Origin of the sequence: Paenibacillus prosopidis (assembly GCF_003337375.1) — a bacterium.
GTDB lineage: Bacteria > Bacillota > Bacilli > Paenibacillales > Paenibacillaceae > Pristimantibacillus > Pristimantibacillus prosopidis.
In genome coordinates, this window is record NZ_QPJD01000002.1 from 402,617 (window position 1) to 460,287 (window position 57,671).

The following is a 57,671-nucleotide window of genomic DNA, read 5'->3' on the forward strand; positions in this document are numbered from 1 at the left end:
TCAAAGTTAATTCGCTCGACGAAATTTTCAGGCGTAAACGTTCCATCCGCACCGAATGGCACCTCGCGAAGCAAATAATATCGCAGTGCGTCAAGACCGTATCGGTCGATGAGCATAACAGGATCAACCACGTTGCCCTTCGACTTCGACATTTTTCCGTCCTTCATCAGCAGCCAGCCATGCGCGAACACCTTCTTAGGAAGCGGAAGATCGAGAGCCATCAGCATAATTGGCCAGTAAATCGTATGGAAACGAACAATTTCCTTTCCCACCAGATGAACGTCAGCAGGCCAGAAATCGCGATATTTCTGATCCGCTCCTTCTTTTCCGAAACCTAAGGCAGTAATGTAGTTCGATAAGGCATCGATCCATACGTAAATGACATGTTTCGGATCGCCGGGAACTTTAACGCCCCAATCGAACGTCGTACGTGAAACCGCCAAATCTTCCAGCCCTGGTTTGATGAAATTGTTGATCATCTCGTTTTTACGCGACTCCGGCTGGATAAAGTCCGGATTTTCTTCATAGTACTGCAGCAAGCGGTCAGCGTATTTGCTCATGCGGAAGAAATAGCTCTCTTCCTTCACCAGCTCCACTGGACGGCCGCAGTCAGGACATTTACCATCTTCCAGCTGACGTTCTAAGAAAAAAGATTCGCAAGGCGTGCAGTACCAGCCTTCATACGTGCCTTTGTAAATATCGTCCTGCTTAAGCAGCTGGGCAAAAATTTTCTCGACTACCTGCTTATGACGATCCTCAGTCGTACGAATAAAATCATCGTTGGAAATTTCAAGCTTCGCCCATAGCTCTTTAATGCCGACCACGATGTCGTCTACAAACTGCTGCGGCGTTTGATCCTTTTCCTTCGCTTTGCGTTCGATCTTTTGTCCGTGCTCATCCGTTCCAGTCAAGTACCATACATCATAGCCGCGAAGACGCTTATAACGCGCCATTGCATCACCCGCTACCGTCGTGTAAGCATGGCCGATGTGAAGTTTATCGCTCGGATAATAAATAGGCGTCGTAATATAGAATGTATTTTTTTTCGTCATTCTGGATCCTCCTCAAAGTTTTATGAAGCAAAACTTACTTCGTAAGCACCAACTTTTAACATTTTATATAGCAAAAAAACGCAAAAAACTCCCGTCCATCATGGGACGAGAGTTGGAACTCACGCGGTACCACCCAAATTTCGATCACGAATGTATCGGATGGACCGATCACACGTGAAAGCTTCGTGTGCCGCCTTCCTGGCGGCAATCACCGTTAACGCCGGCTTTGCGCCGCTCCCTTACTCAGCAATCACACATGCTGAAGCTTGAAAGCGGATCCTCCCGGACCATTTTCCAATAGTGTCCCCTACCGGCTCTCAGCGTCAATCCCGGCTCTCTGCTAAGGGCTATCCATTGTACTTATCCATTCCTCGGATATATGGATGCATCTATGACAAAATATACCGAAATAACACCCTCTCTGTCAAGGTGCATCTGTATAGTCTGGATTTATTGGCGGTACCGGATCGTAACCTCCAGGGTTAAAAGGATGACAACGTGTAATACGCTTCGCTGCCAGCCAGGAGCCTCTCGCCGCGCCATGCTTTTCAATCGCTTCCAGCGCATACATGGAGCAGGTCGGATAGAAGCGGCACGAAGGAGGCGTCATAGGCGAAATAACTTTTCGATAAAAATGAATCGGTGCCTGTGCCACCTTCCGCATCACTCGATGTGGGCTCATTACAGTTCGCTCGCAGCCGGCTCATCCTGCACGCATTCCTTACAGTAACCGAACACCTCGAATTTGTGCTTCACGACCCGGAAGTCCTCAGGTACAATAGTTTGCTCCATCGGACAAAATGTAATAGGATACGTCCTGCCGCACTGTAAACAAATCATGTGGTGGTGATGATCATGCTCTCTGCAATGCAGCTTGAACTTGCCGCCATCCTCAAAAATAACCTGCTCCAGGACGCCAAGCTCCTCCATTACCCGCAAGTTGCGGTATACCGTATCAAAGCTTAGCCCCGTATACGATCTCCCCATATATTCATAAACTTCCTTCGGAGCAAGGTACCCCTGCGTTTCTGCAAACAGCTTCGCAAGCGTCTTTCTTTGATCCGTTATTCGCAGTCCTTGACTAGACATCCGTCGTATTATTTCTTCTATCGTATGCAATTTGCCGAACCCCCGAACATAAAAGTTTCTATCTTCATAATGACGAAAAAAAAAGCTCTCGTCAATGAGAGCCTCCTAACCGTTCAATCTCATATTGATCATTAAGCTGGCTGCCATTGCCAGAAAAAACAAGATACTTAGGCCGCCTACAAGCTTTCGGCGCCGATCTAGACGGGCTATAAGCTCAGGATCGTTCGATTGCCTCTTCGTTTCCGTATATGAACGCTGCATAAATAAATAAGCAATCATTGAAACGACAAACAGTATATTTATGAGAAACCAAATGAATGTCCAGAACAAGCAAATTCCTCCGGTCGTGATTAGCTATAGAGCTGAGCTGTTATAGAAACCACTTGTTTAGTATAAACATGAAAGCTCCGAAGCTGACAACCGCCCCGCCGAAGCAAAACCAGCCCGCACGGAACTTTTGTTGAAACATGCGTAAAATTCCGAAGCTTAACAAACCAAAAATAAGCAACAAAAAAACGATACCAAGTATAAATAACGAAGCAGAAACACTGCTTACATCGACTAGCGACACCGAATACACTCCCTTTTTTGCTAATATGTATACGTTCATTAGACATTATAAGGGATAGAACAATCATTAGCCAGCTGCAAACCCTGTCGATTTCGTGACAAAAAGAGCGCGCATCCTGCTGACACGTGCCCTCTCGAACCACCGGAGCCTCAGCTACCAGCGCAATATAGCTTCATGATAAGAGCGATTGACCGGCCGCTTCTGAAGCTTTGTCGGATGACAAGAATATGTACCGATTACCGAATCAAGAACTTACGTTCCACCATTCTTAATTTATAAAGGATGATCTTCAATAGATCATCCGCCATTTATATCAACCAGACAATCTTGTTTCAAGTTAAAAATTTCGGTTATTAAATAGCATTTATGAAAAGCTAGCTTCGATGAAAAGAGCGATTTGAAAAAGGTGCAGTTATTTCTGAATGAATTTTTTGATTAAGAGGGACAGAGAAGGACCGTTCATATAAACGGTCCTCTCTTTGCATTCATTCGATTGGCCTAACCAGGTTTGTCTCGCTCTATATTTATCGCCATTTAGCGTATGGTGTAATGAATCGGGAAACTTGACGACGAGGTGAAAGATTAATCGAAATATATTGGTATCCTGCCATAATCAGTCAATAATCAGTTCATCTCGGAAATTTGATTGTCACTTCTTGATAGTAATCATCGACCGCTTGTTTTCGTAAATGCAGCTGCAAAATCCCATTTTTAAACACAGCTCTGCAGCTCTCCGGAACGACATAAGACGTCAGCTTAATAATCTTCCTGGAGGTTTCCGGAAACCCTTCCAGTTTGATTCTGTTTGCACTTGTAAACACAGTAACATTCCTGACTTCTTTTTCGGAAAGATGCAATTTGACGACGACATTATTGTGGGTTTCAAAAATTTCCATTTGATGATTCTTAGTATGGGAAGAAATGTTAAGCGGTTTCGGTAAAAACTGCGTCATGGCATCCTGAACATATTTTTCAACCCAAGTCAAGTCGTCTATTTTGTCTTGGAGGTTAAAAGGAAATTCACTGCCCATAAGCTGCCTGAAGTTTTTCCAATCAAAGTCTCCCTTTGGCATATCTTTTTTCGAATCGCCCATAACTTACCACCTCTATGCCATTATATGTTGTCATAGGTTGCTTTTTTCACAGGCTTCAATGGAATATGCGGACTGAAAATCAACGAATCTGCCGGTGTATCGAAGTAGGAGGAACTAGTAATCGACTCCGTATCCCCAATCAATACAACAGATGAGCTGCCCACACCTTTAATCTCCAAATTTCCTATCTTAATGCTCTTGTTCACAATCGTCATTTTCATCATCCGTCCCCCTCTCGCAGGTCTATCGTGAAACGGTATCTGTTGACCCGCGTTCTTTATATAATCTATGCAGCTCCCAGAGATGAATGAATACTTAGAAATACAACATCATAGGATACACTATAGGAGTCGTCACTATCCGAGGTGCGATTGATCGATCAAGATCTGGAATCCAGGCATATAAAAAGGGTGTCGTTGCATGCCGGCCATTGTTGGAGCAATTAGTGTGAACACTGTCAGTGGAGTCTTCAATATAGGCGATGTCGGAACCATTGCGCCATGCAGCTTTAACAAAACGTTTGCCGGCGGCGGTTCCTTCAATTCCGGCGATATCTTAAACATCAGTAATTCACCTAGCGTTATCAATATCTATGGCTCCGATGCGTATGAGCAGAACATCATTGTACCGGAATCTGACGGATTAGTTCAGGAGGACAAACAATCATGAATCTATTCGTACACCAGAATATTGTCATTCATAGTCTGAAGGTTGAGGGAATATCGAATTCCTCGGTTCTCCAAATCGGGAGCGCGGGCATGATAAAACCGTTGTCGCAGCTGTTTAATACAGGAGGTTTTACCGAGCCTGCACCGCCAGCGGGACAATCGCCGGAAGCTGTAACTCCCTCACCTATACCGTTTATACCTCTTGCACCTCTATCCCTACCGGCTACCTAAGTTTTAATGTGATATCCAGGAGAGGTTGATTCGTATGTATATGCCCCCGGAAATGTTGCGTTTTTTGCAGCAGTTGAACGGTTACTTGCATTACCAAAATCAACAAATCCAACAAATGGATGCAAAGATTCAAGAGCTTATGCAGGAATTCAACCAGTTTAAAGATAGATATAAAGAGCCGCCCGTTATTCGGAATGAATACCGGTTTGATTTGTTAAAAGTAGAAAAATTAGAGGGAACGTTAAACATTGGCATCAATCCGAACGGATCGGATTCGTCCATAGAAGAATTCGCCGTCGGACAATCATTGGACGTACCGCCATTAATCGAAAAACAGCACCCTCATCTCTATCCGGGTATTCAACAGCAAGTTGACGATTATTTAAACAATGGCGCTTACGATTCACTCAAAGGTTTAGAAAATCAATATAACCACCCGCTTGACGATCAATATCGCAAGTTTATTGTGGATGACGTAAAAAAACAAATTGATAAACGTATCCGCGAATATTTGAAACGTATCCATCCAGAAGAAGCGAGAGCCGAACAAGTACCATACATACAACAATCGGTCTTTGAAAATGTAAAACGAGATATCGAAAAAACATTTGAGACCTTTATGACTAATTTACTCCGAAAGGAGAATCAATCATCAGATGGAATATAACGTCATCAATGGCGAACTTGAGGTTACTCTGCTTAAAGTGACTTATGTGAGCACTTCATCCACCGTAATGGTAGGGGAAATTAAAGCGATTTCTTTGTTTAGCGCCTTTGAAGGTCCGCCTGAAGAGTTGATTGTCGGTGTTACGATTCCGACTCTCCCTTCAGTTATTCCTGCTGACGAGTAAAGGAGGGGTTTGCTTGTGACCAATAGAGTCTCATCCGTCGGACATATCCAAGTTACTGATTCCGGATCAACCACAACCCTTGAGATTGGGGATTCAGAATATATTACACCGCTTAATCATATCATTGCCGTACAACGCGAGAAAGCTGTTTTTTTTCAAAATGAATTTAATTTTCGCGATTACGCTATTTTTTTTCGGCCGATTTCCCAAACGGTTCTAAATGAAGATATCAGGATGACAACGACTAATAAATGCTCGGTGATTAGCGTACTAAAAATCGATATTTTCGCTATTTCAGTCTCCGGCGTTGTCCATATCGGATCGAGTGAAACCTTGAGAGCCGAATCACGCATTAAAAATATCCGACATCTACTGAGAGAAAGACCCCCAATGCTGTGATTTTCATATTCTGGCCCAAATGTGCATAGCATGTGTATGATGCCATTTGCCCCTAAGGGGAGGATTTCCAATGCCATCCCTCGTTAATTCAGTAAATATTAACAACAATTCAGGAACGATTAACTTTGGAGACGCATTAAATATTTCCCCGAAAAGCGCATCCAAAACGGTTTCCGGCCAAGGCGGCTCAAATACGGGAAACGTGGTTATAACACTGAACGGGGGTAATCTAAACAATACGATTGATCCTGATGTCATTGATGAACCGATTGCAGGAAATGCATAAGTCAGGCAGTGATGCCGGGCAATTGTCTGTAAGCAGACTTTTCTGACGTCTATATAGCGAACGAATCTGAACCTTCAATACCCACTACAAGGTGAGATGTGGAAATTCGTTTAATACGTTGTTTTTGTAAGGCTGATTGCTTAAACTTCATAGTAAGAGCGCCTCCTTGATGGTTTTGGGTTATAAATCCGTTGACAAACCATTATACCGAGGCGCTCTTTTTTTTTGTTAAAGGCCATTTCTTAGGCCCTACAGGAATGTTTAGTTGTACGGACTACCATATACTCTTGACGGTAGCCTGCAATCATTAGAATCTCATTTCTCGTTAGTTTGTTGAGCTAAAATATACAGATAAAATCCCCACTAAAATTTGTTTGAGCTTTTTGCATAATTCCATATTTGACTTAAAGACAGAAGAATCAGGAGCATCTAGGGCTGCTACGCGGGCTCGATTCTAAAAATGAACAGACCTTCAGAATTTCAGCGTTCGCAACATTTTAAGCTGTTGCTTGGTGCTTTACTGAAGCAGCGGAAAGCGCGGAAACAAGCAGTACGATGGTATTCAGATAGCGGTGAATCGTTACTTTCTGAATGCCCCAAACATGCATGTCATCTGCTGCCAGATAGGTCTTCAATCTGGAGTTACATCGTTCCACGCTGGTACGTTCGTTGTAAAGCTCCTTCCAGCACTTTGTATCCCGATGCGGACTGCAATATCGCCGTGGATCATCCTTTGCATCTACTTTGACGACCATGCCGTAGTTGGAAGATGAATAAGCAGCCATGACTAATTGACACTCCACTTTGCCAGTAGTATGCGGACAACGAAATTTCAGGTAATCGCCATCAGCGCCCATTAGGTCATCGCGAATCCCATTGAGCAGCAAGGCCTTCCGTTAGTAGTCAATCCAGCGGGAGGTTCTCTTTCTCCGAGACAGGAAGATCATATGACCGCCGGGGACTTTTTTTTGAATCGTATAACTTTTACTCCCGTCCGCTTCCCGTACTGGTCGATCCCGATTACGATAACGGACAGGTTATTCGGCTTAATCGTACCAATTGTGCGCCTTATATTACCGTCGGATCTATTAGCGTGATTGCAGCGAGCTCCGCCAGCGTGCAAGCAGGTAACGGCAAGCGCTACACAGCCGACTCCCGAATCATGAATATAAGACAATTTGCCCGGCCGCGGCCTGTTCTGCCAGTTGGCTGTTAATCAGGTAAATTGACATTCAAGGCACATGTACTTCGGGATAATCAGCTGTTCTATATAGGCATTCACATAAATGCTAACATGCCGGTACAAACGTCCAGTACACTCCTTTGGTTCAAGCATACAATAACAATGTGATCTGAATCATCACAATAAATCATATCAAACAGGAGGTATGAACCATGGGATACCCTGTAGCAGGCGTAGGTGCCGGTTGCGCACCGGTATGTGGAAGCATCTGGACTAGTACGGGCGTTATTCTTGTCCTCTTTATTTTGCTGGTAATCATTCTGCGCTCTGGCATTTTTTAAGTCATAGCCCAGACTTTTGAGCTAACGGGGGTCTACATGCCCCCGTCCACTCCATCAGCAGATAATTCGGAAACAACATCATATTGAAACTTAGAGAGCTGTCCCTTTGATCGTTGATCAGGGGCGGCTCTTTTACGGTGAAGCCGCATATATATAAAGAAATGACTTATGTAAAGGATGAAGGCATTCTATGGATATGAAACGGATACGTACAAGAATAGATAGCTTAGCAGCCGAGCTGCTTCAGCAGCAATCGCCTGACGGCGCTTGGCGAATGTGCTTAGACTCAGGAACAATGACGGACTGCTACTATATCATATTGCTCCGTCTGCTCGGTCGAAGGGATGAACAATTGATTCACATGCTCGCAGCGCGCATTGCTTCCAAGCAGCTTGATAACGGGGCATGGAAGATTTATCCTGACGAATCTGAGGGTAATTTGGACGCAACTGCTGAAGCATGCTTCGCGTTACTTTATTCCGGTTACTACCATGAATCAAATCCTCGCATCATACGTGCAAAACAATTTATTCTATCGCGCGGGGGCTTATCCGAGGTACGATCATTGCTGACACAAGTCATTTTTTGTGCAACCGGCCAGGCCGAGTGGCCTCTCTTACTGCGGATTCCGGTAGATGCCTTCTTCTCTGATCACGGAATTGGTCTGGATCTGTTCTCCCTCTCCGGTCATGCCCGCGTTCACCTTGTTCCGACTCTAATCATGTCGAACAAACAATTTGTACGCAGAACCTTTACAATGCCGGACTTATCCGGCCTTTTTCCGGGCGGCTCGTATAAGTTCACGAACGATTCAACATGGATATCAGCTTTGAGCGGTTTTCTCGGCTCCTTGCCATTAACAAGCTTACTGCCATCCAGCTCTCCGTCGGCCTTTAAGCAAGCCGAAATATTTTTGTTAGAGCGAGTCGAGCCGAATGGTACGTTACTTACGTATTCCACTGCCACAATACTTATGATATTGGCGCTTTTGGCACTGGACTACCCAGCCGAATCACCGACAATAACCCGATTGTTGCTTGGTATCCGCTCACTTCTATGCAGGGACAGACCCCATCTTCAAATCGCATCGTCTGAAATTTGGGACACGGCAATGCTTTGCTATGCGCTGCGCGAGGCAGGTATCTCTCCGGGCTACCCGGCCCTGGAGCAAGCAGGCTCTTATTTGTTAAATAGACAACAAAGTCGCTTCGGAGACTGGGCAATACGCTTGCCTGACATTCCTCCGGGCGGCTGGGGCTTCTCCGATGTGAATACGATCTATCCCGACGTAGATTGCAGCGCAGCTGCATTACGAGCCATTCGTCCTTATATCTCGCGATCCAATGTTTTATTTTCTAATTGGCAAAGAGGGTTAAATTGGGTTTTTGCGATGAGAAATGATGATGGTGGATGGCCTGCGTTTGAAAGGAAAGGTACTTCGCTGCCAGCTAGCTTCTTTACCTATGAAGGCTCGGAAGACATCTCGACGGATCCTTCAACGGTTGACTTATCGAGCCGAGTGCTGATTTTCCTCGGGAAAGAGCTCGACATGACGATAGGACACCAATGGATCGACGACTCCGTTCAGTGGCTGTTATCGCAGCAGACGAGCAATGGCAGCTGGTACGGACGGTGGGGCATCGCTTACATTCATGGCACTGGTGCAGCGGTCCAAGGGATGACGGCTGTCGGTGTCAGAGCAGACCACCCTGCAATAATCAAGGCGGTTAAATGGCTGCTGGACATTCAAAATGACGACGGTGGCTGGGGTGAATCGTGCTTAAGCGATAAAGTGAAGCGGTATGTGCCATTGCATGCAAGCACTCCCTCGCAAACAGCCTGGGCGCTTGATGCTCTAACCGCGGCATCCCCGAAGCCGATACCAGAGCTGGAGAAAGGTGTAGAAGCACTGCTTCAATCGCTTGAGCGCAGGGATTGGACGTATACATACCCGACAGGTGCCGGTCTGCCAGGCAGCGTATACGTCCATTATCCGAGCAATAACTACATCTGGCCGCTGCTCACTTTATCCGCTATCGTTAAGAAATACGGTTCTTGAAAGGAAAAAAAGAAAAAACAGCCATCATGCCCGGCTGTTTTTTTTGTTGCAGCTATACCCACTTTTGCTGGAAAGCCGCAATATTAGCGTACTCTTCTGTCAGTAAACGAGAAACACGAATGTAAATACGCATCAGCTCGGAATAAACCTCCGCATTTCTTTTGTTCGGCAAATGGAAGTGCGAACCGCCTACCATCTCAGAAACAACATGAAGCGATTCGACCTCTCCCAGACTGTACAGTCCAAGAATAACGGCACCGAGACAAGAGCTTTCAATACTTTCCGGCACATGCAGCTCCTGATCGAAAATGTCGGCCATCATCTGACGCCATAGCTCTGATCTGGCAAATCCGCCCGTTGCTTGAATTTTCGTCGGCTTACCGGTCAATTCCTCGAGCGCCATCAACACGGTATACAAGTTATAAATAACACCCTCCAGAGCAGCCCGTATGAGATGCTCCTTCTTATGGTGTAAGCCTAGTCCAAAATAAGAGCCTCTAGCATTAGCATCCCATAATGGAGCCCGTTCACCCGATAAATAGGGATGAAAAATCAGCCCGTCCGAGCCTGGCTTCACTTTAGCGGCTAATTCCGTAAGGAGCTCGTAAGGATCTATTCCAAGCTGCTTCGCCGAAGCGATCTCTGCCGTGCCGATCTGATCACGAACCCACCTGAATATCATACCGCCATTGTTGACTGGACCGCCGATAACCCAGTGGTTCTCCGTCAGCGCATAACAGAAAATTCTGCCCTTCGGATCCGTAACCGGCTTATCTGTTACCGCTCGAATTGCCCCGCTTGTACCAATCGTAACGGCGACGACACCCGGTTCTATCGCATTTACACCAAGATTGGACAATACGCCATCACTCGCCCCTACGATAAAAGGAGTGGATGCAAGCAAGTTCATTTGCTTCGCATAGCCCTCATCCAGACCATCCAGCCTGTACGTAGTCGGAACGAGCTCGGATAGCCTGTCTGCCGTAACCCCGGCAATCCTAAGCGCTTCATCGTCCCACTGCAGCTGCTTCAAGTTAAACATACCCGTCGCTGACGCAATGGAGTAATCAATGACATAACGTCCGAACAGCTTAAAGAACACATATTCTTTAATGGAAATAAATTTATAAGTGCTGTCAAACAGCTCCTTCTGATCGTGACGAAGCCAAGTCAGCTTGGATAAAGGCGACATCGGGTGGATTGGCGTTCCGGTACGCAAATAGATTTCATGCCCATTCCACTCGTTTTTTATTTTATTCGTCCATTCCATGCTGCGGTTGTCAGCCCAAGTAATGCATTTTGTCAGCGGTGCACCATGCTTATCTACCGCAATAACACTGTGCATCGCCGAACTGAAGGACACGCACAAAATATCGTTAGGCTGAACATTGCTCTTCGCTATCGCCTCTCCGATCGTTCCAAGGACCGCGTTAAAAATTTCATCCGGATCCTGTTCGGCTATTGCAGGTGAGGGCGAGTGCAACGGGTATTCAATGCCATGACTTGCAACAATTGCCCCTTTAACCGTAAAGAGCACCGACTTCGTGCTCGTCGTGCCAATATCGACACCAATCACATATTTCTTACTCATTCTAGAACCTCCAATCTACTACTCATACAATAACGTTGTTCCATCGTATTTTCAAATAGAATGATTACGAGCTTACGACGCTATGACCGCCGAATTCATTGCGAAGCGCTGCAACTACCTTACCGGAGAATGTATCCTCCTCTAGGGAGCGGTATCTCATCAAAAGAGACAATGCGATAACAGGAGTAGCTGTCTGCAGGTCCAAAGCAGTCTCCAGCGTCCATTTCCCTTCACCCGAGGAATGCATAATGCCTTTCAGGCCTTCGAGACGGGCATCCTTCGAAAATGCATTTTCCGTTAATTCCATCAGCCATGACCGGATAACAGAACCGTTATTCCATACGCGGGCAACCTTCTCATAATCGAAATCGAACGAGCTTTTTTCCAACAGTTCGAAGCCTTCAGCAATGGCCTGCATCATGCCGTACTCGACACCGTTATGGACCATCTTCAAAAAATGGCCGCTGCCGCTCTCTCCTGCATGCAAATACCCGTTGTCGACGCAAATATCACGAAACAGCTGTTCTACCGAATCAAAAGCTTCTTTATTACCGCCAATCATCGTGCAAGCGCCCTCTCTCGCCCCTGACGTACCTCCGCTCGTACCAACATCCAAATAGTGGACGCCCTGCGCTGCAAGCGTCCCTGCTCGTCTAATCGTATCCTTATAATTCGAGTTTCCTCCATCAATTAAAATATCTCCGGCCTCGAGCCAAGCGCTCACTTGCCGTATAACGTCTTCCGTCAAATCGCCAGCCGGCACCATCATCCAGATCACCCGCGGAGCCTGCAGTGTCTGTACCAGCTGCTGCAGTGAAGCTGTTTCAATGGCTCCCTCTTCTGCTGCTTTTTTTACTGCAGATATATTCACATCGAATACAACCGCTTCATGCCCGTGCTCCAATAAATTAAGCGTAAGATTGTAACCCATTTTACCTAAACCAATAATACCAATCTGCATAATTATACAACTCCTTATTAATTTGTGGAAAATCATGCTGGCTTCGTAAGCAAGCACATAAGAAAAATAGGATCAATTACCCTTTTATGTTATACTTCTCATGATATAAGCCGCGACGCGAAGGGGAACCGACTGACATGGTGCAAAATATGTTCGGAAAAATTCGTTCTTATCAATCAAGATTCAGCGAAAAGGAAAAGAAAATCGCTAACTATATATTAAATAATCCTGAAAAAATCATTCATAGCACGATTAACGAAGTCGCGGACGATTTAAATGTCGCCGAAGCCACTGTATTTCGTTTCTGCAAGCATATCGGTTATAAAGGCTATCAAGCGATGAAAATTGCTCTCGCCTCGGAAATCATGACGCCTATCCAGCAAATTTACGAAGAAATAAATGAGAATGATGATGAAAAAACGATTGCCGAGAAAGTATTTAAATCCAACATCCGAACGCTGGAAAATACGTTTCAAATTTTGGACGGTAATGCATTTGGCAAAGCGGTATCTCTCATTGCCGGTGCGAATCGCGTACACTTTTACGGAATCGGCGGCTCCGGCGTCATAGCGATGGATGCTTTCCATAAGTTCATACGGTCTGGAAAACAAGCATTTGCGTTTACCGATGCCCACTTCCAGCTGATGTCTGCGGCACAGCTGACGAAGGATGATGTCGCTGTCGTCATCTCGCACTCGGGTACGAATAAAGATACGATTCGTATCATCCAGACAGCAGGTGATAACGGTGCAAAAACGATTGCGATAACCGGGTTTCCAAAATCACCGATTAGTCAGCATGCCGATGTCTCTTTGCATACAAGCTCTGACGAAACGGAATATCGCTCTGAAGCTCTCGCATCACGGATCGGACAGCTAAGTTTAATTGACGCGCTTTACGTGAATGTCATGATTGCAAATAAAGAAAAAGCCAAAAAGTCGCTTGAGAAAGTGCGCGAGGCCATATCCGAAACCCGCATTTAACAGGTGAATAGCTCTACAGTAGAAAGGTGCACCATGACTGTAACGTCAAAGGTTCACCTTTGTCTTTTTAAAATATAAGAAAGTATAAATTTGAACATTATACGATTCTTATATTTTCACCGCGAAACGAGCTTTGCCGCCAAGGAACGCGCAAGCCGATTACGCTTGTCTGCTAAACAAAAACATCGAGCGCAAGAATAAGCAAAAGTGCTGTAACCGAAATAATGGTTTCGAGCGCCGTCCACGTAAGCAGCGTCTCCTTCACCGACATGCCGAAGTACTCTTTGATCATCCAGAAGCCCGAATCGTTCACGTGGGACAAGATAAGCGATCCCGCTCCGGTTGCAAGAACGAGCAGTTCTAAGTTCGCTCCCGGTACAACCGTTGCGATTGGAGCAACAATTCCAGCCGCTGTCATCATCGATACGGTGGCCGAGCCGGTCGCAACTCGTATCAATGCCGCGATTCCCCAACCTAAGAGGATAGGCGATACGTTAGATGAAGTCGCTAACTCAGCAATGTACTCGCCTATGCCTGAATCAAGCAATACGCGGTTGAAAGCTCCGCCTGCTCCAATAACGAGAAGAATCGTAGCGGTCGGAGCTAGACAGTCATTCGTGTATTTTAAAACCTTTTCCCTGCTCAAGCCGCGGAAAAAACCTAAACTGAAGAACGAGTAGATTGTAGCGATTAACAATGCTGTTACAGGATCGCCTATGAAGCGAAGTGCCGAATAAAGCGAGCTCTCTCTGTCTAGAAACAGCTCGGCAATCGATGCTATCAGCATCAAAAGGACCGGTACAAGAACGGTGAATACCGTGTTAAAGAAACCCGGCAATTGCTTAGTTTCCACATTTTCAGCAAGCTGATCTCCGATTTCCTTCGGTACCGGTTTATGGATTCGTTTACCGATCCATTGACCGTACACAGGTCCAGCCAATATAGCGGTTGGAAGTCCAACGATTAAAGCGTACAAAATGGTCAAACCGACATCTGCATTAAAAATACCAACTGCAGCCATTGCTGCAGGATGCGGCGGTACAAGGCCGTGCACGACAGAAAGTCCTGCTACGAGCGGTACTCCAATCTTCACAAGAGATACACCCGTTTGTCGGGCAATTGTAAAAACCAAAGGAATCAATAACACGAAACCGACTTGGAAAAACACGGGGATACCGACAATAAATGCGACAAACATCATTGCCCAGTGAACATTTTTTTCACCGAACCGTTTAATGAGCGTTTGAGCGATCCTTTCGGCGCCGCCCGATTCCGCCATCATTTTACCGAGCATCGTGCCTAGAGCAAGTACAATTGCCAGGAAGCCTAATGTGTTGCCCATGCCTGTTTTAATGGAATCAATGATACCTGTTCCGCCGGTTTCTGTTGTAAAAAGCGGCATCCCGGTTGCTAGGCCGACTCCAATTGCCGTAACAATGAGGGAGACGAACGGATTTAGCTTGGCCACTGTAATGAGTAGCAATAGTACTACGATAGCGGCCAGAACGATAAGTAATAACATGGTGGGCCCTCCAATTGTCATGAAAGCGTTTGTGCAAGCTTTTCAATTATATGAAAAAATATTTCTTAATTCAATATGTTTTATCGAAAAATATTTTATTTTTCTTGCGATGAATCTATTGGAAGTATGATCATTATTTTGAAAAATAATGCACCCTGGTTATACTAATCCCATAAAAAAGGCAGCCTAGAACATAAAGTTCTAGACTGCCTTTGATCCCTTTTTAGCTGCTTCTTAGGTTGGTTCAGTGGTTGGTTCAGTGATTGGTTCAGTGATTGGCTGCGGGGCTTTTTTGCCGAAAGTCAACAAGTACAAGAGCGTGCTTCCTACGACAACCAAGCTTAATATCAGAAATAGATTGCCATACATGTATGCATTCGTGTCAGCAATGAAGGGATGGAACGGGAAATCGAACAGCTTCTTCTCCATCGCTTTGGCTACTAATGCTGTTACAACCGCCCCGGAAATAGTCGATATCATATTGAAAAGGCCCATACCGACACCGATCTGGTGAACGGGCAATATGTACGTTACACTTTCCGTTAATGCCGTCTGCACAAAGGAAAATCCGATGTACATCATAATGAGGGCAACCCCGATATACCAAACCCATAGTCCGATGGATGAGGATTGCAGTAAAAGGCTAACTGAGATTAAAGCCAGCCCCACGTATACGACAAAATGACTTCCGCGTTTGACCGTCATATTGCCGGCAACTCTACCGAATATGACCGCGCTAATGGCTCCCGGAAACATAATAAGACCGATATTCTCCGTGTTCAGACCGTAGATTTCACTTAACATGAGTGGGATTACAAACATTACAGACATCACGGTGCCGAATATTAGGAAACCGATGATTAGAGCGCTTCGGTATAAGGGATTGGTGAAGAGAGCGGGATCGACAAAAGGCTCCTTCGCCCGGCGAATATGAACGATAAATAGGGCAAGTGCTACTATGAATGTGAGCAAATAAAGCCAGTGATTTTCAGTCGTAAACAGAATCACCATCGACACGGCAACGCCCAGCAGCACCGCCCCAATCAAATCTAACGTGCCGGCTCCACGTTCTTCCTTCGGCAGTAGCTTTTGGAAAAACGGAATGGCGATGAGTACGGGAAGCGGAATAAGAAACAAATAGGCCCAGTGGAAAGATCCTGCGATATAACCGCCGAGTACCGGACCGATTCCAATCGCGAAAGAAACGGTTGACGTTATGATACCGAACATTTTCCCTCGTTCTTCTTTTGTAAAAAATCGGGCAACCATGACAAAGACCAATGCCGGAATGGCTGACCCGCCAGCCCCTTGAATAGCCCTGGATAAAATGACTGCGATGTACCAATTTTGCAATACAAAGCCCAAAATTGACCCCAGGCTGTAAAGGACAATACCGATAGTAATCAGCTTTTTGACGCTGTACATATCGGAAAGTTTGCCAAAAATGACCATTCCCATGCCAAAGACGATAAAAAAGATCGTAACCACCCAGCTCACACCGGACGCATCCAGCTCGAACTGCTTTGCAATACTCGGTGTGGATACATTGAATACCGATTCATTAAGTACGGCAAAGAAGATGACAAAATAAATCCACGGCACACTTTTTTTTATTTCGGTAGAATCCAATACAGGTTTGGTATTACTCTCCACCATTTTCATTTTCTTTACGCTTCCTCCCTTAGTAAAATCAAGTCTTTCAATATCATATTGACACTTTACCGATTATAGCACACACGTTCGCATATTGCATGAAAAATTTACAATTAAAGTAAACTTAATAAAAAAAAGGACCTCCCAGGTCAGAGACCTTTAGGATAGCCCTTTTCTTCAATCTTACTCCAAACCGGTTAATTGCGCTTTGCTCGCAGCCGCTTATACTTCTCCGCATATTTACTCACGCTGTGCACTACCGTTGCATGCGACCAAGTAAGCGGCGCGACCGATAGCGGTGTGCCGTCAAACGGGTTTAACTGCTCCGGCAGCAATCCGCTTTGCAGCGCATGTTCGGATACCCACTGCAGCGTGCGTCGCGGTCCTTCCAGCTCTTCAAGTGTCTTGGCTGAATCAATCTCAAAGTTGGCCACCCAAAGGGTACAAATGATCCACGGGTTGCCCGGTACTTGATCGATTTCGCCAGACTGCTGGAAGTAATAGTCGTTTGTATAACGAGCTATACCGCCAATGTGGGTTTTAATTTGCAGTCCTTCCTTGATGGCATTCATCGTCTGTATGACACGGTAGTCATCCACAGGAAGTACGCCGAATTCGAGCACCCCGAACAAACTGCTCTCGAGCGTCATATCCTTCACCCAGCGATTGTCCTTTTGAATGAGGCCGCGTGCGAATCGTCCTGCTTCCTCATCCCATAGATGAGTAATGATTCCATGTTTAATCGCTTCTGCCGTGCTTTTGTAATGGTCGCTGCGCTCGTAATCCCCGAACAGCTCTGTGAAGAACGACGCTGCCATGAGACCTCCATAGACCGAAGCAGCGGTATACGTCCATATGCCGTAGCGCTCCTCCCACAAATCGTAGCTCGGCTTCGGCAGTGAAAGCGAATGCTCCATATACTGACTAAGGAATGATGCGGCCTTACGGATTAAATTGCTGTATAACGATTGTGGCAGCTCTATTACCTGATTTCGTGAGTAGTCCTTCCATAATGCAAACAAAACAAGCGCCGTTTCATCCTCCTGAATGGGCAACCGCCTGCTCCCTTGCACAATATAAGGGTGCCAGCTTGAACCAACTGTTCCGTCCGGATTATATTTGTGATACAAGTAGCCCTCCGGTGATAAAGCCTGCGCGCAAAAATTAAAAAACGGCGCAATGACGCTCTGATACCCGGCCATTGACATCGCATCGGCAATAAGTGCTCCATCGCGAGGCCACATATAGCTGTAGTGATCACGGTTATATTGCAAAATATCGGTATCATTAGCTGCCAATATCGCGCCGCGCTCGTCGACCTGCGTCCGTACAAGCAGCAGGCTTTGCTTGAACATTTTCACAACGTCCCGCGGTAAGTCACCAAGATCAGTCTCTGCTCGGCGAAGCCAATGCTTCCAGTAAATAACGACTCGACTTAGCAGTTTCTCCGGGTGATTCTCATGCACATACTGGTTTAATTCCTTCACTTCTTCCAAGTTTTGACCGATGGACATCCAGTAATAAACCGTTTTTTCACTGTCTGGAGGCACGATAGAACGGAAGCTGATTGTACTGTCAACTGAACCCTGGGCAATCGAATTGCCCATCAGTACGCCATCCTCCGCATCTCGCCATGTGCCTTCTGCTGACTGGAATCTTTTTATGCCGGTTGAGTACTGCATAATTCCGCCTTCTTCAGAGAAGCCGTTAAACATGAAGTAATTATTCCTTTTATAATGATAAAGCGTATGATTTTCCGGATAATAAACGGCCGTATCACCGACCTCCGAGCCGTCAATCATCAAATCCTGATGGAAAAACAACCGAACCTCTCTCGTACTATTCATTCTATTACGAATGACGACTCTTTTAATATAGATACATTCCCTTTGATGGATACCGTCGTTCATATACAGCTCAATCCCTAAACCATCATGCTTTGCCGTAATATTGGTGACCAAAGAGTCATCAATATAATCGAGTTCGAATCTCCATTCCGGCTCATCCAACCAGGTGAAAGTGCCTTCCACCCAAACACCTAACCGACAATACTGTCCGCCTACATGATTAAGCTGTCCGACAAACGGATAATAAATGTCACGAATGTAACAATTCTGGTCCAGATTAAGCAGCATTTTTCCGTTACCTATTACAAGATGACGGGCCATGGTTCCTTCTCCTTTCGATGCGCTACAAGTTGTGAGTAAACAGATATATAGGCTTTGGCGGAACGGTTCCAGCTGTAATCTTCTCCGGAGCCATTCTCTACAATCTGCTTCCAAGCTTCTACATTACGATATACAGCAAGCGCTCTTCGTACGGTATACATGTAGTCGTGCGCGTTGTAATTCGTGAAGCTGAAGCCATTTCCTTCGCCAGTATATTCGTTGTAGGCTTGTACCGTGTCCTTAAGACCCCCAGTCTCTCGAACAATCGGCACAGAATGATAGCGCAGGGCAAGAAGCTGGCTGAGACCACAAGGTTCGAATTTCGAAGGCATTGCAAACATGTCCGAGCCTGCATAGATTCGACGTGCCATCCTGTCGTCATAGCCTAACCATACGGCTACTTTAGCCGGGTAACGGTAAGCCGCATCCTTAAAAAAATGCTCATAATGTTGATCTCCAGCACCAAGAATAACGAATTGAACATCCTCTGTAAGCAGCAGCTCATCAAAAGTTGCTGTGATCAAATCAAAGCCTTTTTGTTCGACAAGCCGGGATACGATCCCGATAAGTGGAACCGACTCTGACTGCGGCAAGCCCACCTCGCTCTGCAGCTCCAGTTTATTTATCCGTTTACGGCTCAACGAATCTCGGTACGGTGTGTGAAGTGCCGGATCGTTCATCGGATCGAACAGTTCATCATCAATGCCGTTTACGATTCCGATTAAATCGCCCGAGCGGTATCTAAGCAGGGAATCAAGCCCTTCACCGTAATATTCGGTCTGAATTTCTGAGGCATAGGTACCGCTCACAGTAGTCAGCTTGTCTGCGTATACAAGCCCGCCCTTCATGCAGCTTGCGGCACCGTAAAACTCAAGACTTTCTGCGCGGAACATATCGTCTCCTGCTCCAGTGAGGTCCTTCAGGAGCTCGATCCCGAATAACCCTTGATATTTCAAATTATGAATCGTAAACACCGACTTCGCATCCGCCCATGCAGGGTCGAATGCGTATCTCGTTTTAAGAAGGAACGGAATAAGTCCGGTTTGCCAATCGTGGCAATGAACCAGTTCTGGCTGGAAATCCATGTAACGTACGGACTCCATCACCGCGAAGCAGAAGAAGACGAACCGTTCCGCATCATCTCCGTAGCCGTAGAGCCCTCGTCTCTTAAAATAAAACTCGTTATCGATCAAATAGTAGGTGACTCCGTCCAGCTCAGCCTTAAATAGTCCGCAATATTGTTTACGCCAACTGAATGATACCGTAAATTGAGCGATCTGCTCAAACTGCTGTATGTAAGCAGCCGGTATTTCCTCGTACTTCGGTAGTATGACTCTTGCATCAACGCCTCGCTTATTCAGCGCTTTAGGGAGCGCCCCTGCAACGTCGGCGAGACCGCCCGTCTTCGCAAGCGGTACAGCTTCAGAGGTTGCGAACAAAATGTTCATAGGATTCTCCTTTCATAATGACGCTTCATTCGCGCCTGCTCTATATTTAAATAATTTTTCGTTTGCCTGCTATGAACGGCGAGGTAGCCGCTCCGCGAATGTCGCGTTCATGCTCGACGCGTACATCTTTATCTAATATGCTGTGCTGCACGAAACTGTTCTGTCCGATAATCCCGTTTTGCATGATGATGCTGTTGCTGACGGTAGCGCCTTTTTGAACATGTACGCCGCGGAACAAAATACTATTCACGACTGTACCCTCGATACGGCAGCCATTTGCAATAAGCGAATTCGTAACCTTGGAGCCTCCCAAATAACGAGCCGGCGGTTCATCCTTTACTTTTGTAAAAATCGACCCAGGCTGATAGAAGAGTTCCTTCCATACATTAGGTTCAAGTAAATTCATATTATTTTGATAGTAGCTGGATAAAGTATTTACTACTCCTAAATAGCCCTCATACATATAGCCGTAAACGTCCAGCTGGTCCAACCTTGAATATATCGCATGGCGCACGAGATGATCCCGACCTTGGGCAAGCGACGTTTCTACCAGCTCCATCAACAAATCCTTGCGCATGACATACATTTCCATCGAGCTTACATCGCTCGCCATTCTGCCGTAATGATCTTGGATGGCAGTAATCCGTCCATCCTCAGTCATTTTCACCTTACGGGCTTTGCCCGCCAGCAAATCGTCTTGCTGCTTGCATACAACCGTAATATCGGCTTCCCGATCCAGGTGAAATTGAATGACCTTCTCAAAATCAATATTGCACACCATATGACTGCGCGTTATGACAACATAATCCATCGCACAGCGGTTAAAATAATCACGATGCTGATAGAAATGATATAAATCGCCGCGGCTTATTTCCTGAATATCATCCGTAGCAGGCGGCAGCACGAACAATCCGCTTTGCCGATGCTGCAAATCCCAATGCTTACCGGACCCAACGTGATCCATTAGCGACCGGTACTTCGTATGAGCGAATACCGCTACCTTCGATATACCGGAGTTGACCATACTCGACAATACAAAATCGATCAAGCGATACCGGGCGCCGAAGGGTACTGTTGCAAGGCAACGACCCTGCGTCAGTCGTTCGAGCTCATCCGTTTCATGTATCAGATTTATAACTCCCATAACTTTATGCTTCATGAGTGCTCCACCTCCTGCAGCAAATGATCGTTCGTCACATATTGATCAACCGCTACAACGGTTATCGCTTCGTCGTCAGGGCTTCCTATGGTTACACCCGCTTGAATGACCGCCCCTTCGCCTATAATGGCTCTATAAATACGGGCACCTTCACCAATGCGTACATTTGGCATGACCACCGACTCGGTAATATAGCTCTTCCTTGCAGCATGCACGCCGTTAAACAGTACAGAGTGATCGACCTCACCTTCCAGCATACAGCCTTCCGTAATTAGCGACGCAGACACCTCTGCCGTAAATCCGATATGCTGGGCCGGACGATTCGGGTTGACGGAATAGATACGCCAGGATGAATCAGCCAAGTCGAGCGGCGGTTCGTCTGCAAGCAAATCCATATTGGCTTCCCACAAGCTTTCAATGGTACCGACGTCTTTCCAATAACCTTTGAATGGATAGGAATGCAGCCGTTTACCGTCTCTCATCATAGAAGGTATAAGGTCCTTGCCAAAGTCGTGATTCGAGCTGCGGTTTGCCTCATCGTATATCAAATATTTTTGCAGCTCAGACCAAGTGAAGATATAAACGCCCATTGAAGCAATATTACTTGTCGGGTTTTTCGGTTTCTCCTCAAACGCTGTAATTCGGTCCTCATCGTCGATGTGCATCACACCGAACCGGCTGGCTTCCTTCCACTCTACCTCTATACCCGCAATCGTCACGTCCGCTCCCGAGCGCTTGTGGTGCTGAAGCATGAGGTCATAGTCCATCTTATAAATGTGATCACCAGAAATAATGAGCACATATTCCGGATTATAGCGTTCTATGAATGCCATATTCTGATAGATTGCGTTTGCCGTTCCCTTGTACCATACGCCGCCTTTTTGCTTCACATAAGGAGGTAATATCGTCATTCCGCCATCGCGGCGGTCGAGTCCCCAAGGACTTCCAATGCCAAGATACCGATTCAGCTCGAGCGGTTGATACTGGGTAAGTACGCCTACCGTATCAATGCCAGAGTGCGCGCAGTTGCTCAATGTAAAATCTATAATCCTGTATTTTCCGCCAAAGTAGACAGCTGGCTTGGCTAGATCCTTCGTTAGTACCCCAAGCCTTTTCCCTTCGCCTCCGGCGAGCAGCATTGCGATCATTTCTTTTCGGCCCATGGACACCAACTCCCTCTCAATGTGTGTCCCCCGGTTCTAAGATGAAGAATAGGAAAGTGAAAGGGGGTAAGTGAAGCGAAATACTTTGATTGTGACCATGCCAAGCGACGTTTTCACTTCTGTAGCAAAGCTGCGGTTGTGTTTCAGTTCCGCCAAATTGGAGGTCGTTACTATTTAAAATAGAGCGGTAAAGACCTGGCTCTGGAACACCGATGCGGTAATCGTGGTAGTCATTTCTGGAGAAGTTGGCAACAATGACGGAAAAATCTGAATTTCCGCGACGGATAAAGGATATGATGGATTGTTCCGCATTATGAACATCAATCCATTGGAAACAGTCAGGATTATTATCCCGCTCCCACAGGGATGGCTGATTGCTATACAAGCGGTTAAGTGTCTTCACGTATTGATGCATAGTACGGTGACTATCGTAATCAAGCACCATCCAGTCCAGCATATCGCTGTCCTTCCATTCATCAAACTGACCCCATTCACTGCCCATAAACAGCAGTTTTTTGCCGGGATGGGTCATCCAATAGCCGTAAAACAACCTTAGCTGAGCAAACTTTTCTTCATAAGTGCCGGGCATTTTGTTTAATAAGGATCGTTTACCATGTACCACTTCATCGTGGGAGAGCGGAAGAATATAATTTTCAGAAAATGCATACAGGAGTGAGAATGTGATCAAATGATGGTGATGTGAGCGTTCAGATGGATCAAGTGCCATGTAGCGAAGCATATCGTTCATCCAGCCCATATTCCATTTAAAATTAAATCCGAGGCCACCGATGTAGGTAGGAGATGTGACTGCAGGCCATGCGGAAGAATCTTCAGCAAGCATAAGCGTGTCGGGGTAATAATGAAACACCGTTTCATTGAGCTTCTTCAGGAAGCGGAGAGCATCCAGATTGTCAGGACCGCCAAGGTAATTATACGTATGCATGTGCGGCGGTTTATCCATATGTAGATTAATCATGCTGGCAACTGCGTCAACACGCAGGCCATCGATGTGGAACATATCCATCCAATAAATCGCATTGGAGATGAGAAAGCTGACGACTTCATTTCTGCTAAAATCGAATCCAAGCGTTCCCCAAAGCGGCTTCTCAGCCCGCATTGGATCTGGGCCCTCGAAGATTGGCGTACCGTCAAACAGTCGTAAGCCGTGATCATCCTTGCAGAAATGGCCGGGCACCCAGTCCAATATAACACCTATTCCAAAGCTGTGGCATTTGTCTACAAATTGCATCAGCTGCTTTGGCGTCCCGTACCGGCTGGTTACTCCGTAGAAGCCCGTAATTTGATAGCCCCATGATTGATCGAGAGGATGCTCCGATATCGGCATTAGTTCAATGTGCGTATACCCCATATCTGCAACATAAGGGATCATATCCTCCGCCAATTCGTCGTACGTATAAAAATCTTCTTTTCCTTTTATTTTCCATGAACCGGCATGCACTTCATAAATGAGAAGCGGATTCGTATAAACAGGTTTGGCTTGCTTCTTCGCGTACCATTCTTCGTCTTTCCACGCATAGCCGTTCAAATCTGCCACAATGGAAGCCGTTCCCGGCCGTCTCTCGCCAAAAAATGCGTATGGATCAGCTTTCCGAATCACCTTACCTTCGGGCGTAATGATCTCATACTTATATAATTCGCCTTCACCGATTTCCGCGACGAATAAGGAGAATACACCGGTTGAACCAACCCGGTCCATTCGGTGACTACTGCCGTCCCAATCATTGAAACCGCCAATGACTCGAACCTCGGCTGCATTTGGAGCCCATAAAGTAAAACGAACACCTTCAATTCCATCCATTTGGATGGGGTGCGCACCCATAAACCGGTAGCTATGATGAGCGCTGCCTTCGTTAAACAAGTACAAATCTTCCTTTAATATACCGTTAGGTGCCGTTTGAACCATTCGTAGGTTCACCCCCGTTTGGATGAATAAATGATGAGTCAAATTCAGCTGTACTTGGAGCACTTTCTCCAATTATACATGGTTTTTTGAAAAAAACACAGTCCGTTTTCATAGATTTCGACCCTCAATTGCGAATGCCATATTAAGTAATAATTACCTTACTTGTGCTCATCACCCTCTGAATGTAATAGTGTTTAGCGCAAAACCCCTTCGTAATCGCCGTTTTTGAGCAATTCACCCACTTGCACATACATTCTTGCTTCACACGCCGCGGTCTTACCGTATGAGGATCTCCGTGGCGCAGCAATCTCTGATGGTGCATCGCACATAGATCCTTTGCTTTGATTGGCTTCAAACAGTTATCAATGCTGCAATGGTTCATATCAAGTCTCTCCCTGTGGTTCACCTTGTAAGCAACGGTTCAATTGCGCTTGTATCCATTCATATTATCTAGAAAATGAAGCAGAATAAAGCTTGCTGTAGGTTCATTTTGGCTGATTATGGCTAGAATAGTCACAACTTGCGCCACTTTTGTCTGATTTCGGCTATCAAGTTTAATTAATTAAATCAAATTAGTCGTTTTTGTTGCTTAACAAGATTTAAAAACTAGAACTTGTGCGGCAAGAGACGATATTTTATACTGTTAAACAATTATATGCCAGCATGCCGGCAAAATGAGGAGGCTACATATTGCCCATTTACCACCGTATATTCCAAATATTAGATCAACCCATGTTGTTACTCCGGGAACTTAACGGGGAGGTTCAAATTGAAGACGCGAACGAAGCTTTTTTAAGGCTAGTCGGATATGAATTAGAGGAATTGACAAGTATAAGCAGTTCATATTTGCTCGAGCGGTATAATATAAACAATACCAAGCAAGTATTGAAGAGCGAAGTCATTATTGCAACGAAAAGCAACCGGCAGATACCGGTTCGTGTCGATCAGCGCGCAGTACCCAAGGATAATTCCGATCAATCAAATCGAGCGCTGATTGTATTCGATGATTTAAGCCCTTACAAATGGATTGAACAGAAATCGGAGCGGAAAAAGGTATTAATTAGCGGCGTTGTCGACAAATATCTACATATTCGTAATTTTCGCCAAAGTTCGACACCTGTTATTTTCGAGCCGGATCGAACGCTGGATGACGAAAATTTAATGCAGTTTGTTGCGGAGCGCGAGCATGAACGGATGTTGGCAGCATTCGCCGAAGCGTCAGCGAAAAAGAAAGAAAAGAGCATCACTTTGCAAACGAGTAAAATGAGCGGCATTGAGCTGGAGCTCTCAATTACTTTTACTCCCATCTACGACGGATTCGGCAATAGTAAGGAATTTGCTTTCGTTATTTGGGATTTAAAACCGGTAGACAGTGAAATCGATTCGGCAACGAAACTTAAGATATGGATGGCAAAAAGAGATATTACCGCGGGTCATCTCTCCGCCTTAACAGGCATTTCCATACAGACGATATCCAAGCTGCGCAACGGAAAAATATTAAAGCCCCAGAGGCTCACAGCAGAGCTGATCGCCTCGGAGCTTCAAGTAGATGTCCATGAGATATGGGCCGAAATCAGAAAATAATACTACTGGATGAATGAAGTGAGCTCATTCGTAAACACAAGATGAAGCTCATGCATCGCCCTCGTACAAGCTGTGTAAAACAGCTTCCTTTCACTTTCATGTCCATAGCTTTCATTTGACGCATTGCTAATAATAACAGCGTCAAACTCAACACCCTTGGCCAAGTAAGCAGGAATAACAACTATTCCCTTCTCAAACGTAACCGTTTCTTTCTCGATAAGGCGCAGCTTAGGAATGTGCGTCTGCAGCGCATGGTGCATTCGTTTGCTCTCAGCAGCGGTTTTACAAATTACAGCTATTGATTGATAGCTGGAATGAAGCAGCTGACCGATTCGTTCTTCAATTGCGAGTATCAGATGCGTCTCGTCTGCTGCATAAGTTATTGTAGGCTCTGCACCGTCTCGATTAAAAGGCTCGATCTTGTCTCCCCCTTCTATCATCCGGCTCGTAAAGGTGACGATGGGCCGAGTGGACCGATAGCTCCTTGTCAAGACGATCTTCTCCGTCTCCTCATCGCTGTACAGCTCCGACAACGGCTCAAACCCGTCTCCAGCCACTGCGTGTGCAAAGATAGACTGATTCAAATCACCTAACACGGTCATCTTGCAGTTCGGGAAAATTCTCTTTAAGTAATGATATTGAAACGACGAATAATCCTGTGCCTCATCGATAAACAAGTGCTTTACAGCCGTATTCGTATGGAATCCTTCCAGCTTTTCCTTTAAGTACAAATACGGAGTCGCGTCCTCGTAATAAATATCGCCTTTATCAAGCATTTCAATCGTTTGCTTGCTTATTTCCGCCCACTTCTCCGGTAACTGCTGCTTCCCGTTCGTTAGACGCTCCAACAATCCGTTATCATTCTCAAACAATCGCTTATAAATCGCTGGCACGTTCAAAAATAACAGTCGTTTTACCCGTTTACGCAGTTTTTTAAACTTCTCCTGCACGACCATCGCAGCCAGGAAGTCTCTTTCTGCTTCAAAGTCATCAAACGATTCTCCCGCAAAGCGATTTTTCCGCTGCAGCTCTTCAAAGGCGTGTGCGTAAGCTTCTTGGTCAAGGAGCTCAATTTTCTGCTGCACCCATTCTTGATTCCGTTCTTCCCGGCTCAATCTTGTCAATTCCTTCAATATCCATTCCGCCGTTAAACGCATGCGGTTACCGATAGAGATCGAGCGGTCGAGTTGATAAAAATGCTCTGAAATGAGTGCTTCAGGCAGCAGTGTTCTTCCGCGGAATGTGATAGACGTAAATTTCAGCCCGGATTGACCAAGCTCCGCGGCATATTTCTCAATCAATCGCATAAATAATAATCCCGATTTGTATTTGATGGAAGCTATTCTTACTTCATAACCGGGCTCATTCATAGCAGCCAATGTATATTCCATTTGCGAAAAAGGATCCTCAAGCGCAAACGTTTTGCCAATCCGGTGCTCCAGATATTGCTGATACGTGGTTTGCTGCATATTTTGCTCGCCAAGCTCGGGCAACACAGTCGCCACATAGCTGTTGAACATCGGATTTGGTGAAAACAAAATGATTTGGTCTGCGTTCAGCAACCCGCGGTAGCGGTACAGCAAATAAGCGACCCGCTGCAGCGCGGCAGACGTTTTCCCGCTTCCGGCAGCTCCCTGAACGATGAGCAGCCTCGCCCGCTCGTTCCGGATAATACGGTTCTGCTCCCGTTGAATGGTTGCTACAATGCTTTTCATCTGGGCATCGGACTGTTTGCCGAGCACCTCCTGCAGCAGCTCGTCGCCAATTGTCACGCCCGTATCGAACATACTGCGAATTTGGCCTTCACGGATCATATATTGACGCTTAAGCGTCATCTCTCTGTTGATGGACCCGCTGGGTGTCTCGTATCGAACAGGGCCGGGACCATAATCGTAATAAAGACTGGATACGGGTGCCCGCCAATCATAGATCAAATAATGGAATCCGCTCTCATCAAGAAGGGAACCGACTCCTAAATAAATGCAATCCTCTTTCGATTGGCCCTGCTCCAATAAATCGATTCTGCCGAAATACGGTGACTGCTCCAGCTTCATTAACGTAATTAGCTGCTGCTCCCCATGACGGTGACTTCGCTCCCTCTCCGATAACACCTCAGCCTGCTGCTTCATGCTCGCATGCGTCTCGGCGGCTTCTGCAGCATCCTCAAAGTTTACTGTCACATCGTCCCAGAAATTTCGACGAATATCGACAATATCCCCCTTCAGCATGCCAACCTGCTTGCGAAGCTCTTCAATACGTGTGCGAATAATGGTCGTCACATCATCTACACGCTGCTGCTCCTGTTGCAGCTGTTCATTTATTTGCGTCATTAGATCACTCCCTCATAAAACCTATATCGTCAAGCATGACTTTACCAGGCCCGTTCACGAAACGAAACGTTATCCGGCTAATCTCATCAAGATCAATCGGCGTCTCCTCCGGTCCGAATTGTTCGATCGGAAGCACATAGGTCTGAAATACAGGCTCGGTCGATTCTTTATATTTCTCTTTCTTCATTCGCTTCTCAAGCCATGAAAACGACATAAATGCGGTATAAGCAGACGGAGGAACGGGCATGACTTCGGCAAGCGCGATTTGCCTTATCTCACCCTGCACCGATAAAAGCTCTATTTCCACGTCTGGCAGCGGAGGCAGCTTGACGATCCCGTCTTCTGCCCTTTTATCAGCCTTATCCTTCCCTCCAGACAAATCACGCTCTAGATTAGCCATGGAGAAAACGAGACTAGCCTCCGTCATCCCATCCGCACGGCGGGTTATTTCCGGCGAAAGCTCAAGCTCATATTGCGCCCCCGGACGGGACCATTCCAGCTCGATGCCTTTTGTTCCTTTATTTTTACCGTCGCGATCCTCGGCATATGTTATTTGCCAATCCGTCATACCGGCAGCTGTTGCCTTACCGCCATCCTTCAACGCCGTTTTTCCAGAGCCTTCTTCATATCGCGTGATTTCTTCAAAGCCACTCTTTTCATAACGGCTTATATATTCGGTGTTCGGCAGCCAACTAATGCCGCGGCGGTAATCGCGAAATAAAGAGCCGTATTCGGAATGGCCAAGGAGAGTTATTTGCAAAAAGGCAGTAACATATACCTTCGAAAGAAGTCGCTGCTCCTCGGCTGCAAGCAGCCCGTCGCGGTTCAAGAACAGACCGCCCGGCGGGTGTTCATCCATACTACCCCAATCTGTATTGAACTGACTGTGGTTGGCATCCGCAATATATAACGCTGCTTTAAATTTATCCGTTTGCTGGCCAAACGAAGTTCGGCTGTATTGTCTATCGCCATAGAAATTGTTTACATCAGCATCTCTTGCACCCTGAAGCGTCAAGTAGTTGACATTAAACAGACGAGCGGATTTATCGTCCACTTTTTTGTCTGTCGGCGCGATCGCCACGACAGATTGAATCTGCACATCTTCCAGGCTTTCCAGCGTTTTGTCGTCTTTAAACCACCGATCCGCGTCTGCCGCCATAGCAACTGCCTGACCGCCGCGTGAATGGCCGATTAAAGCAACATTACTCATATTTACCCGACCGGAAAAAGGATTTCCGGTCTGTTCGTTCAAAAGCTGTATTTGCTGCAAATGCTTAAGCAGAATCCAAGCCCGCATCTTCATATCGTGATTCGGGATGCCGGACCAGACGGAATAATTAAGAAAATTCTCGTCTACTGATACAGCGATTATTCCTTTGCTTGCAAGTAATTCACCCAAATAGCCGTACCCGCCATCCGAGAAGTTCTCCATTAGATGATTGCCGTGTACAATAAGCGCAAGCGGAAACGCCCCTTCCCCTGCCGGCATCCATACACGGCCATTTAGAGGCAGCGCATGCTCATCGAACCCCCAGAAACGGGTTTTGAGTTCCGGCCATCTCGTGATATATCCGGATGCATCAACAGCGGCAGTCTGCACATCAACCTGATCACCAAACATAGTTCTATGTTTATCTTTTCCGCTGCCATAAGTGAATGTTTGGACGTTGAAGCTGCCCTGCTCAGCCGGGTTTGATGCCTGAATGGCTTCAACATGCGCATTAGCTTGATCGTCTTGCGCCGCTTCCCTCTGCGGAACGGATGCAGGTATAGCCCAATCAATGGTAACAGATAAAGAAGCAACCATACAGGCAAAAATTAGCGCAATTAAAGCCTTGCTTTGAGCATTAATCCTAAGATGCAAGAGCAAGCCTAACAAACAGCCTGCCAAAGCGCCCATAACTGTGAATGCAATCGAAAAGACAACAGACATAAGTATGCCTAGTTCCGCGAAATATAATATCAAATAGGTTTCAATACCAACGTAGAGCCATACGGCAATAAAGCGTCGCGGCAAAGGAACATACAAAATTGATAATATTAATGATAACAGTATCGTACATATACCCATCGCAGCAGCATTAGCCGTTAAAAAAACAATAATATCGATTAAAGTGCCGAAGCCGGTCGGCATACCAAGCACAGCAGTAAGCATAGAGAGCGATCCGAACAATGCGGTACTTCCGGCAGCAATGCGCCATACAAACGTATCCCGGTTGTTCCTCATGACGTATCTGCTTCTGATCCAAGCTCTCATTTTTTGCATCTTGCTTCGACCCGGCAGCTGCTGATCTGCTTCTTGCAGCGTTAGTTCCATAAATCCCCCTTGACGGATAACCAGTTTCTTCCTAACTGCCGTTCGATCTGGACTGGAACACCGAAAAACTCGCTCATCGTGGCAGAAGTCAACACATCCGCCGTCTCTTTTGCCGCAAAAACTTGTCCATCCTTAATTAAAAGCGTCTTCGAAAAGCACGGCAAAATTTCCTCGACATGGTGAGTTACATATACAATAGTTGGAGCCTCCTTTTGTTCGGCAACTGCTGTAATCATGTGCAACAGCTGCTCGCGAGCAAACACATCAAGACCTGTGCAAGGTTCATCTAAAATAAGCAGTTTGGGAGAAGCCATAAGTGCCCGGGCAATAAGCACACGCTGCCGCTCACCTTGAGAGAGCGTATCATAAGTCCGCGTAATCAGGGCAGCGCAGCCTAGCGACCTCAAGAGCGACTCTGCTTTATTCAGATCTTCCTCATCCGTTTGATCATACAATCCAATGGTCGCAAACTTGCCGCTCAGGACGATCTTTAGCGCCGTTTCACTGCCGTACAGCTTTTGCTGCAAAGAAGTGCTGACCCAGCCGATTCTTTTGCGAAGCTCACGCAAATCAAATTCACCGAATGTTTGGCCAAGGACGGACATTTTGCCATCAGTTGGCCAAATATATCCGTTAATCATGTTTAAAAGAGTGGTTTTGCCCGATCCGTTTAGCCCTAGCAAACACCAGTGCTCCCCATTCCTGACCTGCCAATCTATTTTGTGTAAAATCGTTTTGTCCCCGCGATCCCACGAAACGTTATTAATATCTATAATCATCCGTAAATTCTCCCATCCGCTACATGCTCAAAGCCGCTCCATTTGACTTCGAATATATTATCGACCATTATTATATTACAACGTTCCTCGTCCAACCATAACCGTTCAACAGCGTCTTGCCATTACACATAATTGTTATCTCAGGAGTGATTACCGTATGAAAAGCGAACAGTTGAAGCAATGGGCTCATTTTTTTCTGACTTATAAATTTGCTCTTGATGAAGTGGAAACGAAGCTAAACATTTTAAATGAAGAATTTCAATTTATTCATGATTATAATCCTATTGAACATATGAAAACGAGAATTAAATCGCCTGAAAGCGTCATGCAGAAGCTCCGCCGCAAAGGTCTTGACATTACACTTGAGGATGCCAAAGCCCATATACGCGATATTGCGGGCGTTAGAGTCATTTGCTCCTTCTCGACTGATATTTATCATATCGTCGAGATGATTAGCAAGCAAAGCGACATACGCGTCGTCGAGTTAAAGGACTATGTAAAAAATCCAAAGCCTAATGGCTATCAAAGCATTCATTTGATTATTGAAATACCTGTTTTCCTCACGAATCGGACAGAGCATGTATTGGTTGAAATCCAAATTCGAACGATTGCCATGGATTTCTGGGCAAGCTTGGAGCACAAGATTTATTATAAATTTAATGAGCAGATTCCGCCACATATACAGCAGCAGCTCAAGGGATCGGCATCGATGATTGATTCGCTGGACAGGCACATGCTTGCTCTCAATGAAGAGGTTCAAAAGCATCGCGAACAAGCGTTGAAATGAAATAAGCTCCCTCCCATGGAATGGGAAGGAGCTTTTTCTTACTTTTTAGGTTACTGCATAATAAAAGGGTACGATGACTAAATTTAATGCTAATGCAATAATTCCGATTGCCATAGACCAACCACCGAGTGCGCGCGCACCTTGCCGGAAAGCGATAAAACCGAGCACTGCCGCCGTTGCTCCAAGCAATACCGGCCAGATAAACCACGAAGCTAACGCAAAGACAAGTGCTATCCAACCGAGTGCGCGGCCTCCTGTATCGGTTTCCGCACGCTCTGGTTTTTCTACATACCGGTCCTCTCTCCGATCTGCTGGAACAACGGGAGTACCGACCGCAAAATCAGCCGCCATTTCTTCGTTAAAGTTATCTAAATCGCCTGCTGCATCTTCCCGATTGTGTGCTGCTGCCGTCAGATCACGATCATCCAGCAGTCGTTTATAATCTTCTTCATACTTACCCATCGACCATCACTCCTTTGGTTTAAAGGTGAGGCAGCATGTCGCCGCAGATTGCTTCGCCTGATCCTTATGGAAAACTCCAAGCTCATCTCCAGCAAACTCTTCGTTAAAACGCACTCCTGCGTGCTGGTCGATTTCTACTTTAATCTCTTTAGCGCCACAGTTGTTGCCTTCCTCCCAGAAGTTACAGTTTGCTACACTACATGCCACGCCTTTCGGCATAAAAAAATCACCTCCATTATCAAGTTTCCCTGACCGGAAGTGATTCATTCTGCCTTATTTTTGTCCTTGCATGCGGCGCTGCGTCATGTAGTCATTTTCGTAATAGGCCAATTCGTCACGAAGCTCCTCGAAAATTTTCGAAATTCCAAGTACAATGTCGCGCGATTCGCGGATTGGCTTATAACGGAAACGAATAGCATCTTGGCCGGTGTAAGCATAACGCCCATCTTCGGAATAACACTCGTTCTTCGGATAGAAAAACGCGCTAACGCATTGGTGATAAACTTCATATAGAACGCGTTCCGCATAATCCGTATCGAAAGTGGGCCGTCTGAGCAGAACTCCCAGCTTTTCAACCGAGACTTCAGAAAACACCAACAAATGTCTCAAATCAGATAACAAGCCTTTGTAAAAGGTTTGGGCTTCTTCTCCATTGTCCTCTCCGGTCAATTGGAGCAAAGCGTAGCTGTTCAGAAACGGTTCCAGCTGGCTTACCACTTCTTTAAGCTTCGTTCGTGTTGATTCAGTTAGCGCTTTGACTTTAGCAGATGGCATATAGGTAGATCCCCTTTCATAATCCAAACAAACGAATTTCACAAAAAATTTATAAGCATCAACATCGTACCACAAATTACATCGAAGTGGTACTGGCGATTGATGCTTTAGCTCGCATATTTTCTTCGCTGAAACCCGAACCTATAGTTTAGGCTCATGATCAAGCGTTAACGGCTTACGCAGATTTCAAAAGAACGATTACTGGAGGTTTCAAGTATGCGAAATTATTGGATTGGTGCCTTTACAATTTTAGCCGTGGCTGCACTACTTATACCTACAACGCCAATTTTCAACCCTAATGATGCTGAAAAAACACCGAGATCAGCCAACTTCTCAGCAAAACGTGAACAAACGCTTAAGTTATCAGCGGTTCAGAACGATATGAACGCGACCGCCATGCTTTGTACATCGGAATGTTCCAAGGATTTTCAAAAGCTCATGAATGCAAGCATGGGTTCAAAATCAGAGGCGAATGGGCATATCAAGCAAATGATGCATGAGCATATGCATATGAGCTACATTAGCTGGATATCCGGCGATCGCAGCGTTAGTCGCGGCATCATTCCGAAAACAACAAATGGCCAAGCAGAAGCTTTTGTTGATGAAGCTAAAGCCCAAGTGAGCAAGGGTGCTAAGTACGAGTCCGCCGCTTTCAATGCAAAAGACGGCAGCAGATATATGGTACTTGGAGTGCCCGACACAAAGCATACCGGCATCGGCGTGGTCGGTGTAATTAAGCAGGATATCGTAAAATCGGTTGAAAAGCATCAAATGCGCAACCTGCGCCTTGTTCCGTATCCGGCAGAGGGCAATTACAAAATTGAATCGGTTAAGCCAAATTCAACGGTTGATACGACCGTCCGTTCAGGAGAAGATAACGCGAACGCGAGCCATTACCACGTTCGCGATGTTGTTGTTCATTTCACTAAACCATTGTCAGACACTGAAATGCAGCGAATAAAAAATGAAATTAATGCGGAGTCCGTTAAGAAAATGGGGGACACCTTCGTATTCCGGTCCAAAAACATCGAAACGAAGCAGCTCATGCAATATTTTAAACAATCCTGGAATACGGAATATACCGAACCGCATTATTTATATTTGACGAATGAAACGACAGAATCGATTGTGCCTAATGACGCTTTATATTCAGAATATCAATGGAATTTGCCTTCGATTGAAGCGGAAAAAGGATGGAATGTTTCCAAAGGTGACGAGCAGGTTATCGTTGCGGTTCTAGATACTGGTGTGCAAAGTAACCACCCCGATCTAAAAGGCAAGCTCATTGAAGGCATTAATCTGGTTGATGAGGAAGCAGAGCCGGACGACGATGTCGGACATGGAACTCACGTTTCAGGAATTATTGGAGCAACTGTTAACAATGGCGAAGGCGTTGCGGGAGTCTCTTGGTTTAACAAAATCATGCCGGTCAAGGTACTCGACAGCAGCGGTGCAGGCTCTACCTATACCGTTGCGCAAGGCATTATTTGGGCGGTCGACCATGGCGCCAAGGTAATAAACATGAGTCTTGGCAATTACGCAGAGGCTGACTTTTTGCATGATGCCATCAAATATGCGTATGAACGCGATGTGGTCATGATCGCAGCCAGCGGAAATGACAATACAGACCGCCCTGGATACCCGGCAGCTTATCCGGAAGTATTCGCAGTAGCGGCAACCGACAGTAATAAGGAGAAAGCTACCTTCTCCAACTACGGTGATTATATTGACGTCGCTGCTCCAGGCGACAGCATCGCTAGTACGTATCCAGGCAGCCAGTATGCAGCGCTATCCGGCACGTCGATGGCAAGCCCTCACGTCGCTGCGCTGGCTGGTTTAATACGTTCCGTAAATCCTGAGCTCTCAAACGTGGAAGTAATGGAAATTATGCGGAAATCCGCTATTGATTTAGGTGACGAAGGTAAAGACAATTATTTCGGCTATGGAGAAATCGATGTCGAAAAAGCGCTCCAAGCAGCATCCTCGTTTGGTGGAGCACTACAGACTTATCCCGATCTAGTTAAACGCAGACTCGAGCACATCACAACTAAATACGAACGGAATTAGTTTCATTGACGCAATAAAGCACCCTTCGCATTCGAAGGGTGCTTTTTGTACGTTCGTTCGTGCGGAAAGTTTGCCGTAAGCCGGGTTCTGTACTTCTGGTGGTTTTAACGGGAACGACCCTCCCACGATGAAGCGACAATCATCTATCTAGGCCGCACATTACTGAGCGGCTCCAGCAACCAACCCGGACGCGCCTCAGGCTAAGGCTGCAGCCTTAACGGCTGCTGCGTCCTCTCGGTCTTGCTCCAGATGGGGTTTACCAGGAACATAGTCACCTATGCTCCTCGTGGTCTCTTACACCACGGTTCCACCCTTACCTGTGCCGGCTATAAGCCGGCCATCGGCGGTCCATTTCTGTGGCACTATCCTTCAGCTCGCGCTGACTGGACGTTATCCAGCATCCTGCCCTGTGGAGCCCGGACTTTCCTCTCGCGGCAACAAGGCCGCCAGCGATTGTCTGTCAAACTTTCCGGGTGCATCGTTAAGTATACAAGGTATTTTACAAAAGCTCAACCCTGAAACGAATACCAATATGCTTAAATGAAGGTAAAAGGCTCCGTATTTAAGGATGAAGCAATAGCTGTCGTTTCATATTTGCTGTTCGTAAGCTGCTCATTAAGCCAGTCGGCGACACGCTGCTTCATAATCTTCTCGATGTTATGACCAGGATCAATTATTGTCATACCGGCAGCAAGCGCATCATGAGCCGTGTGGTAATCTACATCTCCCGTAATTAGAACATCCACCCCGGCGAAAATGGCATGGCGCACATATTTGGCACCCGCTCCCCCGAGTACAGCCGCTTTATGGATCACCCGGTCAAGCGGTCCGACAACCCGAACGGCAGGAACTTCGAATATCGTCTTAGTCTGCTCCGCAAGCTCACCTAAGCTAATAGGTTGTCCGAGCTTGCCTGCCCGGCCAAGTCCGAACGAGCGCCCCTTTAAATCCATCGGATACAGATCATAAGCAACCTCTTCGTAAGGATGTGCTTTGAGCATGGCCTGCACAGTCTTTCGGTGCACACTGTAGGGTACGATCGTCTCTATTCGGATTTCATCAGACTTTTCGAGCTTGCCTGGTTCGCCGATATACGGCTTCGTGCCGGGGCCGGGAATAAACGTGCCTGTCCCTTTTATGTTGAAGCTGCAATGACTATAGCTGCCAATCTCACCAGCACCCGCTCTTAATATCGCTTCCAGCACCTGTTCATGATGGCTTTCCGGAACGAATACAACGAGCTTATACAGCTTATCTGTGTGGACCTCCTCCAGGCATTGGCGGTCATCAGGCGCGATACCAATCAAATCGGCAAGCCAATCATTAATTCCGCCAACGGCTACATCCAAGTTGGTATGTGAAATATATACGGCAATATCGTTTTTAATGAGTTTTTCATATAATTGACCCGCAGCCGTCGAAGTATCAAGCTTGGCAAGCGGTCGGTATATAATAGCATGATGGGCAATGATAAGATCCACGCCTGCTTCAACAGCTTCATCGACAACGGAATCCGTCACATCCAACGCAGTCATTATTTTTTTTATCGGTTTGTTCAATGTTCCGAGCTGAAGTCCAATTTTATCATTTTCAACTGCAAAATGCTTTGGAGCTAGCTTCTCCATTAACTGGATAACGGTTTGACCATGGGCAAACATTTCAATACCTCCTCAAGCACGTTGATCTCTGCCTTGAATTGCTCCAGCTTTCGGGCAGACTCGGGTAAATCCGAACCAGAAAGCTGTTTGCAGATTCGCTCCAGCTTCTCCAGCTCATGGCGCCATTTTTTAAATAAAATGGGCTGCGGGTCCCGGAGCAAGTGAGGCCCCATTTTCTTCAATACGGAATATTCGGTCTCTTTGGAAAGCATTAGCGGCAAGAAGTCACCATTATACAATTGGGCATTTAGAGCATCTGCTTCAGCCGATCTGACAGCATGCATAATCTCATAAATTTTGCCGTCTTCCTCAATAATGCATTCTTTTGCCAAATACCAGCTGCGCTCCAGCAACCAAGCCCGCACTAATTCTTCACCTACATTAGGCTGCAGCACAAGCTCTTTAACCCCTACAAGCTTGCCAGCCTTATAGCCAGCCTCCAAAATGTCGCTCATTAAGCTGCCGCCCATGCCAGCTATCGTTACTGTGTCTGCTTCTCCAGGCTCAAGAACACTTAATCCATCGCCTTGTCTTACTGTCAAACGTGACGACAAGCCGGCATCTGCCCCTTGCTTTCGTGCAGCCTCATATGGCCCACGATTCAATTCACCCGCAATAGCGCTAGGGCATTTATCGATTTGAAGCAAATATACAGGCAGCATCGCATGATCCGAACCTATATCGGCAATTCGAGAGCCTGCAGTTACAAAATCCGCAATCAATTGCAGACGTCTAGATAGTTTTAACATTATACAACCCACACCATCCATTGTTTTCGCATTGAAAATAGTAAGCCTCCACCGATGCCGATCTTGATAAGAAGCTGCAATTGAAGCATTGCCGCATCATCTATAAACATCATTGCATACAGCTCTGGCATAAACCAAACAAGTGAGCAAGTTAAAAACAAAACAGCAGAAACGGGCTTAGACCAGCGGTTAACGAACCAACTGCTCCAGCCGAATAAACAAGCGATAGGTAGCCAGTATAACTGAATTTCATACCACTTGGAATCAATCATGAATTGCGACAGAAGCCATGCATAAACAAGAATAGCGGCCAGCCATCCGCATAAATGCAATAGATGGATACGTACAGCAATACCATATATAACCCAGAACAGCGCGCAGGCAGCAAGCAATGCCGTCTTCCAGCCCCACTCGTTCAGCCCGTGTTCATTCAGCATATACAAGCCGCCTCCGAGCAGCAGAAGCATTCCCGTGCTCGTCAGCGCTAACCCTGCGGCTTCGTTCCGGCTGCGAAGTCGTTGCCCGATCCATAAAAAAACGGCCACCGAACCCCCTACAACCGCCATTTGCAATAACGGATGAAATTCGTTAAAATAAAGCACAACAAAGGAAATTAAGGTAAAAGTTCCAAATGTAAGTAGCCATTGCAAGCCAGTCGCCCGTTGTACTGCGGCAATAGCTTTACCAACCGTGCTATGCTGCACATTCGCAGTATGTAAAGCATCTTGATCAGCATATAAATTCAGCAGAAAATCACAATACTGATCCGGCAGCAGCTTGCTGCGACGCCAATGATCAATTTCTTTCACGATAATTTGCCGACGATCCTGATTCATAGACGTCCGTTTTCCTTTCGGTCTCGGCTTGAGTTTGATTCTGATTCAAGGCCTGAGCCTATGTATAATTCGTTACTGAGAAAAAAAGACCTCGCTGCACGCGCAGAAAGGTCATTATTGTAAATAAACAATTTATTCAAGGAAGTCCTTTAACCGCTTGCTGCGGCTAGGATGACGTAATTTGCGAAGCGCTTTAGCTTCGATCTGACGAATACGCTCACGCGTTACGCCAAATACTTTGCCTACTTCTTCCAGCGTTCTTGTACGGCCATCATCTAGTCCGAAGCGAAGACGAAGAACATTCTCTTCTCTTTCGGTTAACGTATCCAGAACATCCTCAAGCTGTTCTTTGAGCAGCTCGTATGCTGCTGCATCAGCAGGAGCAAGCGCTTCTTGATCTTCAATAAAATCTCCGAGATGGGAATCGTCTTCTTCCCCGATTGGCGTCTCGAGCGATACCGGCTCTTGAGCAATTTTCATGATCTCGCGAACTTTCTCGGTGCTGAGCTCCATCTCCGCCGCAATTTCTTCCGGCGTTGGTTCACGTCCAAGCTCTTGAAGCAATTGACGGGATACCCGGATTAATTTATTGATCGTTTCCACCATATGAACAGGAATCCGAATTGTACGGGCTTGGTCAGCGATTGCGCGGGTGATGGCTTGACGAATCCACCAAGTCGCGTACGTACTGAATTTGAAACCTTTTTGATGGTCAAACTTCTCAACCGCTTTGATAAGACCCATATTCCCCTCTTGAATCAAGTCAAGGAATAACATTCCTCTACCGACATAACGTTTCGCGATACTAACCACGAGACGCAAGTTAGCTTCGGCAAGTCTCCGCTTAGCTTCTTCATCACCATTTTCGATCCGTTGCGCAAGCTCTACCTCATCATCCGCGGAAAGAAGCGGAACACGACCGATTTCCTTCAAGTACATCCGCACAGGGTCATTGATTTTGATACCCGGAGGCAATGCCAGATCATCATCAAAGTTGAAATCGTCCTGCTCACGTTCTTGCTCTTCCCCTCCGGCAGCGAGTGGATTATCTTCATCGTTTTCGTTCAGTACCTCGATGCCAAAATCATCGAGCTGTTCAAAAAATTCATCAATTTGTTCTGGATCTTGATCGAATGGAGAGAGTTTCTCCATAATTTCTTTATACGTCAAAGAAGACCTCTTCTTGCCTTGCTCGATCAATTGATCCTTCACATGATCCAGTTTTTGTTCGGTATCTAGTTCAGTATGTTGATCATTCGCCATATTCCGACTCCCTCCCCCCTAGAAACGATCGTCCTGTCGTCCTTTAAGCTGTCTCTCTAGGGTTATAATCTCACTTGCAATTTGTGCTGCTGCCAAAAAATCACCAGTACGTTCAGCGTGTACCATTTCTTCTTTTTTACGCTCGATATCCCGAAATTGCGGAACCTTTGCAATATCTTGGATATAGGCGTTCATTATTGTTTCGTCGAACGGGAAGTCACCGTCCATCATTAGAATGGATGCAGCCGTGCGTTCTAGCCGATCGTCGTGCAGCGTCGCAATAAATCGGCTGGCATCCGGATCATAGCCCTGTGCAAAATAAGCGTATAAATAAGCAGCTAGCGCTGCATGATCCTCCACATTAAACGCATCGCCGATCCGGTCATGAACCGCTTGCGCCACTTCTCTGTCGCGCATCATCACATGAAGCAACCTTCGTTCAGCATGTGTATAAGCCGGCATAAGCGTGGGAGGTCCAGACGTACGGCGCTTTTCATTTCTACCATTATTCCACGAATTGTCGTTATTATCCCCTTGCGGTTTCTTTTTTTGCAGCTCCTGCCGCTTTTGATAGCAGTCCTGCTTTAAAGAATCAAGCGAGATTTCGAACTCACGGGACAATTCTTTTAAGTAGACCTCGCGTTCTGTTGAAGAATCAAGCTCCGCTATAATTTCTACTGCCTGAAGCAGATAATTCTTTCTGCCTTCTTCTTTTAGCAGTATATGGTTTTTCCTTGAATATATAAGCTTAAATTTTGTGACTGATACGGGTTGGTCAATCGTTTCCCGTAAAAAAGCTTCTGGTCCGTATTCGCTTATATAATCGTCGGGATCCTTACCCTTTGGAAGCATGGCAACCGCTACTTTAAGTCCTGCAGTCTCCAGCATCGGAATGGATTTGTAAGCTGCTGCTTGTCCAGCGTCGTCACCGTCATAGCATACGACGATTTCTTCTGCTTGACGCCTAAGCATAGCGCAATGCTCATCTGTCAACGCAGTGCCCATCGTTGCGATTCCGTTTTTAACACCTGCGCTCCATGATTTGATGACGTCCATGTAGCCTTCAAACAATACGACTTGCTTACTTTTACGGATGGCCGGCCGCGCATAATGCAAGTTGTACAGTGTTCTGCTTTTCGTAAACAGCATTGTCTCCGGGGAATTCAAGTATTTCGGCTGTCCTTCGCCAATAATGCGACCCGCGAACGCGGTTGCTTTGCCGTCTCGATCCCATATCGGAAACATGATGCGATTGCGAAACCGATCCACATACCCGCTCCCGTCCGTCTTAGCCGATAACAATCCGCCTTTCTCCATTAATGCCAGGTCAAAGCCGCGATTAGTTAAAAACCGTGCCAGCAAATCCCATTCCTCTGGAGCATAACCAATCATAAAATGATCAATCAGCTTATCGCTTAACCCTCTTTCCCGCAAATACTGCTTTGCCGTTTGCCCCTGCTTCGTATTGTTCAGCACATGATGATACAGCTTGGCAGTCAATTCGTGCGCTTCAATGATCTTCGCCCGATCTGCGTCTTGAGGTGCATTCTTATTGCCGTCATGCGATGCCCAGGTAACTGGAATTCCGGCGTCCTCAGCGAGTACGCGCACGGCTTCGGGAAATGAATAGCCTTCCATTTCCTCGATAAACCGAATAACATTGCCGCCTTTTCCGCAGCCATAGCAATGGTAAATTTGGAGCTCCGGCGTAACCGTAAACGAGGGTGTTTTCTCCGAATGGAACGGACATAGCCCTTTCATATATTTGCCGTGCTTCGTGAGATGAACATATTTCCCGACCGTCTCTACGATGTCATGATGCTTGCGTACCGCATCAATAATCTCTTCCGGTATTTTATTACCGTATGTCATCGTTCATCACCTTCATCCTAGTAACACGTAAATAATATTCGCTATACGTCATGGTTCTCCTGCTCATTTCGTAAAACTTTTGTCAACTTTTGTTGAAAACGATCACGATCATCATTGTTCATTGCTTTAGGACCTCTGGATTTGCCTCCGCTTCGTCGTCGCTTAGCAAGCTCGTGCCTGCGTTCCATCAAATAATCGATGTTATCGTTTGTATACTGCTCTCCTCGAGGAGACAGTACGATAGCGCCTTTGCCGATCGCTATACATGCCAGTCCAAAGTCTTGGGTTACGACAATATCGCCGCGTACAATATGATTAACAATGTACAGATCAACAGACTGGTTGCTGCGGTCCACCTGAACGACTTCTATTCCGGGTTGCGGTTCAAGCCGATGATCATGTGAAGCGACCATCAATACCCGTACTGAAAACTGCCTTGCCGTTTCACCTATTTCCGCCTTAACCGGGCATGCATCTGCGTCGACAACAATGGTTGGTTGCTCTAGCCGAATAATTGATCACCGCTCGAATTCAATTTCATATCCTGTACTATTATATACGGCAAATCCGCAAAAAATCCTGCATGCTGCCATTATGACGTTCGTACATATTCCATAATTAGGCTGGCCGTTTCCTCCACTGCACGATGAGAGACATCAATCACAACACATCCGAGCTGCTTCATAATCGTATCGGCATATTGGAGTTCCTTTTCAATCCGGTCCGTAGTTGCATAGGAAGCATTGTTCGGCAAACCTAATGCCTTTAACCGTTCCTTACGAATGGTATTTAAATAGGGTACACCAATTGTTAGTCCGATAACCTTGCGCTTCGGAAGCTTAAACAGCTCATCGGGAGGCTTCAGCTCCGGTACGAGCGGTACGTTTGCAACCTTGAATTTTTGATGCGCCAAATACATGGACAATGGTGTCTTTGAAGTACGTGAAACGCCGACGAGCACGATGTCTGCTTTTAGAACACCAGACGTATCTCGGGCATCATCATATTTTACTGCAAATTCAACGGCTTCTACTTTGCGGAAATAATCCGCGTCCAGCACATGGTTCAGACCCGGTTCCTGACGCGATTTTCTCCCTGTGCGCATCTCAAGCGTTTCTATAAAGGAGCCTAAAAGATCAATCGCCACGATGCCGCTTGATTCCGCTAACCTCCGCATACTGTCACGCAGGTGCGGAATGACTAGTGTGTACAACACGATAGCATCGATTTGCTTTGCTTGTTGTGCAATTCGCTGTAAGCCTGCATCATCCGTAATAAAAGGAGAGCGGCGAATTTCCGCGCTAATCGGATGAAATTGCGCGATTGCCGCTCGTACAACAAGCTCCCCCGTATCTCCGGCAGCATCAGATACGACGTACACTACAACTTCGGGATTTCCTTTAGACATGAGCAATCATCCTCCTGACGCTTAATGGCAAGAAACTGACAAGGAGTTGTTTATCATTCACTACCACACCAGTTTCGAGAAGTCAGCGACAACAGCGATATCTTCAGCTATACCGGCAAGTGTCGACAAGCGGTTAGCCCGCACCGCTTCATCAGGCGCCATAACCATAACCTTTTCAAAATACGTATGAATAAAAGGCTTCAAAGATGATAATGATTGTACCGCTTTTACAATATTTCCATTTGTAATTGCTTCTTCAAACGTTGGACGCTGCTGCAGCCACTTCTCAAACAGCTCTGATTCCGCTTGCTCTGCGAATAATGAAGGATCGACTGCAACAGGCGTTGCTTTTAACGCCAAATTGCTTACGCGGTTAAACTGCTCTACCGTCAATTTAAATTCTGTGCGGTCATCTCCGGCAGCAAGCTTTTGAACGACTGAAGCACGTGCGACAGTTAAACGCAGATCAGCAAAGCCGGAAGCCATGACGGCATCCACAACGTCATATCTAACGCCCTGCTCGGATAGTACGTTTTTGACACGCAGCGCGAAGAAGTCGGACAAATCCTTCCGGATTTCAGCAGCATCACGCTTCAATCCACGACTCGCATGAACCGACAAAGCGGCATCATACAAGTCATTCAATTGAAGCTTTAAACCGTGAGCTAAAATAATTTGTACGATACCCGCTGCCTGTCTTCTAAGGGCATAAGGATCCTGAGAACCCGTTGGGATAATACCAATTGAAAAGCATCCGACGATTGTATCTATTTTGTCGGCTAAGCTAACGACTGCCCCGGCTAATTCCGATGGAGCTAGATCACCTGCGAAGCGGGGCTGATAGTGCTCATTAATGGCTTTTGCCACTGCTTCGCGCTCACCTGCTTTACGTGCATAATCCTCACCCATAATGCCCTGCAGCTCTGGGAATTCATAAACCATTTGCGTTACGAGGTCAAATTTGCAAATATCTGCAGAACGGCTGACATCCAGTGCCGTTTGCTCATCGACCAGCAATTGCTTGCTTAATAAGTCAGCTGTTGCGCGAATCCGTCTCACTTTATCGGCAACCGATCCAAGCTCTTCGTGATAAACGATATTTTCAAGCTTCGAAAGTGCATGGGCAATCGAAAGCTTATGATCCTCTTCATAGAAGAACTTAGCGTCTGAAAGTCTGGCGCGCAGCACCTTTTCGTTACCTTTAGCAACAAGCTCAATCGATCTCAGATCGCCGTTACGAACGGTTACAAAATAAGGCTGCAGCTGCCCATTTCCGTTAAATACAGGGAAATACCGCTGATGCTCACGCATTGAGGTAATAAGCACCTCTTGCGGAATGTTAAGGAACGAAGGATCGAATCCGCCAAATAGCACATTCGGATATTCAACCAAAAAGAGTACTTCTTCAAGTAAATCTTCCTTGATTGCAATTTCCCAGCCTTTTTCCTTCGCCAGCTGCTCAATTTGCGACACGATAAGCTGCTCGCGCTCGCTAACATCAGCAATAACTTGCTGCTCGCGCAGACGCTCTATATATTGAGCTGGTTCATGCACGATTGCATCACTGCCAAGGAAGCGATGACCGCGTGATACATTGCCGGTCTTTACGCCAGTAATTTCGAAAGGGATAACCTCTTGGCCAAATAATGCCACGAGCCAACGGATTGGACGAACGAATCGAAGCTCATGACTGCCCCAACGCATATTTTTTGGAAAAGACATCGATGTAATAAGCGTAAGCAAGCCTTCCGGCAATACAGAAGCCGTTTCTGCGCCTATGCTGCTTTTATTTGCATAAACATATTCGACCCCCGTAAGCTCCTGGAAATAAAGCTGCTCTGGTTCTACACCTTGGCTTCGGGCAAAACCAAGCGCCGCCTTGCTCCAATTCCCTTGATCGTCCTGTGCGATTTTACGTGAAGGCCCTTTTGCTTCTTCGTTCATATCCGACTGCTTCTCCGCAACATCATGAATAAGCACAGCAATCCGGCGAGGCGTGGCAAACACGTCAACGGTACCATGCCCGATACGTGAATCTGCGAGCCATTTTACCGTTTTCTCTTTGAGCTGATTCATCGCACCGCGAACGAAACGTGCGGGCACTTCCTCTAAACCGATCTCCAGCAATAAATCTCTAGCCATGCTGCTCCACTCCTTTCTTCAGCATCGGGAATCCGAGACGTTCTCTCTCCTCGTAGTAAGTCGATGCGCATTGACGAGCAAGGTTTCTTACCCGTGTTATATAGCCCGTTCTTTCCGTAACGCTAATGGCTCCGCGCGCATCAAGCAGGTTGAATGTATGGGAGCACTTCAGCACGTAATCGTATGCAGGGAACACAAGATTTTGCTCCATCGTTTTTTTTGCTTCTTCCTCATACATGTTAAACAAGGTGAACAACATGGCTGTGTCCGACGTCTCAAATGTATATTTAGAGTGCTCGTATTCGGGCTGCTTGAAGACGTCTCCGTAAGTTACGCCCTCTACCCATTCCAAGTCGAACACATTTTCTTTTTGTTGAATGTAGGAAGCGAGCCGCTCCATACCATACGTAATTTCAACGGCAACCGGATTAGCATCAATGCCGCCAACCTGTTGGAAGTAAGTAAACTGAGTAATTTCCATACCGTCAAGCCACACTTCCCAGCCAAGACCCCATGCTCCGAGCGTTGGAGACTCCCAGTTGTCCTCGACGAAGCGGATATCATGATCGTTCGCATCGATGCCAAGCTGCTTGAGACTTTCCAAATACAGCTCTTGAATGTTGTCCGGCGATGGCTTCAAAATAACTTGAAATTGATGATGCTGATAAAGACGGTTCGGATTTTCGCCGTATCGGCCGTCCGCTGGACGACGGGACGGCTCCACATAGGCGACATTCCAAGGCTCAGGACCGATTGAACGCAAAAACGTCATTGGATTCATAGTGCCTGCACCCTTTTCCACATCGTAAGGCTGGACCAGAATGCAATTTTGTTCCGCCCAAAACTGCTGCAGCGTTAATATCATTCGTTGAAAATTCATTTTAGACCCTCTCCTTCTTCCTCTTTTTTACGTTCTTAGTCGGACCTTGCGGTTGCTGGACAGCGAAGGCGATGAAATACAAAAAAACTCCCGCCTCTACGCCTGCTGCCAGACGTAGGGACGAGAGTTGTTATCCCGCGGTTCCACCCTACTTGGTCCACTCTGAAAGAGTAAACCCTCTTTGTTCAATACGACTCCGGAGTGCCCTTTCATCGCTTTGTCAGTCCGGGCTTTCACTATCCCCGGCTCGCTAATACACTCGACATCGAACGACTACTTTCTCCATCATTGTCCAATATTCATAATTTACTATTGTATGCTTCTTTATACCAAATGTCAAACTGCATTTGCAATTACCGTAAATCAAATAAGTTTATCGAGCTGATCCAAAAAATTGCGGGATTTCAGCTGAAGACCTAAATGGGTATCCATAAGCTTTCGCATGCATACCTTAAGCTCCGCTTTCGTCTCCGGCTTTACTTGAATCGTTCCAAGTCTGCGCATATCCATTCTGCGAAACAGCCTAAGCAGTTTATATGCTCCATCGCCAAGTAGGATTGCACCAGGATCTTTGCCGGCGCATCTTGAACATAGAATACCTCCGGCATGCGGAGATAACTTAAACGGTCCGACTACATTACCGCAGCTTACACATTCATCGAGTTCAGGCGAATAGCCAGATAAGTCTAAGATACGCATTTCATATAGATGGATGACGATTTGAGCATCCTTGCCTTCTCCCAGCGAAGTTAAACAAGCCTTTAGCTGTTCAAAATGAAAGCCGGTCGCTTCATCGTCCTGCAAGGAACGATCTGTAAGCTCTGCCGCATAGGACGCATAAGCAGCCAAATCGAGCTTCTCACGCAAAACATGGTGAGATTCAATAATCTCACCATGATTAAGCGTACCGAGTCCGCTGCTGCGAAAATAAACGAACTCTCCGTATGTAAAAGGCTGTGCGAGTGATGAATGCTTACTCTTCACTTTTTTGGCGCCGCGTATAAGGACACCCGCTTTACCGTTTGTCTTTGTGAGCAACGTAACAATTTTATTGCCTTCCCCGTAGTCCATACTTCGTATGACAATACCCTCGACACGATACAACATAACGTTAACTCTCCCCCGAAAGCACAAACGGGATACGCCGTCCCATGTCGGCGTAATATCCGTCCGCAAAAAAACCTTCTATTCAATTACCAGCATAATGCTTTTAACGTACATTCGACACGTCAGTTGGAAGTATCTTCTAATTCGATCATTGCAATCTCTTTGTCGGCTCCAACTAACGCATCAGGGCCGCCTTCCGCTCCAATCTGATTCATTTCCTTGTAAAGCATGAAGGATTCGACATCCCCGGTCAACGTAAAATACTTCCACGAAAAATCTCGCATTCGTATTCATCCCTTTCTGCCACGGAAATGCAGCTCCAGACGATAATAGGATGCGATAAATGTTCTCCGGCTATCCTTAACAAATTACGTCAATTAATCTTTAATCATGTTTGAATCCAAGATCCTTGAGAACACGTTCCTGATTGCGCCAATCCTTCTTCACCTTTACCCAGAGCTCCAGGAAGATGCGTGAGCCAAGCAGTGCCTCAATATCCTTGCGCGCCTGTTTGCCGACTTCCTTCAATAGCTCGCCTTTTTTGCCGATAATGATCCCCTTCTGCGAATCACGTTCAACAAAGATGACTGCGCCAATATATACAACACCGTTTTCCTTTACACGCATATCCTCGATCGTTACCGCAATTGAATGAGGAATTTCTTCGCGGGTCATATGCAATATTTTCTCGCGAATAAGCTCTGAGCAGACAAATTGCTCCGGATGATCGGTTATTTGATCAGCTGGATAGTATTGAGGACCTTCCGGTAAATAACGGGAAATTTGCTCAAGCAGCGTATCCACATTGTTCCCTTTGAGTGCTGAGATTGGCACAATTTCAGCGAACTCATACAGCTCATTATATTGTGCAATCATCGGAAGCAATTGCTCAGGCTCCACTTTGTCAATTTTGTTCATGACAAGGAACACGGGCGTCTTCACTTTTTTGAGCTGTTCAATAATAAAGCGGTCGCCGCCGCCAAGCCCTTCGGCTGCATCGATCAAAAACAACGCAGCCTCAACCTCCTTAAGCGCGCTTTCTGCCGTTTGCATCATGTAATTGCCCAGTTTTGATTGCGGTTTATGAATACCGGGAGTATCCAAAAACACAATTTGTGTATCGTTCGTCGTATAAACGCCATGAATTTTGTTCCGCGTTGTCTGCGGCTTATCCGACATAATAGCTATTTTCTGCCCGATTAAATGGTTCATCAGAGTTGATTTGCCGACATTCGGTCTGCCGATAATAGCCACAAAGCCGGATTTGAATTTTTTGCTCTCACGTCCGTTTGAAGTTGTTCGATTCATAAGCTTATTTAGCGCTCCCTATTATCTAATGAAGCCGGTGTAAATGCCCCCGGCAAAATATCCCCAACGGACGAAACCGTCCATTGACCGTTCAAATTCCCCATAATAACAGGCATGTCGGGCGTACATAGCTCCACCATTACCTGCCGACATACACCGCAGGGCGCAATCGGACCTTCTGTGTTGCCGATGACAGCGATAGCCTTAAATTGTCCGGGCCGTTTTCCGTCTGCCACTGCGCGAAAAAAAGCGGTGCGCTCCGCACAATTGGTCGGTCCATATGCCGCATTCTCTACGTTACAGCCATAATGAATATGACCTTCATCGTCCAGTAATGCTGCGCCTACTTGGAAATTCGAGTATGGTACATATGCGCGTGACATCGCTTCTTTTGCAGCATGCAGGAGCTGGGTATACGACTCTGATAACCCTACGTAAGTCATTTTTATATTCCCCTATCCGTGAAATTATCTCTTAAAAAAATAAATGCCACAAGGGCGGCCCAATAATGAGCAGCCCTATGACAGCAGAAATAACTGCTGCAATTAATACAGCACCCGCGGCAACGTCCTTCGCCGTCTTTGCGATCGGATGTATGTCTGGGCTTGCGAGGTTAACGGCCTGTTCAACCGCCGTATTGATCATTTCTGCGCTAATGACAACGGCAATCGCGAGCAAAATAATTGCCCATTCGAGCGGCTTGAGTGTCACGATAAGGCCAAGGCAGCAAGCAACCAGCCCGGCTATCATATGAAACCGCATATGTCCTTGCGTGCGAAAAGCGAAGCCAATGCCAGACAACGCAACCGCTAAGCTGCGAATAAACTTACTCATTAGCGGGATAGGCCGGCCTGCTGCAAGATCGCTTCTTGCTTAGCCGTCATTTCCGCTTCTGCAGCATCATCCTGATGATCATAGCCGATCAGATGCAAAAAACCGTGGACGAACAAAAAGCCGATTTCACGCTCTAAGGAATGCCCATACTCCTTGCTTTGCGCAGCTGCAGTTTCGACTGAAATAATAATATCGCCGAGCATACCGGAAATCGGGTCCGACTCGTCCTCGCTCTCCACCTCAAAAAAGATATCAAGCTCGTCTACTCCGTCTTCTTGCATTGCAAATGACAGAACATCCGTCGGACGGTCGATGCCGCGATAATCGCGGTTTAACTGATGAATTTCTTCATCGTCAGTAAACGTAAGCGAAACTTCGCCTTCCGTAATCCCTTCCGCTTCGGCCGCCATCTGAAGAAGCTGCTCCAACTTCGTTATCCATGCTTCCGGAATATCCATTTTTTGCTGTTCATTTCTCCAATCCAACTGCAAGCTCATGCCAAACGCTCCTTTGTCTTCACATCATCGGGATATTCAATGCGCGAATGGAATATTCCGATTACACTTTCCTTCAGTGACTGTGCAATTTTGTCGAGTTCCTTCAGCGTCAAATCACATTCATTGTATTGATTGTCGTCGAGTCTGCTTTTAATGATTTTGTGGATCATCGCTTCTACTTGCTCCACTGTCGGATTTCGCAAGCTGCGCACGGCAGCTTCTACGCAATCCGCAATTCCGACAACGGCTGCTTCCTTGGACTGAGCCTTCGGACCAGGGTAACGGAAATCATCCTCTGTAAAAGTTAGCTCCAATCCTTGCTCTTCCGCTTGCTTGACGGCCTTGTAATAAAAGAACTTAAGCGAGGTTGTCCCATGATGCTGCTCCGCGATATCACGAATCGGCTTCGGAATATTATGCCCCTTAAGCATCTCCACGCCATCTCTAGCATGAGCGACTATGATGGATTTGCTTAGCTTCGGATCAATTGTGTCATGCGGATTTTCTATATTCGACTGATTTTCAATAAAATAGTTCGGCCGTTTCGTCTTCCCGATATCATGGTAAAACGAGCCAACCCGGCAAAGAAGTCCATCCGCGCCAATTGCTTCAGCAGCAGCCTCAGATAAATTGCCGACCATCACACTGTGGTGATACGTTCCCGGCGTTTCCGTGAGCAGCTTCCGCAGCAGCGGATGATTGGGATTAGAAAGCTCCACCAGCTTAAGTGCTGATAAAATCCCGAATGTAATTTCAAAAAACGGCATTAAACCGATTACAAGCACCGCAGTAACCAAACCGCTTGCAAATGCGAATGCCACAGAATAAATAAAGGACACCCGCTCAAGCTGCTCGGTTAGCAGCAGCAGGGTAATGACCGACAAGGAACCAAACAAGCTCACCATAATACCAGCCTTCAAAATCGTTGATCGTTGACTCGCTCTGTGAATAGAGAAAATAGCTGCAAACGATACGACGATAATGACGAAGCCGTATTGAAAATCGAAAATTTGATGTTGACCGGTATTTAATATAATACTGCCCATAATCGCAAATAAAATCGAGCTGATGATGGCCAAATGCATATCCAGTAAAAGGGTAATAAGCATCGTCCCTAAAGCAGCAGGCGCTAAATAACCCGCATAAGGAGCAGTATCTGTCTGAGTTAACGAAATAATTTGAATCGTAATGATGTTGATAAGAAATATGAGCCACAGCATAAGTAACGATGAATTGTTATATTTAGGCTTCACGCCGTTTATGCTGCCGGACTGATGCAAATAGGCATAAAGCACGACGATAAACATGATGGATAAAATTAGGAGGCCAAGCTGCGGCCAGTAATTTTTCTTATCCTGGAGCAACGATGAATCAACGAGCAATTTGTATAAGTCCGGTGTTATCGTTTGCCCGCTTTTTACAATCAATTCGCCTTCTTTGATGACGACAGGCGGTGTATTTTGCTTCGCCTGCACCTTCGCTTCATCAGTTGCTTCTTTGTCCAAAAACTTGTTAGGCATAATCGCGAATCTTGCCAATTCCTGAACAATTTCGCGGCTTGTACGGCTCGTCAGCGAGCTTGCATTCACAAGCTCGGCTACTTGAGTCCGTGCAGTCTCTGCTTCACGCAGCTGCTCGCCTGTCAGCTTACGCACAATATCCCGAGCTACGTTACGCATCTCGGTTAGCGATTCAGCCGACAAATTAGGCATCTTGTAAAACGTTTCCTCAGGAATGGTATATTGCTGCTCCTTAGCTATCATTGCCATTTCCTCGAGCAGTGTATCATTGTAGGTTCCTTTGCCTTTGTTAAGCTTGACAAAGCTATCGATATATTCAGAGTACCGACCAGGAATTTCGTTGCGGTAAATATCGATTTTATTTTGCACCGTCACTTGATCGTCTAAATTCAGCTGTTCGATTCTTACAAAAATTTGATCAACAAGCGTATCATTGCGAAGGGCGACTATCGAGTAAATATCGTCGACTTTATCGGCAGCGTCTTCTTCCGCTTGCCTCGTCGCCTTCTCGTCTTTTATTTGAAAGGGCGCTTTAATATCCTTCTCGCTGACAGCGCCCTCTTCAATATCATAAGTCTCGGGAACCAGATGAGGAGCTAAGCTGAAATAGAATAACAGCACAAACATAAACATCAGCACCCATCGAACGGCTGTACTCTGCTTCCAACCAGCCGTCTTAGACGGCCGCAAGCTCCCCTGTTTTCCGGTCTGATTTTGGTTCATGCAGCAGACATCCCTCTCTAGGCTTTGTTTTCAGCATCCCAGTTATATGCCACAATAATTTTCTGAACTAAGGAATGCCGCACGACGTCTTGTTCAGAGAAAAAGATCATACCGATTTCCTCTATGTCTTTCAAAATGCGCTGTGCTTCGATCAGGCCGGAATTTTTGCCCCGGGGCAAATCGATTTGCGTAACGTCTCCTGTAATGACCATTTTCGAACCGAAGCCAAGCCTGGTCAAAAACATTTTCATTTGTTCGGGCGTCGTATTTTGAGCTTCATCCAAAATAATAAAGGCATCGTCAAGCGTACGTCCGCGCATATAAGCAAGCGGTGCGATTTCAATCATCCCGCGCTCTAACGCTTTGACTGTTTGGTCAGGACCTAGCACGTCATGAAGCGCATCGTACAAGGGCCGCAAATAGGGATCTACCTTTTCCTGCAAATCGCCTGGCAGGAAGCCGAGATTTTCTCCCGCCTCTACGGCAGGCCTAGTCAGCACGATCCGTTTAACCGAGCCTTCCTTCAATGCAGCTACAGCAAGCACAACAGCTAAATACGTTTTACCTGTTCCGGCAGGACCTATTCCAAACACGATATCGCGTTTGCGGATCGTCTTTACGTAGTGACGCTGCCCGATCGTCTTAACCCTAATCGGTTTCCCTCGATAAGTTGTCGTTATTTCCTTCTTAAACAAATCGAGCAGCTCTTCAGCCTGCATCGAACGCGCTAATTCGAGCGCGTATGCGACGTCTCTTTCGGACGGTGAGTAACCGCCGCGTACGAGCTGCAGCAGTACGCTATAAAGCTGCTCAAGCGAAGCAACCTCTTCCGCAGGACCGGAAATGACAATTTCCGCTTCACGCGAACTAATAGATGCTTCAATCTGCGCTTGTATGAGGCGCAAGTACTTGTCCTGTGGTCCAAATACAGCTAATCCTTCCGCTGCGCTGCCTAGCGGTATTTTTACTACTTTCGTCTCTATTTGCAACAATCCTCAATCTCCCTGCATCTGGACTAGTGGCATTTCCTTAACGATAGATTGCTCGACCTCAAAAAGAACTTTCATATAAACTTTACCATTCTCCGCCTTTTCATGCAAAACAATTTCGTCCCGGATGACCGCATCGCTTCCTGCTTTTATTAGCACATCAGCTTTCGCTTGCAAAATGCCTATGCCCTTCGCTTCCGCTTCCGTCAGCGTACGCTTCTCCATCCTCATCTCCATAACCGTCTCTTTCATCCGCCCGATAGGCAGAGACCAATTGCGCCATGCCGCTTTTTGCTCATGACGAATGGTTTCCGAAGCCGCGAATGGATTGTCACCATAACCGCTCACTTGAAGCGCCCGAGAGCCGATAATCGCGAACCATTTCGTTTTTTTCTCGCCCGTATACACCTTCACGCTCTGCGTTAAGGGAGAAGCTATTGAAAACTCGTACCATACGAGACCTCTTACGGTTCCTTTTGCTACAATTGTCCGGGAATGCTCTTCTCCTCCGATGGTTCCCGAAATCAACGTCTGGCCCTTCTTCACCTTCGTGTTTTTCTTAACGACAGGTCTGCCTGCCTCAGCGATAATTTCCGTAACGACGGCGTCTGTCGAAGCTACCAGATGACGCGGATTGTTTAATGCCGTATGTTTCGGAACGGTTTGCTCAACCACTTGGATAATGACCTTTGTCCCTTTTTTCTCCACGCCGACCCACGAAGCACCTGGCAGCTTTCGCACTAGCTGCTTAGACAGCACGTCTGCATCGGCAAGACGAAACGACCATTGCATCGGATACAATCCCTCTTGCTTAGCGACCGCCCGTATCTGCTCCTCCGTCAGCTTGACGTTCCCTTGAACTTCAACACTCCAAACAAGCGAGGACAACATAAAGATAATCGCAAAAAACAAAACGATTCCTCCGGCAAACAGCTTCCTCCGCTCAGCCTTCACAAGGAGGAACGGCAGCCCTTTCCGCGCGGTGACATGAACCCTGCAGCCTGTCTCCTTTAAATACGTGCGAAGCCTAAAAAAGTCGCTTACAGACAGCTCAAATTCGAGCAAGCCCTTGCTTGTCCACCGTATTGAAGACAGCTGCAATCCGCCCGCAAGCGCCCGGTTGACAAGCAATTCGGGTTGCCCGCCCCGTATGTGAACGGTAACCATTCCTTTTATCCATTGTGCCCCTTGTATGCTCATTTCCTTCCCCTCCCGGACATTAAGTTTAGGACGATCCATGCTGAGAAAGCTTAATTTATGGAATCAGTTGGATGTTCGTAATTTGTCCTTCAACAAACACTTCCTCCGTCCAAATCGTTCGAATGACGAGTGAGCTCCCCGTCACCTCCAACTGCCCCTTACTCAATGCGAGCCTAAGCCGTTCACTTGAAAAATGGACGACTCCTCTATGGTTTTCGATATACAACTGGCGGTCGCCAATCATCGTTAAACGCGGCAAATCGTACACGACGTCATGCGGCATATCCAAAAGCTCAGCGGTCACTTTGCGGAATTTTCTTTTTATACGACGCATGGACGAATCTTGGCCTCCTTAAAGGTTTGTAAAGCAAACCTACTTCGTAAGCATTATCTAAGGTTAGTGAAGCAAACCTACTTCGTAAGCATTATCTAAGGTTTGTAAAGCAAACCTACTTCGTAAGCATTATCTAAGGTTTGTGAATAACCTACACTCCGGTTTTCATGTACTGTACCAAAATATGCAAGAAGTGGTCCGAATATGAGATTAAAGTAGCATCTGACATGCATAAGTACAGAATTTCAAGAATACTGAAAATGAAAAACCGCCGAAGCGGATGCTCCGGCGGTTCATTTGTTATTTGCGGTAAGGTCTCTTGGACCGGGGCGGGCCTAATATTTCGGCCCAAACGATCGCTTTTCGTATATCATCCGCTTCCACAGAAGCTGCCATAGCGCTTTGATTCGCCGTTTGGCGACCCGCAACACCTTGTGTCTTTGCATTGGCTGCAGCTGCCTTGTGAAGTGAGCGTTCAAGCGCAGCCGCTTGTGCAGCCGTTACAGCAGCATTACCTTCTTGGGATGCCGAAGGCTGCCGCTCCTGCTCGGGACGGGGGCGATATAACGTTTGAGTTTCTGTGCGTTCTACCGGACGCCGCTCATCGCTGCGTTCCTTGTCATTTTTTTGAGGAAACGGCATGCGAGGTAAGCCGCCCCCGCCAAAGTCCGGCATTTGGTTTGGCTTCTTCTTCGATCCGGCTTTGCCGAACAAGGAAGCTAACGCCCCGATTATAATCACAACTACAAAAATGTTATTCAACAAAAACTCAATGATTTTCAAACTGCCATCACCTCCATGGCGCGGCCGCGCTAAACGTTATTCCTTGCATGAACGTCTGCATTATCAATCGTGTTTACCGTCTGGCGAAGTATCCGGCTTGCTGATAGAGCTGCGCATTTGCGTATCAGCTTCGATATTTTTCAAGTTCATGTAGTCCATGACTCCTATTTTCCCGCTCTTTAACGCTTCTGCCATGGCAAGCGGCACTTGTGATTCAGACTCTACAACGCGGGCTTTCATTTCAACAACCTTCGCTTTGTTCTCCTGCTCCTGAGCTACAGCCATTGCGCGGCGTTCTTCCGCTTTCGCTTGCGCAATTTTCTTATCGGCCTCAGCTTGCTCGGTTTGCAGGTGGGCCCCGATGTTTTTGCCTACATCAACGTCCGCGATATCGATCGACAAAATCTCGAAAGCAGTTCCGGCATCGAGTCCTTTGCCAAGCACAGTACGAGAGATCATGTCCGGATTCTCAAGAACATCCTTGTGCGAATTCGCGGAACCTACGGTCGTTACGATACCTTCGCCTACACGGGCAATGATCGTTTCTTCACCGGCACCGCCGACGAGACGGTCGATGTTAGCACGAACGGTTACGCGTGCTTTAACCTTTACTTCAATGCCGTCTTTCGCTACTGCGGCAACAATAGGCGTTTCGATAACGCGCGGGTTAACGCTCATTTGCACCGCCTGCAAGACATCACGGCCAGCCAAATCAATAGCAGCCGCGCGTTCGAATATAAGCGGAATGTTCGCACGCTGCGCCGCAATTAGCGCATTTACTACACGGTCAACGTTACCGCCGGCCAAGAAATGGCTCTCCAGCTGATTAATGTTCAGACCGAGCCCTGCTTTGGTCGCCTTGATCAGCGGGTTAACGATTCGGCTTGGGACAACTCTACGCAAGCGCATAGCTACTAGCGTAATAATGCCGATTCTTACGCCCGATGCAAGTGCGGAAATCCACAGCATAATCGGGAAAAAGCTTAGAAATACGGACAGAACGATAATCACTACTACAGCTAAAATTAAAACGGATACGATTGGATCCAATCCCATTAGCTAAAACCCTCCAAGTATATATATTTTCTGATGCTATTGTACTATTTCTTTCACGACTACCCAAGTTCCTTCCGCTTTCATAACTTTAACTTTGCGGTTCGCTTCAACAAACTCGCCGGAAGTGACGACATCGATGCGGTTGCCGCCGATCAGCACGGTTCCCGCCGGTCGAAGCGGTGTGATCGTAACCCCTTCTAAGCCAAGCAGTGAGTCCTTGACGTCTGCCGATAAGTACCCTTCCTCTGTCGTCAGCTTGTCGCGAAGAATAAACTTGTTCCAAATGCCCCTTGTTTTGTTCATCCTCACGAAAACCGTAATAATAATGATGGCAACGACTAACGCGACTACGATCGAGATGAAAGCGGTCATCGGATCGGATCCGGCTATCACGACGCCGGTAATTAATGCTGCGCTTCCGAGAATACCTAGAATACCGAAGCTAGGAACAAAAACCTCGATAATGAGCAGTGCTATGCCGATTACGAAGAGAACGACGGATTCCATGCCGGCAAAGCCAGCTACGTAGTGACCGAAGAAATAAAGGCCAAACGACAATATGCCAACGATGCCCGGGACACCAAAGCCCGGCACTAGCATTTCAATGACGATACCCGCGATACCAAGAATGAGCAGCACCGTCATCACTACCGGATTGACGAGCCACCTCGCCACATTTTCTGCAAGCGTTGGAGCTACCTCAACTTGCGTTCGTCCATCAAGACCCAGCCATGTTATAACTTCCTCTACTGAATTCGCCGTATACTCGGAATAGCCTACCTTCTCGGCTTCGCTTGCGGATAAGGTAAGAATCTCTCCTTTCAGCTTATCTCTGCCGATCTTATCCTTCAGCTCTAACGTTACGTTCTGATCAACCATAGCTGCTGCAATCTGATCGTCGCGACCGTTTAATTTGGCGGACTCCATCATTTCCTTTACCCAAAATGAAACCGTCTTCGGATTGTCGATGAGCGTTCCCGAGCCGTCTACAACCGCCGCTGCGCCAATCGTGCTGC

Annotated in this window: 57 protein-coding genes, 1 other RNA gene and 1 pseudogene (2 of these 59 running past the window's edge); 13 read left to right on the plus strand and 46 right to left on the minus strand. The window is 46.5% G+C overall.

Features of this window, described 5'->3' with window-relative positions; translation table 11 throughout:
* The 7 genes from metG to DFP97_RS04285 all read right to left on the minus strand — a co-directional run.
* Positions 1-1,052: the 5' portion of a methionine--tRNA ligase gene (metG, locus tag DFP97_RS04255; protein WP_114378725.1), read on the minus strand. It extends 952 nt beyond the left edge of the window; the window shows 1,052 of its 2,004 coding nt (coding positions 1-1,052); the start codon lies at positions 1,050-1,052; its stop codon lies off the left edge, out of view.
* Between the two features lie 424 nt (positions 1,053-1,476).
* Entirely contained in the window at positions 1,477-1,716 is a 240-nt protein-coding gene (gene yidD / locus DFP97_RS04260) for a membrane protein insertion efficiency factor YidD (protein ID WP_220271127.1), read from the minus strand.
* A 17-nt stretch (positions 1,717-1,733) separates the two neighbouring features.
* Positions 1,734-2,171 carry a Fur family transcriptional regulator gene (locus tag DFP97_RS04265; RefSeq protein WP_114378727.1) on the minus strand — a complete coding sequence of 146 codons (438 nt, stop codon included), beginning with the start codon at positions 2,169-2,171 and terminating at the stop codon, positions 1,734-1,736.
* A gap of 75 nt (positions 2,172-2,246) precedes the next feature.
* Positions 2,247-2,471, minus strand: coding sequence for a hypothetical protein (locus tag DFP97_RS04270; RefSeq protein WP_114378728.1), 225 nt, complete (start codon positions 2,469-2,471; stop codon positions 2,247-2,249).
* 40 nt (positions 2,472-2,511) lie between these two features.
* Positions 2,512-2,712, minus strand: a complete 201-nt coding sequence (locus DFP97_RS04275; RefSeq protein WP_114378729.1) for a hypothetical protein — start codon at positions 2,710-2,712, stop codon at positions 2,512-2,514.
* A 629-nt stretch (positions 2,713-3,341) separates the two neighbouring features.
* On the minus strand, positions 3,342-3,806 hold the full coding sequence (locus DFP97_RS04280; protein ID WP_114378730.1) for an Hsp20/alpha crystallin family protein: 465 nt from the start codon (positions 3,804-3,806) through the stop codon (positions 3,342-3,344).
* Positions 3,807-3,826: 20 nt separating this feature from the next.
* Positions 3,827-4,030, minus strand: a complete 204-nt coding sequence (locus DFP97_RS04285) for a spore gernimation protein GerPD (RefSeq protein ID WP_425453490.1) — start codon at positions 4,028-4,030, stop codon at positions 3,827-3,829.
* A 196-nt stretch (positions 4,031-4,226) separates the two neighbouring features.
* On the opposite strand from DFP97_RS04285, the gene DFP97_RS04290 reads away from it, so the two are divergent.
* The 6 genes from DFP97_RS04290 to DFP97_RS04315 all read left to right on the plus strand — a co-directional run bounded on the left by DFP97_RS04290 (position 4,227) and on the right by DFP97_RS04315 (position 6,241).
* Positions 4,227-4,475 carry a spore germination protein gene (locus DFP97_RS04290; RefSeq protein ID WP_114378732.1) on the plus strand — a complete coding sequence of 83 codons (249 nt, stop codon included), beginning with the start codon at positions 4,227-4,229 and terminating at the stop codon, positions 4,473-4,475.
* On the plus strand, positions 4,472-4,705 hold the full coding sequence (locus DFP97_RS04295; RefSeq protein WP_114378733.1) for a spore germination protein GerPB: 234 nt from the start codon (positions 4,472-4,474) through the stop codon (positions 4,703-4,705). The genes DFP97_RS04290 and DFP97_RS04295 overlap by 4 nt, the downstream gene beginning before the upstream one ends.
* A 34-nt stretch (positions 4,706-4,739) precedes the next feature.
* Positions 4,740-5,372 (plus strand): spore germination protein GerPC, encoded by a 633-nt coding sequence (gene gerPC, locus DFP97_RS04300; RefSeq protein ID WP_114378734.1) that lies wholly within the window; start codon positions 4,740-4,742, stop codon positions 5,370-5,372.
* Complete coding sequence (locus DFP97_RS04305) at positions 5,362-5,556, plus strand: spore gernimation protein GerPD (protein ID WP_114378735.1); 195 nt, start codon at positions 5,362-5,364, stop codon at positions 5,554-5,556. The genes gerPC and DFP97_RS04305 overlap by 11 nt, the downstream gene beginning before the upstream one ends.
* Before the next feature lie 15 nt (positions 5,557-5,571).
* Complete coding sequence (locus DFP97_RS04310) at positions 5,572-5,955, plus strand: spore germination protein GerPE (protein WP_181873354.1); 384 nt, start codon at positions 5,572-5,574, stop codon at positions 5,953-5,955.
* A 70-nt stretch (positions 5,956-6,025) separates the two neighbouring features.
* Entirely contained in the window at positions 6,026-6,241 is a 216-nt protein-coding gene (locus tag DFP97_RS04315; RefSeq protein WP_114378737.1) for a spore germination protein, read from the plus strand.
* Positions 6,242-6,738: 497 nt separating this feature from the next.
* Here the strand turns inward: DFP97_RS04315 and DFP97_RS32075 are convergent.
* Positions 6,739-7,169: pseudogene (locus DFP97_RS32075) on the minus strand (transposase); the annotation flags it as partial.
* Positions 7,170-7,334: 165 nt separating this feature from the next.
* Between DFP97_RS32075 and DFP97_RS32210 the strand changes: the two are divergent.
* The 3 genes from DFP97_RS32210 to DFP97_RS04335 all read left to right on the plus strand — a co-directional run bounded on the left by DFP97_RS32210 (position 7,335) and on the right by DFP97_RS04335 (position 9,824).
* A complete protein-coding gene (locus tag DFP97_RS32210) occupies positions 7,335-7,457 on the plus strand; it encodes a hypothetical protein (protein ID WP_425453491.1) in 123 nt (40 codons plus the stop codon).
* Between the two features lie 179 nt (positions 7,458-7,636).
* On the plus strand, positions 7,637-7,765 hold the full coding sequence (locus DFP97_RS04330) for a sporulation protein YjcZ (protein ID WP_114378739.1): 129 nt from the start codon (positions 7,637-7,639) through the stop codon (positions 7,763-7,765).
* A 190-nt stretch (positions 7,766-7,955) separates the two neighbouring features.
* Entirely contained in the window at positions 7,956-9,824 is a 1,869-nt protein-coding gene (locus DFP97_RS04335) for a prenyltransferase/squalene oxidase repeat-containing protein (RefSeq protein WP_245975894.1), read from the plus strand.
* Positions 9,825-9,876: 52 nt separating this feature from the next.
* Here DFP97_RS04335 and gntK read toward each other — a convergent pair whose 3' ends face one another.
* On the minus strand, positions 9,877-11,415 hold the full coding sequence (gene gntK / locus DFP97_RS04340; protein ID WP_114378740.1) for a gluconokinase: 1,539 nt from the start codon (positions 11,413-11,415) through the stop codon (positions 9,877-9,879).
* A 64-nt stretch (positions 11,416-11,479) separates the two neighbouring features.
* Positions 11,480-12,376, minus strand: a complete 897-nt coding sequence (gnd, locus tag DFP97_RS04345) for a phosphogluconate dehydrogenase (NAD(+)-dependent, decarboxylating) (RefSeq protein WP_114378741.1) — start codon at positions 12,374-12,376, stop codon at positions 11,480-11,482.
* A gap of 137 nt (positions 12,377-12,513) precedes the next feature.
* On the opposite strand from gnd, the gene DFP97_RS04350 reads away from it, so the two are divergent.
* Positions 12,514-13,359, plus strand: coding sequence for a MurR/RpiR family transcriptional regulator (locus tag DFP97_RS04350; protein WP_114378742.1), 846 nt, complete (start codon positions 12,514-12,516; stop codon positions 13,357-13,359).
* 172 nt (positions 13,360-13,531) lie between these two features.
* Here the strand turns inward: DFP97_RS04350 and DFP97_RS04355 are convergent, their stop codons facing one another.
* From DFP97_RS04355 to glgB, 7 genes are all read right to left on the minus strand, one after another.
* The gene (locus DFP97_RS04355; protein WP_114378743.1) at positions 13,532-14,881 is read right to left on the minus strand and encodes a GntP family permease; all 1,350 of its coding nucleotides are present in this window, start codon (positions 14,879-14,881) and stop codon (positions 13,532-13,534) included.
* Between the two features lie 234 nt (positions 14,882-15,115).
* Positions 15,116-16,543, minus strand: coding sequence for an MFS transporter (locus tag DFP97_RS04360; protein ID WP_114378744.1), 1,428 nt, complete (start codon positions 16,541-16,543; stop codon positions 15,116-15,118).
* A 188-nt stretch (positions 16,544-16,731) separates the two neighbouring features.
* Positions 16,732-18,702, minus strand: a complete 1,971-nt coding sequence (locus DFP97_RS04365) for a glycoside hydrolase family 15 protein (protein ID WP_114378745.1) — start codon at positions 18,700-18,702, stop codon at positions 16,732-16,734.
* Positions 18,684-20,150 (minus strand): glycogen synthase GlgA, encoded by a 1,467-nt coding sequence (glgA, locus tag DFP97_RS04370; RefSeq protein ID WP_114378746.1) that lies wholly within the window; start codon positions 20,148-20,150, stop codon positions 18,684-18,686. The genes DFP97_RS04365 and glgA overlap by 19 nt, the downstream gene beginning before the upstream one ends.
* Before the next feature lie 46 nt (positions 20,151-20,196).
* Entirely contained in the window at positions 20,197-21,309 is a 1,113-nt protein-coding gene (glgD, locus tag DFP97_RS04375; protein WP_114378747.1) for a glucose-1-phosphate adenylyltransferase subunit GlgD, read from the minus strand.
* The gene (locus DFP97_RS04380; RefSeq protein ID WP_114378748.1) at positions 21,306-22,472 is read right to left on the minus strand and encodes a glucose-1-phosphate adenylyltransferase; all 1,167 of its coding nucleotides are present in this window, start codon (positions 22,470-22,472) and stop codon (positions 21,306-21,308) included. Before DFP97_RS04380 ends, glgD begins: the two co-directional genes overlap by 4 nt.
* A 16-nt stretch (positions 22,473-22,488) precedes the next feature.
* The gene (glgB, locus tag DFP97_RS04385; RefSeq protein ID WP_114378749.1) at positions 22,489-24,396 is read right to left on the minus strand and encodes a 1,4-alpha-glucan branching protein GlgB; all 1,908 of its coding nucleotides are present in this window, start codon (positions 24,394-24,396) and stop codon (positions 22,489-22,491) included.
* A gap of 690 nt (positions 24,397-25,086) precedes the next feature.
* Between glgB and DFP97_RS04395 the strand changes: the two genes are divergently transcribed.
* Positions 25,087-25,980: a helix-turn-helix domain-containing protein gene (locus DFP97_RS04395; RefSeq protein ID WP_114378751.1), complete on the plus strand. Its 894-nt coding sequence runs from the start codon at positions 25,087-25,089 to the stop codon at positions 25,978-25,980.
* Positions 25,981-25,982: 2 nt separating this feature from the next.
* Here DFP97_RS04395 and helD read toward each other — a convergent pair whose 3' ends face one another.
* From helD to DFP97_RS04410, 3 genes are read right to left on the minus strand one after another with little or no spacing between them, the layout of a single operon-like run.
* Positions 25,983-28,310, minus strand: a complete 2,328-nt coding sequence (gene helD / locus DFP97_RS04400; RefSeq protein WP_114378752.1) for an RNA polymerase recycling motor HelD — start codon at positions 28,308-28,310, stop codon at positions 25,983-25,985.
* Between the two features lie 4 nt (positions 28,311-28,314).
* Positions 28,315-30,627, minus strand: a complete 2,313-nt coding sequence (locus DFP97_RS04405) for an alpha/beta hydrolase family protein (RefSeq protein ID WP_114378753.1) — start codon at positions 30,625-30,627, stop codon at positions 28,315-28,317.
* Positions 30,618-31,406: an ABC transporter ATP-binding protein gene (locus DFP97_RS04410; RefSeq protein ID WP_114378754.1), complete on the minus strand. Its 789-nt coding sequence runs from the start codon at positions 31,404-31,406 to the stop codon at positions 30,618-30,620. The genes DFP97_RS04405 and DFP97_RS04410 overlap by 10 nt, the downstream gene beginning before the upstream one ends.
* A 157-nt stretch (positions 31,407-31,563) precedes the next feature.
* On the opposite strand from DFP97_RS04410, the gene DFP97_RS04415 reads away from it, so the two are divergent.
* Entirely contained in the window at positions 31,564-32,193 is a 630-nt protein-coding gene (locus DFP97_RS04415; protein WP_114378755.1) for a GTP pyrophosphokinase, read from the plus strand.
* Between the two features lie 45 nt (positions 32,194-32,238).
* On the opposite strand, the gene DFP97_RS04420 is transcribed toward DFP97_RS04415, so the two are convergent.
* Genes DFP97_RS04420 through DFP97_RS04430 form a run of 3 tightly spaced genes read right to left on the minus strand, consistent with a single transcriptional unit; the run spans position 32,239 to position 33,429 of the window.
* Positions 32,239-32,655 (minus strand): DUF4190 domain-containing protein, encoded by a 417-nt coding sequence (locus DFP97_RS04420; RefSeq protein ID WP_114378756.1) that lies wholly within the window; start codon positions 32,653-32,655, stop codon positions 32,239-32,241.
* Positions 32,656-32,661: 6 nt separating this feature from the next.
* Positions 32,662-32,874 (minus strand): DUF1540 domain-containing protein, encoded by a 213-nt coding sequence (locus tag DFP97_RS04425; protein WP_114378757.1) that lies wholly within the window; start codon positions 32,872-32,874, stop codon positions 32,662-32,664.
* Positions 32,875-32,928: 54 nt separating this feature from the next.
* Positions 32,929-33,429, minus strand: coding sequence for a YpuI family protein (locus DFP97_RS04430; RefSeq protein ID WP_114378758.1), 501 nt, complete (start codon positions 33,427-33,429; stop codon positions 32,929-32,931).
* A 216-nt stretch (positions 33,430-33,645) separates the two neighbouring features.
* Between DFP97_RS04430 and DFP97_RS04435 the strand changes: the two genes are divergently transcribed.
* Positions 33,646-35,496 carry a S8 family peptidase gene (locus DFP97_RS04435; protein ID WP_114378759.1) on the plus strand — a complete coding sequence of 617 codons (1,851 nt, stop codon included), beginning with the start codon at positions 33,646-33,648 and terminating at the stop codon, positions 35,494-35,496.
* A gap of 61 nt (positions 35,497-35,557) precedes the next feature.
* On the opposite strand, the gene rnpB is transcribed toward DFP97_RS04435, so the two are convergent.
* The 23 genes from rnpB to DFP97_RS04550 all read right to left on the minus strand — a co-directional run.
* An RNA gene (gene rnpB / locus DFP97_RS04440) (RNase P RNA component class A) lies at positions 35,558-35,965 on the minus strand.
* A 67-nt stretch (positions 35,966-36,032) separates the two neighbouring features.
* Complete coding sequence (locus DFP97_RS04445; protein WP_114378760.1) at positions 36,033-37,154, minus strand: Nif3-like dinuclear metal center hexameric protein; 1,122 nt, start codon at positions 37,152-37,154, stop codon at positions 36,033-36,035.
* Positions 37,121-37,903 carry a tRNA (adenine(22)-N(1))-methyltransferase gene (locus DFP97_RS04450; RefSeq protein ID WP_114378761.1) on the minus strand — a complete coding sequence of 261 codons (783 nt, stop codon included), beginning with the start codon at positions 37,901-37,903 and terminating at the stop codon, positions 37,121-37,123. Before DFP97_RS04450 ends, DFP97_RS04445 begins: the two co-directional genes overlap by 34 nt.
* A complete protein-coding gene (locus tag DFP97_RS04455; RefSeq protein WP_114378762.1) occupies positions 37,903-38,739 on the minus strand; it encodes a hypothetical protein in 837 nt (278 codons plus the stop codon). The genes DFP97_RS04450 and DFP97_RS04455 overlap by 1 nt, the downstream gene beginning before the upstream one ends.
* A gap of 132 nt (positions 38,740-38,871) precedes the next feature.
* Positions 38,872-40,002, minus strand: a complete 1,131-nt coding sequence (gene rpoD, locus DFP97_RS04460; protein WP_114378763.1) for an RNA polymerase sigma factor RpoD — start codon at positions 40,000-40,002, stop codon at positions 38,872-38,874.
* Between the two features lie 18 nt (positions 40,003-40,020).
* A complete protein-coding gene (gene dnaG / locus DFP97_RS04465) occupies positions 40,021-41,874 on the minus strand; it encodes a DNA primase (protein WP_114378764.1) in 1,854 nt (617 codons plus the stop codon).
* Between the two features lie 41 nt (positions 41,875-41,915).
* The gene (locus tag DFP97_RS04470; RefSeq protein ID WP_114378765.1) at positions 41,916-42,386 is read right to left on the minus strand and encodes a YaiI/YqxD family protein; all 471 of its coding nucleotides are present in this window, start codon (positions 42,384-42,386) and stop codon (positions 41,916-41,918) included.
* Between the two features lie 80 nt (positions 42,387-42,466).
* Entirely contained in the window at positions 42,467-43,282 is an 816-nt protein-coding gene (locus tag DFP97_RS04475) for a pyruvate, water dikinase regulatory protein (RefSeq protein ID WP_114378766.1), read from the minus strand.
* 60 nt (positions 43,283-43,342) lie between these two features.
* Entirely contained in the window at positions 43,343-45,424 is a 2,082-nt protein-coding gene (gene glyS / locus DFP97_RS04480) for a glycine--tRNA ligase subunit beta (RefSeq protein ID WP_114378767.1), read from the minus strand.
* Complete coding sequence (gene glyQ, locus DFP97_RS04485; RefSeq protein WP_114378768.1) at positions 45,417-46,304, minus strand: glycine--tRNA ligase subunit alpha; 888 nt, start codon at positions 46,302-46,304, stop codon at positions 45,417-45,419. Before glyQ ends, glyS begins: the two co-directional genes overlap by 8 nt.
* A 363-nt stretch (positions 46,305-46,667) precedes the next feature.
* On the minus strand, positions 46,668-47,411 hold the full coding sequence (gene recO, locus DFP97_RS04490; RefSeq protein ID WP_114378769.1) for a DNA repair protein RecO: 744 nt from the start codon (positions 47,409-47,411) through the stop codon (positions 46,668-46,670).
* A gap of 122 nt (positions 47,412-47,533) precedes the next feature.
* A complete protein-coding gene (locus DFP97_RS04495) occupies positions 47,534-47,695 on the minus strand; it encodes a YqzL family protein (RefSeq protein WP_114378770.1) in 162 nt (53 codons plus the stop codon).
* A gap of 100 nt (positions 47,696-47,795) precedes the next feature.
* Positions 47,796-48,719 carry a GTPase Era gene (gene era / locus DFP97_RS04500; protein ID WP_114378771.1) on the minus strand — a complete coding sequence of 308 codons (924 nt, stop codon included), beginning with the start codon at positions 48,717-48,719 and terminating at the stop codon, positions 47,796-47,798.
* Between the two features lie 8 nt (positions 48,720-48,727).
* Positions 48,728-49,162 carry a cytidine deaminase gene (locus DFP97_RS04505; protein WP_114378772.1) on the minus strand — a complete coding sequence of 145 codons (435 nt, stop codon included), beginning with the start codon at positions 49,160-49,162 and terminating at the stop codon, positions 48,728-48,730.
* Between the two features lie 31 nt (positions 49,163-49,193).
* Entirely contained in the window at positions 49,194-49,553 is a 360-nt protein-coding gene (locus tag DFP97_RS04510) for a diacylglycerol kinase family protein (protein WP_114378773.1), read from the minus strand.
* Positions 49,553-50,050, minus strand: a complete 498-nt coding sequence (gene ybeY, locus DFP97_RS04515) for an rRNA maturation RNase YbeY (RefSeq protein ID WP_114378774.1) — start codon at positions 50,048-50,050, stop codon at positions 49,553-49,555. The genes DFP97_RS04510 and ybeY overlap by 1 nt, the downstream gene beginning before the upstream one ends.
* Positions 50,047-52,293, minus strand: a complete 2,247-nt coding sequence (locus DFP97_RS04520; protein WP_114378775.1) for an HD family phosphohydrolase — start codon at positions 52,291-52,293, stop codon at positions 50,047-50,049. Before DFP97_RS04520 ends, ybeY begins: the two co-directional genes overlap by 4 nt.
* A 17-nt stretch (positions 52,294-52,310) precedes the next feature.
* Entirely contained in the window at positions 52,311-53,282 is a 972-nt protein-coding gene (locus tag DFP97_RS04525; protein WP_114378860.1) for a PhoH family protein, read from the minus strand.
* A 6-nt stretch (positions 53,283-53,288) separates the two neighbouring features.
* Positions 53,289-54,482: a sporulation protein YqfD gene (yqfD, locus tag DFP97_RS04530; RefSeq protein WP_114378776.1), complete on the minus strand. Its 1,194-nt coding sequence runs from the start codon at positions 54,480-54,482 to the stop codon at positions 53,289-53,291.
* A gap of 55 nt (positions 54,483-54,537) precedes the next feature.
* The gene (gene yqfC, locus DFP97_RS04535) at positions 54,538-54,816 is read right to left on the minus strand and encodes a sporulation protein YqfC (protein WP_114378777.1); all 279 of its coding nucleotides are present in this window, start codon (positions 54,814-54,816) and stop codon (positions 54,538-54,540) included.
* A 300-nt stretch (positions 54,817-55,116) separates the two neighbouring features.
* Entirely contained in the window at positions 55,117-55,599 is a 483-nt protein-coding gene (locus tag DFP97_RS04540) for a hypothetical protein (protein WP_114378778.1), read from the minus strand.
* A 63-nt stretch (positions 55,600-55,662) separates the two neighbouring features.
* Entirely contained in the window at positions 55,663-56,655 is a 993-nt protein-coding gene (floA, locus tag DFP97_RS04545; protein ID WP_114378779.1) for a flotillin-like protein FloA, read from the minus strand.
* A gap of 36 nt (positions 56,656-56,691) precedes the next feature.
* On the minus strand, positions 56,692-57,671 hold the 3' portion of the coding sequence (locus tag DFP97_RS04550) for an NfeD family protein (protein WP_245975897.1). Its footprint extends 400 nt past the window's final position; only the last 980 of its 1,380 coding nucleotides appear in the window; the start codon falls outside the window, past its right edge; it ends in the stop codon at positions 56,692-56,694.

Excerpts from the sequence above, each read along its gene's own strand:
- yidD (WP_220271127.1), bottom strand. The coding sequence starts at position 1,716 with ATGCGGAAGGTGGCACAGGCACCGATTCATTTTTATCGAAAAGTTATT.
- DFP97_RS04280 (WP_114378730.1), bottom strand. The coding sequence starts at position 3,806 with ATGGGCGATTCGAAAAAAGATATGCCAAAGGGAGACTTTGATTGGAAA.
- DFP97_RS04285 (WP_425453490.1), bottom strand. The coding sequence starts at position 4,030 with ATGATGAAAATGACGATTGTGAACAAGAGCATTAAGATAGGAAATTTG.
- DFP97_RS04290 (WP_114378732.1), top strand. The coding sequence starts at position 4,227 with ATGCCGGCCATTGTTGGAGCAATTAGTGTGAACACTGTCAGTGGAGTC.
- DFP97_RS04295 (WP_114378733.1), top strand. The coding sequence starts at position 4,472 with ATGAATCTATTCGTACACCAGAATATTGTCATTCATAGTCTGAAGGTT.
- gerPC (WP_114378734.1), top strand. The coding sequence starts at position 4,740 with ATGTATATGCCCCCGGAAATGTTGCGTTTTTTGCAGCAGTTGAACGGT.
- DFP97_RS04305 (WP_114378735.1), top strand. The coding sequence starts at position 5,362 with ATGGAATATAACGTCATCAATGGCGAACTTGAGGTTACTCTGCTTAAA.
- DFP97_RS04315 (WP_114378737.1), top strand. The coding sequence starts at position 6,026 with ATGCCATCCCTCGTTAATTCAGTAAATATTAACAACAATTCAGGAACG.
- DFP97_RS04330 (WP_114378739.1), top strand. The coding sequence starts at position 7,637 with ATGGGATACCCTGTAGCAGGCGTAGGTGCCGGTTGCGCACCGGTATGT.
- DFP97_RS04335 (WP_245975894.1), top strand. The coding sequence starts at position 7,956 with ATGGATATGAAACGGATACGTACAAGAATAGATAGCTTAGCAGCCGAG.
- gntK (WP_114378740.1), bottom strand. The coding sequence starts at position 11,415 with ATGAGTAAGAAATATGTGATTGGTGTCGATATTGGCACGACGAGCACG.
- gnd (WP_114378741.1), bottom strand. The coding sequence starts at position 12,376 with ATGCAGATTGGTATTATTGGTTTAGGTAAAATGGGTTACAATCTTACG.
- DFP97_RS04350 (WP_114378742.1), top strand. The coding sequence starts at position 12,514 with ATGGTGCAAAATATGTTCGGAAAAATTCGTTCTTATCAATCAAGATTC.
- DFP97_RS04355 (WP_114378743.1), bottom strand. The coding sequence starts at position 14,881 with ATGTTATTACTTATCGTTCTGGCCGCTATCGTAGTACTATTGCTACTC.
- DFP97_RS04360 (WP_114378744.1), bottom strand. The coding sequence starts at position 16,543 with ATGAAAATGGTGGAGAGTAATACCAAACCTGTATTGGATTCTACCGAA.
- DFP97_RS04365 (WP_114378745.1), bottom strand. The coding sequence starts at position 18,702 with ATGGCCCGTCATCTTGTAATAGGTAACGGAAAAATGCTGCTTAATCTG.
- glgA (WP_114378746.1), bottom strand. The coding sequence starts at position 20,150 with ATGAACATTTTGTTCGCAACCTCTGAAGCTGTACCGCTTGCGAAGACG.
- glgD (WP_114378747.1), bottom strand. The coding sequence starts at position 21,309 with ATGAAGCATAAAGTTATGGGAGTTATAAATCTGATACATGAAACGGAT.
- DFP97_RS04380 (WP_114378748.1), bottom strand. The coding sequence starts at position 22,472 with ATGGGCCGAAAAGAAATGATCGCAATGCTGCTCGCCGGAGGCGAAGGG.
- glgB (WP_114378749.1), bottom strand. The coding sequence starts at position 24,396 with ATGGTTCAAACGGCACCTAACGGTATATTAAAGGAAGATTTGTACTTG.
- helD (WP_114378752.1), bottom strand. The coding sequence starts at position 28,310 with ATGACGCAAATAAATGAACAGCTGCAACAGGAGCAGCAGCGTGTAGAT.
- DFP97_RS04405 (WP_114378753.1), bottom strand. The coding sequence starts at position 30,627 with ATGGAACTAACGCTGCAAGAAGCAGATCAGCAGCTGCCGGGTCGAAGC.
- DFP97_RS04410 (WP_114378754.1), bottom strand. The coding sequence starts at position 31,406 with ATGATTATAGATATTAATAACGTTTCGTGGGATCGCGGGGACAAAACG.
- DFP97_RS04415 (WP_114378755.1), top strand. The coding sequence starts at position 31,564 with ATGAAAAGCGAACAGTTGAAGCAATGGGCTCATTTTTTTCTGACTTAT.
- DFP97_RS04420 (WP_114378756.1), bottom strand. The coding sequence starts at position 32,655 with ATGGGTAAGTATGAAGAAGATTATAAACGACTGCTGGATGATCGTGAT.
- DFP97_RS04425 (WP_114378757.1), bottom strand. The coding sequence starts at position 32,874 with ATGCCGAAAGGCGTGGCATGTAGTGTAGCAAACTGTAACTTCTGGGAG.
- DFP97_RS04430 (WP_114378758.1), bottom strand. The coding sequence starts at position 33,429 with ATGCCATCTGCTAAAGTCAAAGCGCTAACTGAATCAACACGAACGAAG.
- DFP97_RS04435 (WP_114378759.1), top strand. The coding sequence starts at position 33,646 with ATGCGAAATTATTGGATTGGTGCCTTTACAATTTTAGCCGTGGCTGCA.
- DFP97_RS04445 (WP_114378760.1), bottom strand. The coding sequence starts at position 37,154 with ATGTTTGCCCATGGTCAAACCGTTATCCAGTTAATGGAGAAGCTAGCT.
- DFP97_RS04450 (WP_114378761.1), bottom strand. The coding sequence starts at position 37,903 with ATGTTAAAACTATCTAGACGTCTGCAATTGATTGCGGATTTTGTAACT.
- DFP97_RS04455 (WP_114378762.1), bottom strand. The coding sequence starts at position 38,739 with ATGAATCAGGATCGTCGGCAAATTATCGTGAAAGAAATTGATCATTGG.
- rpoD (WP_114378763.1), bottom strand. The coding sequence starts at position 40,002 with ATGGCGAATGATCAACATACTGAACTAGATACCGAACAAAAACTGGAT.
- dnaG (WP_114378764.1), bottom strand. The coding sequence starts at position 41,874 with ATGACATACGGTAATAAAATACCGGAAGAGATTATTGATGCGGTACGC.
- DFP97_RS04475 (WP_114378766.1), bottom strand. The coding sequence starts at position 43,282 with ATGTCTAAAGGAAATCCCGAAGTTGTAGTGTACGTCGTATCTGATGCT.
- glyS (WP_114378767.1), bottom strand. The coding sequence starts at position 45,424 with ATGGCTAGAGATTTATTGCTGGAGATCGGTTTAGAGGAAGTGCCCGCA.
- glyQ (WP_114378768.1), bottom strand. The coding sequence starts at position 46,304 with ATGAATTTTCAACGAATGATATTAACGCTGCAGCAGTTTTGGGCGGAA.
- recO (WP_114378769.1), bottom strand. The coding sequence starts at position 47,411 with ATGTTGTATCGTGTCGAGGGTATTGTCATACGAAGTATGGACTACGGG.
- DFP97_RS04495 (WP_114378770.1), bottom strand. The coding sequence starts at position 47,695 with ATGCGAGATTTTTCGTGGAAGTATTTTACGTTGACCGGGGATGTCGAA.
- era (WP_114378771.1), bottom strand. The coding sequence starts at position 48,719 with ATGAATCGAACAACTTCAAACGGACGTGAGAGCAAAAAATTCAAATCC.
- DFP97_RS04505 (WP_114378772.1), bottom strand. The coding sequence starts at position 49,162 with ATGACTTACGTAGGGTTATCAGAGTCGTATACCCAGCTCCTGCATGCT.
- DFP97_RS04510 (WP_114378773.1), bottom strand. The coding sequence starts at position 49,553 with ATGAGTAAGTTTATTCGCAGCTTAGCGGTTGCGTTGTCTGGCATTGGC.
- ybeY (WP_114378774.1), bottom strand. The coding sequence starts at position 50,050 with ATGAGCTTGCAGTTGGATTGGAGAAATGAACAGCAAAAAATGGATATT.
- DFP97_RS04520 (WP_114378775.1), bottom strand. The coding sequence starts at position 52,293 with ATGAACCAAAATCAGACCGGAAAACAGGGGAGCTTGCGGCCGTCTAAG.
- yqfD (WP_114378776.1), bottom strand. The coding sequence starts at position 54,482 with ATGAGCATACAAGGGGCACAATGGATAAAAGGAATGGTTACCGTTCAC.
- yqfC (WP_114378777.1), bottom strand. The coding sequence starts at position 54,816 with ATGCGTCGTATAAAAAGAAAATTCCGCAAAGTGACCGCTGAGCTTTTG.
- floA (WP_114378779.1), bottom strand. The coding sequence starts at position 56,655 with ATGGGATTGGATCCAATCGTATCCGTTTTAATTTTAGCTGTAGTAGTG.